This window comes from Cognatishimia sp. F0-27, from assembly GCF_020667845.1.
Lineage (GTDB): Bacteria > Pseudomonadota > Alphaproteobacteria > Rhodobacterales > Rhodobacteraceae > JAFMPQ01.
Map to the genome: position 1 here is coordinate 171,459 of NZ_JAFMPQ010000003.1, position 57,470 is coordinate 228,928.

The 57,470-nt window shown below is 65.6% G+C and carries 45 protein-coding genes (1 of these 45 only partly in view); 29 read left to right on the top strand and 16 right to left on the bottom strand.

The genetic code is table 11. The annotated features are described in order from the left end of the window. A protein-coding gene (gene msrB, locus J1C49_RS03070) for a peptide-methionine (R)-S-oxide reductase MsrB (RefSeq protein WP_227444328.1) crosses the window boundary here: on the top strand, window positions 1-297 show its 3' portion. 171 nt of this gene lie to the left of the window's left edge; only the last 297 of its 468 coding nucleotides appear in the window; its start codon lies beyond the left edge, outside the window; its stop codon occupies window positions 295-297. Between the two features lie 255 nt (window positions 298-552). Here the strand turns inward: msrB and J1C49_RS03075 are convergent, their stop codons facing one another. Continuing rightward, window positions 553-1,176 (bottom strand): J domain-containing protein, encoded by a 624-nt coding sequence (locus J1C49_RS03075; protein ID WP_227444329.1) that lies wholly within the window; start codon window positions 1,174-1,176, stop codon window positions 553-555. A gap of 75 nt (window positions 1,177-1,251) precedes the next feature. Here J1C49_RS03075 and J1C49_RS03080 point away from each other — a divergent pair, with 75 nt between their 5' ends. Then, complete coding sequence (locus J1C49_RS03080) at window positions 1,252-1,509, top strand: BolA family transcriptional regulator (RefSeq protein WP_227444330.1); 258 nt, start codon at window positions 1,252-1,254, stop codon at window positions 1,507-1,509. A gap of 510 nt (window positions 1,510-2,019) precedes the next feature. On the opposite strand, the gene gatB is transcribed toward J1C49_RS03080, so the two are convergent. Both gatB and J1C49_RS03090 read right to left on the bottom strand, forming a co-directional pair. Beyond that, complete coding sequence (gene gatB, locus J1C49_RS03085) at window positions 2,020-3,534, bottom strand: Asp-tRNA(Asn)/Glu-tRNA(Gln) amidotransferase subunit GatB (protein WP_227444331.1); 1,515 nt, start codon at window positions 3,532-3,534, stop codon at window positions 2,020-2,022. Window positions 3,535-3,837: 303 nt separating this feature from the next. Further along, window positions 3,838-5,262: a hypothetical protein gene (locus J1C49_RS03090; protein ID WP_227444332.1), complete on the bottom strand. Its 1,425-nt coding sequence runs from the start codon at window positions 5,260-5,262 to the stop codon at window positions 3,838-3,840. Between the two features lie 345 nt (window positions 5,263-5,607). On the opposite strand from J1C49_RS03090, the gene J1C49_RS03095 reads away from it, so the two are divergent. Beyond that, window positions 5,608-6,459 carry a transglycosylase SLT domain-containing protein gene (locus tag J1C49_RS03095; RefSeq protein WP_227444333.1) on the top strand — a complete coding sequence of 284 codons (852 nt, stop codon included), beginning with the start codon at window positions 5,608-5,610 and terminating at the stop codon, window positions 6,457-6,459. Window positions 6,460-6,471: 12 nt separating this feature from the next. Here the strand turns inward: J1C49_RS03095 and J1C49_RS03100 are convergent, their stop codons facing one another. The 3 genes from J1C49_RS03100 to pepN form a co-directional block, all read right to left on the bottom strand. Next, on the bottom strand, window positions 6,472-7,344 hold the full coding sequence (locus J1C49_RS03100; RefSeq protein ID WP_227444334.1) for a lysophospholipid acyltransferase family protein: 873 nt from the start codon (window positions 7,342-7,344) through the stop codon (window positions 6,472-6,474). 192 nt (window positions 7,345-7,536) lie between these two features. Then, window positions 7,537-7,962 (bottom strand): hypothetical protein, encoded by a 426-nt coding sequence (locus J1C49_RS03105; RefSeq protein ID WP_227444335.1) that lies wholly within the window; start codon window positions 7,960-7,962, stop codon window positions 7,537-7,539. Window positions 7,963-7,967: 5 nt separating this feature from the next. After that, window positions 7,968-10,607, bottom strand: a complete 2,640-nt coding sequence (pepN, locus tag J1C49_RS03110) for an aminopeptidase N (RefSeq protein ID WP_227444336.1) — start codon at window positions 10,605-10,607, stop codon at window positions 7,968-7,970. A gap of 191 nt (window positions 10,608-10,798) precedes the next feature. Here pepN and J1C49_RS03115 point away from each other — a divergent pair, with 191 nt between their 5' ends. After that, window positions 10,799-12,307: an FAD-binding domain-containing protein gene (locus J1C49_RS03115; RefSeq protein WP_227444337.1), complete on the top strand. Its 1,509-nt coding sequence runs from the start codon at window positions 10,799-10,801 to the stop codon at window positions 12,305-12,307. Beyond that, a complete protein-coding gene (locus J1C49_RS03120; RefSeq protein ID WP_227444338.1) occupies window positions 12,307-12,453 on the top strand; it encodes a DUF2256 domain-containing protein in 147 nt (48 codons plus the stop codon). The genes J1C49_RS03115 and J1C49_RS03120 overlap by 1 nt, the downstream gene beginning before the upstream one ends. 240 nt (window positions 12,454-12,693) lie before the next feature. Here J1C49_RS03120 and J1C49_RS03125 read toward each other — a convergent pair whose 3' ends face one another. Continuing rightward, entirely contained in the window at window positions 12,694-16,428 is a 3,735-nt protein-coding gene (locus tag J1C49_RS03125) for an efflux RND transporter permease subunit (RefSeq protein WP_227444339.1), read from the bottom strand. Then, on the bottom strand, window positions 16,425-18,470 hold the full coding sequence (locus J1C49_RS03130; protein WP_227444340.1) for an efflux RND transporter periplasmic adaptor subunit: 2,046 nt from the start codon (window positions 18,468-18,470) through the stop codon (window positions 16,425-16,427). The genes J1C49_RS03125 and J1C49_RS03130 overlap by 4 nt, the downstream gene beginning before the upstream one ends. 301 nt (window positions 18,471-18,771) lie before the next feature. On the opposite strand from J1C49_RS03130, the gene J1C49_RS03135 reads away from it, so the two are divergent. From J1C49_RS03135 to der, 3 genes are all read left to right on the top strand, one after another. Further along, window positions 18,772-19,428, top strand: coding sequence for a hypothetical protein (locus J1C49_RS03135; protein ID WP_227444341.1), 657 nt, complete (start codon window positions 18,772-18,774; stop codon window positions 19,426-19,428). A gap of 69 nt (window positions 19,429-19,497) precedes the next feature. Then, complete coding sequence (locus J1C49_RS03140; RefSeq protein ID WP_227444342.1) at window positions 19,498-20,871, top strand: PQQ-like beta-propeller repeat protein; 1,374 nt, start codon at window positions 19,498-19,500, stop codon at window positions 20,869-20,871. 220 nt (window positions 20,872-21,091) lie between these two features. Continuing rightward, window positions 21,092-22,573, top strand: coding sequence for a ribosome biogenesis GTPase Der (gene der / locus J1C49_RS03145; RefSeq protein WP_227444343.1), 1,482 nt, complete (start codon window positions 21,092-21,094; stop codon window positions 22,571-22,573). A gap of 165 nt (window positions 22,574-22,738) precedes the next feature. Here der and J1C49_RS03150 read toward each other — a convergent pair whose 3' ends face one another. The 4 genes from J1C49_RS03150 to J1C49_RS03165 all read right to left on the bottom strand — a co-directional run bounded on the left by J1C49_RS03150 (window position 22,739) and on the right by J1C49_RS03165 (window position 26,379). After that, a complete protein-coding gene (locus J1C49_RS03150; protein ID WP_227444344.1) occupies window positions 22,739-23,113 on the bottom strand; it encodes a hypothetical protein in 375 nt (124 codons plus the stop codon). 70 nt (window positions 23,114-23,183) lie between these two features. Beyond that, window positions 23,184-23,885, bottom strand: coding sequence for a hypothetical protein (locus tag J1C49_RS03155; protein WP_227444345.1), 702 nt, complete (start codon window positions 23,883-23,885; stop codon window positions 23,184-23,186). Then, window positions 23,882-25,174: a serine--tRNA ligase gene (serS, locus tag J1C49_RS03160; RefSeq protein ID WP_227444346.1), complete on the bottom strand. Its 1,293-nt coding sequence runs from the start codon at window positions 25,172-25,174 to the stop codon at window positions 23,882-23,884. The genes J1C49_RS03155 and serS overlap by 4 nt, the downstream gene beginning before the upstream one ends. A 548-nt stretch (window positions 25,175-25,722) precedes the next feature. Next, complete coding sequence (locus J1C49_RS03165; RefSeq protein ID WP_227444347.1) at window positions 25,723-26,379, bottom strand: serine protease; 657 nt, start codon at window positions 26,377-26,379, stop codon at window positions 25,723-25,725. A 457-nt stretch (window positions 26,380-26,836) separates the two neighbouring features. Between J1C49_RS03165 and yajC the strand changes: the two genes are divergently transcribed. The 11 genes from yajC (at window position 26,837) to hflX (ending at window position 36,562) form a co-directional block, all read left to right on the top strand. Then, a complete protein-coding gene (gene yajC / locus J1C49_RS03170) occupies window positions 26,837-27,124 on the top strand; it encodes a preprotein translocase subunit YajC (RefSeq protein WP_227444348.1) in 288 nt (95 codons plus the stop codon). A gap of 11 nt (window positions 27,125-27,135) precedes the next feature. Next, a complete protein-coding gene (secD, locus tag J1C49_RS03175) occupies window positions 27,136-28,797 on the top strand; it encodes a protein translocase subunit SecD (RefSeq protein WP_227444349.1) in 1,662 nt (553 codons plus the stop codon). A 1-nt stretch (window position 28,798) separates the two neighbouring features. After that, window positions 28,799-29,773 (top strand): protein translocase subunit SecF, encoded by a 975-nt coding sequence (secF, locus tag J1C49_RS03180; RefSeq protein ID WP_227444350.1) that lies wholly within the window; start codon window positions 28,799-28,801, stop codon window positions 29,771-29,773. 26 nt (window positions 29,774-29,799) lie between these two features. Continuing rightward, a complete protein-coding gene (locus J1C49_RS03185; RefSeq protein WP_227444351.1) occupies window positions 29,800-30,552 on the top strand; it encodes a sulfite exporter TauE/SafE family protein in 753 nt (250 codons plus the stop codon). A 28-nt stretch (window positions 30,553-30,580) separates the two neighbouring features. Then, window positions 30,581-30,934: an Mth938-like domain-containing protein gene (locus J1C49_RS03190; RefSeq protein WP_227444352.1), complete on the top strand. Its 354-nt coding sequence runs from the start codon at window positions 30,581-30,583 to the stop codon at window positions 30,932-30,934. 111 nt (window positions 30,935-31,045) lie between these two features. Then, on the top strand, window positions 31,046-31,438 hold the full coding sequence (locus J1C49_RS03195) for a DUF1801 domain-containing protein (protein ID WP_227444353.1): 393 nt from the start codon (window positions 31,046-31,048) through the stop codon (window positions 31,436-31,438). 43 nt (window positions 31,439-31,481) lie between these two features. Then, window positions 31,482-31,865 (top strand): glyoxalase/bleomycin resistance/extradiol dioxygenase family protein, encoded by a 384-nt coding sequence (locus J1C49_RS03200; RefSeq protein WP_227444354.1) that lies wholly within the window; start codon window positions 31,482-31,484, stop codon window positions 31,863-31,865. A gap of 93 nt (window positions 31,866-31,958) precedes the next feature. Continuing rightward, the gene (trkA, locus tag J1C49_RS03205; protein ID WP_227444355.1) at window positions 31,959-33,335 is read left to right on the top strand and encodes a Trk system potassium transporter TrkA; all 1,377 of its coding nucleotides are present in this window, start codon (window positions 31,959-31,961) and stop codon (window positions 33,333-33,335) included. A gap of 11 nt (window positions 33,336-33,346) precedes the next feature. Then, window positions 33,347-34,861 carry a TrkH family potassium uptake protein gene (locus tag J1C49_RS03210; protein WP_227444356.1) on the top strand — a complete coding sequence of 505 codons (1,515 nt, stop codon included), beginning with the start codon at window positions 33,347-33,349 and terminating at the stop codon, window positions 34,859-34,861. A gap of 190 nt (window positions 34,862-35,051) precedes the next feature. After that, complete coding sequence (gene hfq / locus J1C49_RS03215; protein WP_227444357.1) at window positions 35,052-35,291, top strand: RNA chaperone Hfq; 240 nt, start codon at window positions 35,052-35,054, stop codon at window positions 35,289-35,291. Further along, the gene (gene hflX, locus J1C49_RS03220) at window positions 35,288-36,562 is read left to right on the top strand and encodes a GTPase HflX (RefSeq protein WP_227444358.1); all 1,275 of its coding nucleotides are present in this window, start codon (window positions 35,288-35,290) and stop codon (window positions 36,560-36,562) included. Before hfq ends, hflX begins: the two co-directional genes overlap by 4 nt. Before the next feature lie 158 nt (window positions 36,563-36,720). Here hflX and J1C49_RS03225 read toward each other — a convergent pair whose 3' ends face one another. After that, window positions 36,721-39,180: a penicillin acylase family protein gene (locus J1C49_RS03225; protein ID WP_227444359.1), complete on the bottom strand. Its 2,460-nt coding sequence runs from the start codon at window positions 39,178-39,180 to the stop codon at window positions 36,721-36,723. A gap of 178 nt (window positions 39,181-39,358) precedes the next feature. Here J1C49_RS03225 and J1C49_RS03230 point away from each other — a divergent pair, with 178 nt between their 5' ends. Beyond that, window positions 39,359-40,231, top strand: a complete 873-nt coding sequence (locus J1C49_RS03230) for an NAD(P)-dependent oxidoreductase (protein ID WP_227444360.1) — start codon at window positions 39,359-39,361, stop codon at window positions 40,229-40,231. A gap of 174 nt (window positions 40,232-40,405) precedes the next feature. On the opposite strand, the gene J1C49_RS03235 is transcribed toward J1C49_RS03230, so the two are convergent. After that, entirely contained in the window at window positions 40,406-41,812 is a 1,407-nt protein-coding gene (locus J1C49_RS03235; RefSeq protein WP_227444361.1) for a hypothetical protein, read from the bottom strand. 913 nt (window positions 41,813-42,725) lie between these two features. On the opposite strand from J1C49_RS03235, the gene J1C49_RS03240 reads away from it, so the two are divergent. Continuing rightward, the gene (locus J1C49_RS03240) at window positions 42,726-45,899 is read left to right on the top strand and encodes an Rne/Rng family ribonuclease (protein ID WP_227444362.1); all 3,174 of its coding nucleotides are present in this window, start codon (window positions 42,726-42,728) and stop codon (window positions 45,897-45,899) included. Window positions 45,900-46,045: 146 nt separating this feature from the next. Here the strand turns inward: J1C49_RS03240 and J1C49_RS03245 are convergent, their stop codons facing one another. Beyond that, a complete protein-coding gene (locus J1C49_RS03245; protein ID WP_227444363.1) occupies window positions 46,046-46,273 on the bottom strand; it encodes a sulfurtransferase TusA family protein in 228 nt (75 codons plus the stop codon). A gap of 92 nt (window positions 46,274-46,365) precedes the next feature. Here J1C49_RS03245 and J1C49_RS03250 point away from each other — a divergent pair, with 92 nt between their 5' ends. The 8 genes from J1C49_RS03250 to J1C49_RS03285 all read left to right on the top strand — a co-directional run bounded on the left by J1C49_RS03250 (window position 46,366) and on the right by J1C49_RS03285 (window position 56,008). Then, on the top strand, window positions 46,366-47,118 hold the full coding sequence (locus J1C49_RS03250; RefSeq protein WP_227444364.1) for a cytochrome c biogenesis CcdA family protein: 753 nt from the start codon (window positions 46,366-46,368) through the stop codon (window positions 47,116-47,118). Between the two features lie 155 nt (window positions 47,119-47,273). After that, entirely contained in the window at window positions 47,274-48,530 is a 1,257-nt protein-coding gene (locus J1C49_RS03255) for a hypothetical protein (RefSeq protein ID WP_227444365.1), read from the top strand. After that, a complete protein-coding gene (locus J1C49_RS03260) occupies window positions 48,527-49,888 on the top strand; it encodes a cytochrome P450 (protein ID WP_227444366.1) in 1,362 nt (453 codons plus the stop codon). Before J1C49_RS03255 ends, J1C49_RS03260 begins: the two co-directional genes overlap by 4 nt. A 152-nt stretch (window positions 49,889-50,040) precedes the next feature. Then, complete coding sequence (locus J1C49_RS03265) at window positions 50,041-50,937, top strand: fructose bisphosphate aldolase (RefSeq protein WP_227444367.1); 897 nt, start codon at window positions 50,041-50,043, stop codon at window positions 50,935-50,937. A 311-nt stretch (window positions 50,938-51,248) separates the two neighbouring features. Beyond that, window positions 51,249-52,700 carry a cysteine--tRNA ligase gene (gene cysS, locus J1C49_RS03270; protein WP_227444368.1) on the top strand — a complete coding sequence of 484 codons (1,452 nt, stop codon included), beginning with the start codon at window positions 51,249-51,251 and terminating at the stop codon, window positions 52,698-52,700. Between the two features lie 115 nt (window positions 52,701-52,815). Further along, window positions 52,816-54,450 carry a citramalate synthase gene (cimA, locus tag J1C49_RS03275; RefSeq protein WP_227444369.1) on the top strand — a complete coding sequence of 545 codons (1,635 nt, stop codon included), beginning with the start codon at window positions 52,816-52,818 and terminating at the stop codon, window positions 54,448-54,450. Further along, window positions 54,450-55,172, top strand: a complete 723-nt coding sequence (locus J1C49_RS03280) for a trans-aconitate 2-methyltransferase (protein ID WP_227444370.1) — start codon at window positions 54,450-54,452, stop codon at window positions 55,170-55,172. The genes cimA and J1C49_RS03280 overlap by 1 nt, the downstream gene beginning before the upstream one ends. Next, the gene (locus tag J1C49_RS03285) at window positions 55,169-56,008 is read left to right on the top strand and encodes a squalene/phytoene synthase family protein (RefSeq protein ID WP_227444371.1); all 840 of its coding nucleotides are present in this window, start codon (window positions 55,169-55,171) and stop codon (window positions 56,006-56,008) included. The genes J1C49_RS03280 and J1C49_RS03285 overlap by 4 nt, the downstream gene beginning before the upstream one ends. A gap of 40 nt (window positions 56,009-56,048) precedes the next feature. On the opposite strand, the gene J1C49_RS03290 is transcribed toward J1C49_RS03285, so the two are convergent. Beyond that, a complete protein-coding gene (locus J1C49_RS03290) occupies window positions 56,049-57,347 on the bottom strand; it encodes an MFS transporter (protein WP_227444372.1) in 1,299 nt (432 codons plus the stop codon). Between the last annotated feature and the right edge of the window lie 123 nt (window positions 57,348-57,470).

Sequence of the window (57,470 nt, forward strand, 5' to 3'; positions counted from 1 at the left end):
ACCTCGCCGCTCAACAACGAAAAGCGCGCGGGCACGTTCCTGTGCAAGGGCTGCGCGTTGCCGCTGTATTCCTCCGAGCACAAGTATGACAGCGGCACCGGCTGGCCGAGTTTCTGGCAGGCGGTTTCACCGGACGCCATCGGCACCAAGACCGACCGCAAGCTGTTCCTTGCACGCACGGAATGCCATTGCGCGCGCTGCGGCTCCCATCTCGGTCACATCTTTGACGATGGGCCGCAGCCGACGGGCAAGCGACATTGCATAAACGGCGTGAGCCTCACCTTTGCTCCCGCCTGATCAAGGGCGCGGACCCCGGCGGCGGCGCGCGTCACCCTCTGTCCGTCTTGGAGGAGGGGGCGCTGGCCGCGCCGCGTTCCGCAATCAGAGGTAGAGCTCGCGGCAAAGGAAACGGGCGCCCGGATTGACCGAACGCCCGTTCACGTGAGCGGTGCCTTTGAAACAGGCGCAGCGCGTGAACGCTGCACCATGGTACGATCATAGGTGACAAAAGTGACATGCGTCCATCCCTAACACCAGATGCACGCCAGCGCGTCACTTGAAGCTGCGGCTGTCCTTGATCTGATCCCAGGCCCAGACGACCTGTTGCAACTGGTCCTCCTGGCTGCGGTCACCGCCATTCATATCCGGGTGCAAGACCTTGATAAGGGCTTTGTAAGCCTTGCGAATTTCCGCCTTGGTTGCGGTGTCCGCCGCCTCGAGGATCTCCAGCGCGCGCCGTTCGGTCGGGGGCAGCTTGCGCCCGCCTGCGACCCGCTTGCCCGGATTTCGGGTCGCCTTGTCGCCAAGGACCTGGTGCGGATCCTCGATCCCCAACCGGGCCCATGCCTTTGCCTCCGGGTCGCGCCACTCCTTGGTCTTGCGTTCCCACACCTTGTCGGAGCTGGCCTGCGCGTTCATCTCTGCTTCGGTCATGCCGTCAAAGAAGTTCCACTTTAGATTGTATTCGCGCACATGGTCCTTACAGAACCAAAAGAAATCGTCCAGCACGTCGGGCGCTTTCGGTGCGCGAAATTTCCCCGGTTCATCGCAGCCATCATGGTCGCAAACGCGCACGGAGGTTTCCTGCTCCCCACTCATGCTCTTGCGGCCGCGCGGATTTTTCTTCTTCGCGGACTTGATGGACATATCGAAACCGAAGGGATCTGGTTTGCTCATCTCGAACCTCTTTTCGACTCGGAGGCCAGAGTTTAGACTAGCTTTCAAAGCAATGTGAGGGGGCAGTCGGGAAAAATGTCAAAGTCCGACCAAATAGAAGACCGGTTGCGCGCGGCGTTTGATCCCAGCGAACTGACCGTTCGGGACGATAGCGAACGTCATCGGGGCCATTCCGGTTACCAGGAGGGCGGCGAGAGCCATTATCACGTGATTATCCGCTCAAAGGCGTTCGAAGGCCAGTCGCGCATATCCCGCCACCGGGCCGTGCATGCGGCCCTCGGGCAGGAGCTTGTGGCTTCGATTCACGCGCTGTCGCTCGATCTCGCTCCCTGATTGCGCGAATCGATTCGGACAGGCCGAATCGCTTTGCCGCGCTCAAACAGACCTTTCGCGCTCGTTTGCTCTGCGCCCTTGGGGTGACAGGCCTCACAGTGTATTCATCTTTGGGTTGTTTAGGGGGTGTGCAGGCAACCTGTGCAAGCGGACCGGTCCTGTTTTGAACGCGCGCCAATGCCGCCCGGGATTTTGCCATTTGGTCAAAAGGTTAAGCGCTGAGCCGTCCTGTGCCGGTCAAATGAAAAAGGGCGGGCCTTTCGGCGCCGCCCTGATCGATGGAAACAAACGGAATAAAACCCCCTGTCTCAAGCAGTGTCTTTTCAATCGCTTTCCAGCGCCCCGATTAATCCGTGGGACTGTCGCCCAATTCAGTGGCGATGAAACTACCGTAGCGTAATTCCGCCAAAATTTGGAGTCCGGAATTCCGGACCGACGCATAAACACGGCCGGACAGGCCACTTTGACAGCTGTCAGGAGGGGATGGCCGCGACGGGCGCGGCCGTCCGATCACAGACCGAGTTTCTGTGCCACCAGCGCGTTGACCGCCTTCGGGTTCGCCTTGCCGCCGGTCGCTTTCATCACCTGTCCCACAAACCAACCGGCCAGTTTCGGGTTCTGCTTGGCCTTTTCCACTTGTGCGGGGTTCGCGGCGATGATCTCGTCAACCGCGGCCTCGATTGCGCCGGTGTCGGTCACCTGTTTCATGCCGCGCGCCTCGACGATCTCTTCCGGGTCGCCGCCTTCGGTATAGACGATCTCGAAGAGATCCTTGGCGATCTTTCCGGAGATGGCGTCGGACTTGATCAGCTTGATGATCCCGGCCAGTTGCCCCGGCGTCATCGGGCTTTCGGTTATGTCGCGATCGTCCTTCTTGAGACGTCCGAACAATTCGTTGATGACCCAGTTCGCGGCGAGCTTGCCGTCACCGCTCGCATCGGCCACCTGTTCGAAATAGGCCGCGTTGACCACTTCGGATGTCAGCACGCCGGCGTCATATTCCGACAACCCGTAATCGCCGACAAAGCGCGCCTTCTTCTCGTCGGGCAGTTCCGGCAGGGACGCGGCGATCTCGTCGACCCAGCCCTGTTCGATCTCGAGCGGCAGCAGGTCGGGGCAGGGGAAATAGCGGTAATCATGCGCCTCTTCCTTGGAGCGCATCGACCGGGTCTCGCCCTTGTCGGGATCGTAAAGACGGGTTTCCTGATCCACGCTGCCACCGGCTTCGACGATCGCGATCTGGCGGCGCGCCTCGTATTCGATGGCCTGCTGGATGAACCGCATGGAGTTCATGTTCTTGATCTCGCAGCGCGTGCCCAGATGGCTGAAATCCTGCGTTTCCTGATACTTTTCATACGCGCCGGGACGGCAGATCGAGACGTTCACATCCGCGCGCAGGTTGCCATTCTGCATGTTCCCGTCGCAGGTGCCGAGATAGCGCAGGATCTGGCGCATCTTGGCGACATATGCCGCGGCCTCTTCGGGTCCGCGAATGTCGGGGCGGGAGACGATTTCCATCAGCGCCACGCCGGTGCGGTTGAGGTCGACAAAGGACATGTTCGGGTCCATGTCGTGAATCGATTTGCCCGCGTCCTGCTCCACGTGGATGCGCTCGATGCGCACCTTGCGCGCGATACCCGGCTCCATGTCCACAAGCACTTCACCCTCGCCCACCAGCGGGTGGTAGAGCTGGCTGATCTGGTAGCCCTGCGGCAGGTCCGGATAGAAGTAGTTCTTGCGGTCGAAGGCCGAGCGCAGGTTGATCTGCGCCTTCAGGCCAAGCCCGGTGCGCACCGCCTGCGCGATGCAGAATTCGTTGACCACGGGCAGCATGCCCGGCATGGCTGCGTCCACGAAGCTCACATTGGAATTGGGCTCTGCGCCAAAGCGGGTCGACGCGCCGGAAAACAGCTTGGCCTCGGAGGCCACCTGCGCGTGGATTTCCATCCCGATGACAAGCTCCCAGTCGTGCTTGGCGCCGGCAATGATCTTGGGCTTGGGCGTCTCGTAAGTCAGGTCAAGCATGGGTCGTGTGCCTCATCCGTCGCATGGTCCGCGGCGGTCTACGCGACGCGCGCCCGCAGGGCAATAGGCAGCGGCGGTTGCGACACGGCCGGGCCGGGGTTTGCCGCGCGCTGCGCGCTGCTTGTGCGATCTGGCCGCGGCGGGCGGGTGCCACAGGGCGACAGGTGGCCGGGCCGGGGAGCGGTGCAGGGAATGCCACGCATCCGGAAGCCGGGCCGGAAGGAGAAGAAACCGGGCGATTGCCGGAGCGGCGCGCGCCCGGGTGGATTGGCGCCGAGACCGCCCGCCGCGATCTGTCTGGCGTCACGCCACCTGCAAGCCCGTTTCTCCGACGACGAGATACCCGCTCCGTCCCATCTGGGCCTCGAACTGGTCCGCCAGCGTGGACAGGGCCCGCGCCTTGCCACACGACACCAGCTCCTCCGGGAGCATGCGCCCGGAGGTCGGCTGTCCGGGCAGGGCGGTCTCGGCCCAGACCAGCGGGTGAATCTCGCGCAGGTGATTCTGTGCGATCCAGCCGAAATTGTCGCCGACCGACTTTTCGCGCGCGTCCACGATCCGCGCTGGCGGCAGGACCAGACCGGTCAGAGCCGCGAGCACGTTGACCATGTGCTGGTCGCCATGACGGTCGAGAATGTCATGCAGTCCGGCGGCGAAGAGATCGACGTCGAGGCGCCTTTGTGCGCCGGAGCGTGTTTGCATCGCCCCGATCCAGATCCACGCATAGGCGCCAAGACCCCAGAGATCGCCCGTGCGCGCGGCGGTGCGGCGGGCATTGAGATCGAGCGCCTCCCACGACCCGAACCGGTGCGGGTGCAGGTCGCGTCCCAGCGCCATCATGTGACCGGGATTGCCGGGATCGAGGTCGATCAGATCTTCGTAATCATCGGCGACGCGCGCGCCGGGCATCGGATCGGCCTCCAGCACCGCGCATCGGATCGCGGCCCAGAGCGGGGAATCGCATTCGAACGGGTCGAACTGGTCCACGAGCCGGGCCGCTTTGGACATGTTCCGATCATGCCATGTGCGGCGCATGGTTGCGAGCGCGCTCAACGCGGCATTGCCCCGCCAGAGCTGTGCGACGTCCACATGCGTCAGCGCCAGCACCGCGGCGAGCCCGGGCGATTCCGGAAATTCGGCGCGGGTCTGTTCAAGATCGGCCACCGCATCATGCACCGTCTTGGGCGCGTTGCGCGCGATACCCTCGCGGGCGGCGTTCAACACGTCGAGCCGCGCGCCTTCCGCCAGAAGGGCCGCCGCCGAGACAAGCCCCGGCGTCAGAACGCGCCGCCTGTCGAGATCGAGCAGCCTGTCGGACAGCCGGTCCCACCGGTCCTGACGGGCCAGGTGCTGGCCCTGCTCCCGCAGCTCTTCGCGCGCAAGATGTTCCTCGCCGGGGATCACGAAGGGGATGTCGACGCGCGGAGCCGCCATCGGCGAGACCGGCTTGACGGGACGGGAAACGCGCCGGGTGCCGGGCCGCCGCACGGGGCGCTTCGGCACGGGTGCGGCTGCCTCGGCCTGCTCGCTCGGCAGGGGCGGGGCGTCGGCGCTCGCCTCGTCATGTCCGGCGACGGCCGGCGGCGTCGGGCGCGCGCCCTGTGGGGCGGGGGCGGCCGGTTGCGTCGCGGCGGTGCGAACCGGCGCGACGGGTGCGACCGTGTCGGTCGCGGTGGGGGCGGGACCGTCGACAACGCGCGCGACCACGGCAGCAGCCGCCTCGGCCATCGGTTCGGCAGCATCCCTCACACGCCGAAGCGCGCTGGGGACGGAAAGGAATCGCAAAGTCTTGGATCGCATTTCGGGCAGCTCATTCTTGCAGATCATGGACCAAGGAATGCCCGCGCTTCTTGACCAAAACGGGGCAGGATGGCGGAGCTTCGCGGGCCAAGGGTTAATATCCGCGAAATCCCGCCCATGATTGTTTGGGCCTCGCGGGGTAATGCTGCGCTGGCACGCGGGATTGTCGCCCGCCTGTGCATGGCAAGGTTTCGCCGATGCCGCCTGTGCGGGGTGGGAGGGTCTTTTGGTCACGCTTGCCAGCCCGCGGCGATGCAGGCAGAGTCCCGCGCCATGATCCGAACCATTTTCCTGATTGCTGCGCTGTCCATCCCGGTGGTCGCTCAAGCCAATCCAGCCACGCCCTTGCCGACCGGTGCGCGCGTGGACACAGCTGCCCATTCGACCCAGGCGGTCACGGAATCGCCGCGTCCCAAGGCGCGGCGGGTTGTCGTGCTGCCAGACGCGCGCTGGGGCAACCGCGGCGCGCGCCGCAACTGGACGCGGGCGGCCGTGCAGGCGCTGCGCAGCCATGCCGATGTCCTACCATCCATCGTCCCGCGCGACATCGCCACGTGGTGCCCGGCCTATCCCAGCGCGGGGCCCGCGCAGCGCGAAGCGTTCTGGGTCGGGCTGATCTCGTCGCTGGCCAAGCATGAAAGCACCTTCCGTCCCACCGCTGTTGGTGGCGGCGGCCGTTGGTTCGGGCTGGTGCAGATCGCGCCCGCCACCGCGCGGGGCTATGGTTGCCGCGCGCGCAGCGGCGAGGCGCTCAAGGATCCAGAGGCCAACCTGTCCTGCGCGCTGCGCATCATGTCGCGCACCGTCGCGCGCGATCGTGTGGTGAGCAAGAGCATGCGCGGTGTCGCCGCCGACTGGGGACCGTTCCATTCCTCGCGCAAGCGCGAAGACATGCGCCGCTGGGTCAGCAATCAAAGCTATTGTGCCGGCCTGTCGCGCTCGCTGCGCCCGGTGCTGCGGCCGGTCTCGCTTGTCGATGCGCCCGCGCCGGATACCGGTTTGCGCGATCTGGTGCCCGGCATCGGCGATGCCTCGGGTCAAGCGGCGCAAGCGCAGGCAAAGATCGTCGCGCCGCAGGACAGGCTGTCGCCGGAACCGGTCGCGCTCTCCGATCCGGACAGCTGATCCCGGACGGGATCAGGCCCGACCGGGCCGCAGCGACGAGTCGATCAACGAAACGGTGGCGGCATGCGTCGCACCGCCAAGCGCCAGCGTCGCCCGCCGCAACATCGCGATCCCGTCCTCGGACCGGTCCGGCAGGGCCGCCGCCGAAATCGGCTCGCCCACGGTGATCTCGAAAGGCTGGCGCGCCTTGTTCAGGGTCTCGTGGAACAGCGTGATGTCCCGCAGGGTCGGATGGATGAGGTCGAAAATATAGAACAGCGCGGAATTGCGCGCGCGGATGTTGACCGGAACCACCGGCAGATCGAACTTGCGCGCGATCATCGCCGCAGACGCCATCCAGGGCCGCTCATGCAACCGCAGCCCGCGCCGCTTGGCCAGCCGTCCGGACGGGAAAATCACCCCAAGCCGCCCCGCCGCCACCGCGCGCCGGGTATAGAGCATCGTCTCGCGGGTCTTGGCATGGCTGCGCCTGTCTTCGCGCCATTCCACCGGCGCAATCATGTCCGTCATCTGCGGCATCACCCGCAAGATATCATGGTTCGCGAAGAAATACGCATCCTGCCGGACACGGCTCAACACATGGTTCAGAACGATCCCGTCGGCGATCCCGGTGGGATGGTTGGCGACCACAAGCGCGGGCCCGTGGCGCGGCACGTGATCGAGCCCGCTCACCGTCAGCTCCCGGGCCAGCAGCCGACCGAGCCGATCCATCAAGGCGGCCGAGGGCAGCGCGGAGAGCGCCTCCCCAAGCCGCAGCGTGTCGTCATAGCGCAACATGCGGTGAAGCCCGGTGCGCAGCATGCCGGTTCCGACCCTGTCGGCAAACAGCCAGGGAGCCCGGTCGGCAATCAACGGATCGATACGGGAGCGGATGGAGTCTGTCATGCAGCGGCCTTTCGCATCTCAATCTGACAAACGCGTGACAAGAAACATACGATCATAAAACGCCGGCCGATGCGTATGGGTTCAGGCAAACCTGTGTTTTTTGGGCTTCTGTTCGCCGAAATGCCGCACCGGCACCGGCTCAAAGCTGCCGATCCGGGCGGGGCGCAGCACGCCGCGCGGGCAGGGCGCGCGCTAGAGGAGGCTGAACGGGTGGTGCTGCACGCTGTAGCCGGCGTCCCGCAAGGCGCTTTCAAGGATCTCGGACCGCGGCAGGCAAGCCTGCGGGATCGTCATGCGCTTGCCCGAATCGAGCGTGACGCGCGCACGCATCGTCATGTCGAACCGCCGTTCGAGCCGCACATGCGCGATCCGCCCGGCGGCCACATCGACCTCCTGTCGCCCCGATCCCCAGCGCAGCAGGCCCGGCGTGATCTCGATCCAATCCCGGCGGTCGGTCGCAAAATCCAGCGTCGCCGGAACCGTGAACAGTCCCAGCAGCGCGAGGATCCACGGGGCCGCGTCCAGCCCGAGCCACAGCACCGCCAGCCCCACCCAGTAAAGCGCGATGACAAGCGCCACCCGGGGCCTGCGGCCCTGTCGCTCGAAGCGGAACGCCATGGCGGTCAGGACAGGATCCGCGAAACCATCTCCGAGGTGTCGCGACTCAGCCCGTCCTTGGCCATGATGCGGCCGAGCGCCGCGCGCATTTTCTCCTGCCGCCCGGCATCGTAGCGCGACAGCGTCTGGAACGCCGAGCACATGCGCGCCGTGGTTTGCGGATTGAGGTCGTCAAGCTTGATGAGCCAGTCGGCCAGCACGTCGTAGCCCGCGCCATCGGCGCGGTGAAAGCCCGCGTGGTTCATGGTCAGCGATCCCATAACCGCGCGGAACCGGTTGGGGTTCTTCCAGTCGAAATCCGCATGCGCCGTGAGCCGCTGCACGGTTGCCACCGCGTCGGCGGGCGGGGCGGCGGCGACCTGAAGCCCGAACCACTTGTCCATGACAAGCCGTTCGTGCCGCCACTGCGCTTCGAAGGCGGACAGCGCGTCGCCAGCCTTGCCTGCGCGCACCAGCGCCGTCAGCGCCTGCATCTGCTCGGTCATGTTGGTGGCCGCGTCATACTGCTTCTGGGCCGCCGCGCCGCCATCGAGCCGCGATTGCAGCGCCAGCACGGCCCCGCTAAGGGCGCGCTTGCCGCATTGCGCGGCGTCCGGCGCATAGGGCGCATCGACCTTCGCTTCTGCCGCGAGTCGCGGCAACAGATCGACCCAGCGTTCGGCCATCACCTGCCGCAAGGTCTCGGTCGCGTCCCAGATCGCGTCCGGGTCCGGAGTCACGCCGCGCTCATAGAGCACCTGCGCCAGCTCCGACTGCGTCGGCCCGCCCATCATCAGCGCCCGATAGGCCGCGTCGAGCCTGTCATCGCGCAACACCCGCTCCAACCCGTCGAGCCAGGCCTCATCCGGCCCGGCCCCCTCGGTGATCATCGCTACAAGGCTGTCGCGCGCCAGTGCCCGCGAGGCATCCCAGCGGTTGAACGGGTCGGTGTCATGGGCCAGCAGGAAGGCGCGCTCCTCACGGCTCACGTCCCGGTCGAGCACCACCGGCGCGGAGAACCCGCGCAGGATCGACGGGGTGGGTTTGGCAGCCAGCCCGGCAAAGACAAAGCTCTGTTTGGCTTCCGTCATCTCCAGCACGGTTGTCGGCAGCACTTCGTCGCCATTGGGGTTGAGCAACCCGACGGCAATCGGGATCACCTGCGGCGCCTTGCTGTCCTGCCCCGGCGTGGGGCGCGTCTCCTGCGTGAAGGTCAGCGTGTAACGCCCGTGACCCTCCTCGCTGACGGCAATCCCGTCGCCGCTCGCCGCTCCGGTAACCGGTGCGTCTCGCTCCGGCCCGTCCCCGGAGTCCCAATGCTCCGAAACCGTTACGCGCGGCGTGCCGGATTGGCTGTACCAGCGCTTGAACTGCGTCAGGTCGCGACCCGTCGCATCCTCGAACACCTTGAGCCAGTCCTCGATGGTGGCGGCATCGCCGTCGTGCCGGTCGAAATAGAGATCGCAGGCCTTACGGTAGCCCTCCTCGCCGACGAGAAGATGCAGCATGGAGATCACCTCCGCGCCTTTCTCGTAGACGGTCGCGGTATAGAAGTTGTTGATCTCCTGAAAGCTCTCCGGGCGAACCGGGTGCGAGAGCGGCCCTTGATCCTCCGGGAACTGGCGCGCGCGGATCATCATCGCGTCCTCGATCCGCTTGACCGGGGCCGAGCGCATATCGGCGGTGAACTGGCGGTCCCGAAACACCGTGAGCCCCTCTTTCAGGCAGAGCTGAAACCAGTCGCGGCAGGTGATCCGGTTGCCGGTCCAGTTGTGGAAATACTCATGCGCGACAATCGCCTCGATGCGCTCGAAATTGCCATCCGTCGCGGTCTCGGGCGAGGCCAGAACGCAGGAAGAGTTGAAGATGTTCAAACCCTTGTTTTCCATCGCACCCATGTTGAAATCGTCGACCGCGACGATGTTGAACACGTCGAGATCGTATTCGCGCCCATAGACCTCTTCGTCCCAGCGCATGGATTTCTTCAGCGCTTCCATGCCAAAGGCGCATTTGTCCTCGTCACCGGGCCGCACGTAGATGTTGAGCGCCACATCCTTGCCGGACGCCGTGGTGAAGCTGTCCGGGTGCGCGACCAGATCGCCGGCCACCAGCGCAAAAAGATAGGCCGGTTTCGGCCACGGGTCATGCCATTCGGCCCAGCCGTCGCCGCTGGCCTTGGGATTGCCATTGGACAGCAGCACCGGCAGGTCGCTTTCGATCCGCACGGTAAAGGTCGCCATCACATCGGGACGGTCTGGATAGAAGGTGATCTTGCGGAACCCCTGCGCTTCGCATTGGGTGCAGAACATCCCGTTCGACAGATACAGCCCCTCCAGCGCGGTGTTTGCGTCGGGCGCGATCTCGACCTCGGCCTCCCACTGGAAGCGCCCCTCGGGCACGGCGCAGCGCAAGCCCTTTGCGGTGATCTCCGGGGTGATCTCCGTCCCGTCGATCGCCGCGCGGATCAGGGTGAGCTCTTCGCCATCGAGGAAGAAGTCCTGATCCGGTGCGTCTGGATTTGGCGCAAACTGGATCCGTGCGAACACCCGCGTGGCCCCGGGCGACAGCCGGAACGTGAGATGCACATCCTCGATCTGCCAGCCGAACGGGGTGTATTCCGCGAGATAGACGGTTTCAGGCTGGCTTGCGGCGGCGGCATCTTTCATCGGGAGCATCCTGTTGTTGCGCGGACCCGGCGTGGTCCGATGCGATAGAGGTAGGCCGTGCCCGCCCCGGCTGCAATGGCGGGAGGGGTCACCCGGCTCTGCGCCGCGCGTTCGCGCGCCGGCCTGTGCGACACGCGCGCCGGAGGCGCGGGGTGGGCTGGACTCCGCGACGCCCGCCCTATCTGTCGCTCATGGCGACGATTCTTTGGTTCAAACGTGATCTGAGGCTTGCGGACAATGCCGCGCTGTTGCGGGCGGTGGCGCTGGGCGACCCGATCCCGGTCTTTATTGTCGAGCCCGACTACTGGCAGCTCCCGGATACGTCGGGGCGGCACTATGCCTTTCTGCGCGAGACGGTCCTGTCGCTGCGCGAGGCGCTGCGCGCATGCGGCAGCGATCTGGTGATCCGGGTGGGCGCGGCGGTCCCGGTGCTGGAGACGCTGCGGCGCGAAACCGGGGCAAGCGTGATGGTGAGCCACGCGGAAACCGGCAATGGCTGGACCTTTGCGCGGGACCGGCAGGTGGCGGCCTGGGCGCGCGATCGCGGGGTGCGCTGGGAAGAGCTGCCGGCAAGCGCGGTGATCCGTGGTCCGCATGACCGGGACCGCTGGGCAGCCCATCGCAACGCGGTGATGGCCGCACCGGCCCTCGCCGCGCCTTGTGCGCTCCCTGCGGTTGCGCTGCACTCCGATCCGTGGCCCGAAACGGCGCGTCTCGGTTTGCACGACCCGTGCCCGGAGCGGCAGCCCGGTGGTCATGCGGCGGCAAACCAGACGCTGGAGAGTTTTCTCGACAGACGCGGTCAGGACTATCGCCGCGCCATGTCCTCGCCCCTGTCCGGGGCCACCGCCTGTTCGCGGCTTTCGCCGCACATCGCGCTTGGCGCGCTCTCCATCCGCCAGATCACGCAGGCGACGGCCGCGCGTCAGCGGGCCGTCAAGGGGACGCGCACGGGCTGGTCGGGCAGTTTGTCTTCCTATCAGTCGCGGCTCGCCTGGCGCGATCACTTCATCCAGAAGCTCGAGGACGAACCCGCGCTCGAATGGCGCGCCCTGCATCGCGCCTATGACAGGCTGCGCCCCGAGACGCCCGACGCGGCAAGGCTCGATGCCTGGGCCGCGGGGGAGACCGGCGTGCCGTTTGTCGACGCCTGCATGCGCTCCCTCCGCGCGACGGGGTGGTTGAATTTCCGGATGCGCGCCATGGTGACGAGCTTTGCCTCCTACCATCTCTGGCTGCCCTGGCAGGCAAGCGGCACCCATCTTGCGCGGATGTTTACCGATTATGAGCCGGGCATCCACTGGAGCCAGATCCAGATGCAGTCCGGCACCACCGGGATCAACACGCTGCGGATCTACAACCCGGTCAAGCAAGGGCGGGATCAGGATCCGGACGGGGTGTTCACCCGTGCCTGGGTGCCGGAGGTCGCACATCTGCCCGATGCCGTTCTGCAGGAGCCGTGGCGCGCCGAGACACCGCCGGCGCGTTATCCGCCGCCCCTTGTCGATGTCGCCGAGGCGGCGCGTGCGGCGCGCGCGGCCATCGGCGCGCTGCGGCGGGATCCGGCGCATGGGCCCGAGGCCGCGCGGGTGGTGAAGAAACACGCCTCCCGGAAGGATCGCCATTTTGTCAATGACCGGGCGCCAAAGCGCCGGGCACGGGGTGAGGACAACCCGGCACAGGCAAGGTTCGATTTCTGATGCCGAAGGGGGTGAAGAAATCGGACTTGCCGCGCAAGACCTGCGTCAGCTGCGGTCGACCGTTTGTCTGGCGCAAGAAATGGGCGCGGGTCTGGGAGGATGTGCGCTATTGTTCGGAGCGCTGCAAGCGGCAGCGCAAACCCTGAGCCCGCGTTGGTGTGATCGCTCCTGAAGGGGCGCCCTGAATTGCATCCCTGGTGGCTCCGGCCGCAGGCGCCCGGAGCGCAGGGGGCCAGCCCCCTGACCCCAGGGGGCCAGCCCCCTGACCCCCGGAGTATTGCGGGACAGAAGAAGCATGGCGTGACGCGTCAGGTTGGGCCGCCTTTTCGGCGGGTTTGGGCGACAGGGATAAAAGAGGCCCCGCCGGAGCGGCGGGGCGTTCCGCGTTATTCGGCGGCGCGCAGCGGGCGCTGCGGCACGGCGGGTGGGGTTGTGGCCTCTTCGTCCCAGATGATTTCCACCGATTTGATGCGGCGGGCCTCTCTTTGCAGCGCCCAGTCCCGCGCCACGCGGCTGCCGCGCCCGAAGGAGAGGCGGCCAAGCAGCCGTCCGAGCCAGCGGGCATAGGTGCTCACCCAGACCCGCAGCGCCAGCATCGACGGGGTGAAGATCAGGGTCAGGACCGTGGCGATGCCCAGGCCGAAAACCACCGCTGTTGCCAGGTTTTTCCACCAGAGCGCGGTCGGGCTGTCGACGGAATAGCCACCGCCGAAGAAGTCGAGCGACAGGCCGAACATCATTGGGGCGAGCCCGGCCATCGTGGTGATCGTCGTCAGCAACACCGGGCGGATGCGGTCCTCCGCGGTGCGGATGATTGCCTCGATCCGGGGCATGTAGCGGCTGTAATCCTGGTAAGTGTCGATCAGCACGATGTTGTTGTTCACCACGATGCCCGCCAGGGCCACGATCCCCGTGCCGGTCATGATGATGGAGAAATACTGATCCATCACCAGCATCCCGATCAGCACCCCGGTGGTCGAGAGCACGACCGCCAGCAGCACCAGCGTGGCGTTGTAGAAGGAGTTGAACTGTGCCAGCAGGATGATGAACATCAGCCCGAGCGCGGCGGCAAAGGCCGAGGTCAGAAAGGCCTGGCTTTCCGCCTGGTCCTCCTGGTCGCCGGTCCATTCCCACTCGACGCCTGATGGCAGCGGGTCGGTTTCCAGCCATTCGGTCAGCGCCGCGATCCGTTCCGCGGCGGTCACCGGCACGATCCGCAATGCCCCGGCCGCGGCGCGGTTCTCAAGGATCTCGAGGCTCACGCCATCGGAGAGCGTGTCGATCTCGAACCCCGCGCCGGCAATGTCGATGTCGCCGAGACCGGGCGCCACTTCGCGCGCGGAGGCCAGCCGTTCCGGGGCCTCACCGGGGGCGGCGGCCAAAAGCGTCACGAAGCCGGGCTCCACATCCGCCTTCACGTCGAAATAGCGTTTCTGGTCAACGCGGTTGATCTCCGCGAGTTTCTGCACCGGCGTGCGGGTGATGAAATTCGACAGCGGCACGAGGCCATCGGCGGTGCGGACCTTCAGCGTGTCCAGCGTCGAGAGCACGCGGTCCTGTTCCGGAAGGCGCACGCGGATCTCGATTTCCTCGTCGGAGCTGTCGACCCGCATGGTGTCGAGCAGGATGCCGCGCGTGACCAGCTGCACCATCGCGCCGACCGTCGCCACGTCGGCGCCGAAACGCCCGGCCTTTTCCACGTCCACATCGATCTGCCAATCAATACCGGGCAGGGGGCGGGTGTCCTCGATCAGCCGCAGTCCCGGGGTTGCGTCGAACTGCGCCCGGGCCAGCGCCGTGGTCTCCACCAGCGTGTCGAAATCGTCGCCGCGGATACGCAGGTGGATCGGTTTGGACTGACCGGGGCCTTGTGCCTGCGCGAGGATTTCCACCTCGACCCCGGGCAGCAACGCCATCTCACGCGTCAGCTCTTCGAGCACGAGGTCTCCGTCAAGCTGCGCCAGCGTGATGTCATCACGGCTTGCGGCATAGGCCGCGCGCTCGTCCCACGGGATGGTCTCAAGCTGCACCTGACCGATGGTATCCTTGGGAGCCTGCACGCCGCCATTGTTGGAGTTCAGCCCACCGTCGCCGGCAAAGGCAAAGGCCGATTGCACGCCGGGATGGGCCAGAACGATAGCCTCGGCGCGTCGCACCAGCTCGTCCTTTTCCTCAAGGCTCAGGTTGCCGCGCGCGCGGACATAGACAATCGCCTGTTCCGGCTCGCTGTCGACAAAGAACTCCACCCCGTTGTTGTTCTGGCCGAAATAGCCAAAGACCGAAATCACAAAGAAGATAACGCCCCCGATGGCGGCGATCGGCATGATCGGATTGCCCACGATCCCCGTCATCAACCAGCCAAACGGCGTGCGCTTGCGCCCTGACCTGACGCGCCCCGCGCGCCATCGGATCGCCGCAGCGTCGAGCACGATCGAGGCCAGCGCCGCGAAGACGAGGAACAGGACGATCCCCGGCAGATGCGCGACAAGGCCGCTTCCCAGCGGCTCGAAGAGATAGGCGGGATTCAGCACCATCATCGCGCCGATGAACAGCCCCAGCAACGCCACCGGCACCAGCGCCGCGCGCAGGATCCAGGGCGTGCGCGCGCGCAGCCCGTCCGCGATCCGGCTGATCACGCGCGAGAACCGGCCCGTCACCCCGCCCAGAACCGGCAGGTAGACAAGCGCCACGATCAAGGAGGCCGACAGAACAAAGATCAGCGTGACCGGGAGCATCCCCATGAACTGACCCGGCACACCGGGCCAGAACAGCATCGGCAGGAAAGCGCAAAGCGTCGTCGCGGTCGAGGATACCACCGGCCAGAACATCCGTTTGGCCGCCTCCACATAGGCATGCATCGGCCCCGACCCCTCGGCGATGCGCTTGTCGGCGTATTCCACCACGACGATGGCACCATCCACCAGCATCCCGACGGCGAGGATCAGGCCGAACATGACGATGTTCGATACCGAAATGCCCATCACCGCCAGCAGCGCGAAACATAGCAGGAAGGATGTCGGGATCGCAAACCCCACCAGCAGGGCAGGGCGCGTGCCAAGCGCGGCAAGCACCACGATCATCACCAGCGCAATCGCGGTCAGAACGGAGCCTTCAAGCTGGCTGACCATGGAGGCAACCTGGCGGCTCTGATCGTTCGACGTGCCAAGCTGCAAGGCCGCGCGCAATTCCGGCGGCCAGTCCGCTTCCGCCTGCTCCACCGTTGCGCGGACCTCCTCGACCATGTCGATGACGTTGAAGCCCTTGCGCTTGACCACCTGCAGCGCAACCGTGGTCTCGCCGTTGAAGCGCGCCGTGCCCTCGCGATCCTCGAAGGTGAGGTTGATCGTCGCGAGATCGCCCAACGTCACGACCCGGTCGCCGTTCACCTTCACGGGCAGGTCATAGACGTCGCGCTGGTCGTCAAAGCTGGACGGGATCTTGACCGCAAAGGCGCCCTGCGCGGTTTCCACGTCGCCCGCCGCGATCAGCTGGTTGTTGTTCTGAACCACCGCCAGCAGCTCACCGGCAGTGACGTTGTAGCTTTCGAGCCTGAGCGGATCGATGATCACCTCGAGCATCTCGTCCCGGTTGCCCGCGATCCCGGCCTCCAGAACCGCGTCAAGGCTCTCGATCCGGTCCTGCAAATCCTTGGCGACGCGCGCCATGGTCCGCTCCGGCACGGAGCCGGTGAGGTTCACGATGATGACCGGGAATTCGGAGAAATTGATCTCGTTGATCGTGTATTGGTCGGCCCCGTCGGGGAAATCGGCCTGTGCCTTGATCATCGCATCGCGCACATCGGCCATGATGGCGCTCTTGTCCCAGCCAAACTCGAACTCCAGCGCCACGCCGGCATAGCCTTCGGCCGCGGTTCCGGTCATCTCCTTCAACCCGTCGAGATCGGACAGCTCCGTCTCCATCGGCTTGACCAGCAGGCTCTCGCTGTCGGCGGCGGAAATGCCGGGGAAGTTGACCGACACGAACAGCGCCGGGATCTCGATATCCGGCTCACCCTCCTTGGGCAGCGAGACGTAGGAATAGCCGCCCACCACGAGCGACAGGACGATGAACGCCATGATCATGCGGGCGCGTTCGGACGCCCAGTCAACGATGCCTGTCATTGGATCGGATCCTCAAAGCTCGGGGCGACCGGGACGCCATCGGTGACAAATTCCTGGCCCACGGTGATCACGTCCACCGTGTCCGGCAGTCCGGACAGCCACACCCCCTCGCGCGTGTCGCGCAGCAGCGTGACCGCGTTGAACGCCGCCAGCCCGTCAGCGGAGATCGTCCGCACGCCCAACGTGCCCTCATCATTCAGCGTCATGGCCGAGGCGGGCAGAAGATGGGCTTTCTGGCCCTCTGCCTCGATGGCGATTTCGGCGGTCTGCCCGTCGCGGATCGCGAAATCTTCGTTATCCACCCGAAGTTCGATCCGGAAGGTGCGCGTGACCTCGTCGGCGGAGCGCGACACGAAGCTGACCGCACCGGCAACCACCCGGTCATCCACCAGCCGCGCCGCGGCCATGGACCCGGTTTCGATCCGGGCCACATCCGCCTCGGGCACAAACCCCACGATCTTGATCGGCGAGAGCTGGATCACCGTGGCACAGGCGCTGCCCGCCTGCATCAGCGCGCCAAGCTCCGCGGTGTCGGTCTCCAGAACGCCCGCGAAAGGCGCGCGGATTTCCAGCCGTTCGATATCCTTGCGGACCGAGGCCACGGCGGCCTGTGCCGACTGGATCGTGGTGAGCGCGTTCTCCTCGCCGGAGCGGGCGGATTCGATGGCCGCAAGCGCGCCTTCAAGCTGCGCCCGGGCCGAAATCACCGCCGCGCGGGCGCTTTCCACGCCGCTCAGCGCGGTCTCGACCGCGGCGGAGGCGCCTTCGACCTGACTTTCGGCGCTGGCGATGCCCGTGCGGGCATTCTGAACCTGCGCGCGCGCCGATTCGACCCCGGCACGCGCGGCTTCCACGTCAGAGCGCGCCGAGGCGATGCCCGCCAGCGCGTTCTGGATCTGGGTGCGCGCCGATTGCACACCGGCCAGAGCCGAGGCCACCTCGCTGCGTGCCGCTTCGACGCCGGCGCGGGCGCCCTCGACCTGTCCCTTGGCGGCCTCGATGGCGGCTGTGGCGGCTTTTTGTGCGCTGAGCGCCGATTGCACGCCCGCTTTTGCGGCCTCGTATTGCGCCTGTGCGCCCGCAAGCTGGGTGCGTGCGGTGAAACCGCGGTTTTCCAGCCGCTCCGCGGCGTTGAGGTTGATTTCCGCCTCGCGCACGCGCGCCTCGGCTTCGAGAAGCCGCGCGGCGCTTTCGGGCACGCCGGCTTGCGCCTGCGCCAGCGCGGCTTGCGCCGCGGGGAGCTGGGCTTCCGCCTGCGCCAGGTTGGCTTGCGCCGCCGGGACACGCGCCTTGGCCTCTTCGAGCCGCGCTTCGGTCTCCGGCACGCGGGCCTCGGCTTCCTTCAGGCGGGCTTCCATCGCCGGCAGACGCGCCTCGGCCTCGGCAAGCCGGGCCTGCGCTTCGGGCACGCGTGCGCGGGCCTCTTCAAGCTGCGCCATGGCGGCGGGCACGCCGGCGCGCGCTTCCGCGAGCCGGGCTTCCGCGGCCGGCACCTGCGCCTCGGCTTCGCCGATCCGCGCGCGCGCCGCCGGAAGCTGCGCTTCGGCTTCCGCCAGCCGCGCGCGTGCCTCCGGCACGCGGCTTTCCGCCTCTGCGAGGCGCGCGATTGCTTCCTGCAGGGACGTGTCGCGCACGCCCGGGTCGATTGCGCAAAGCAGCTGGCCGGCCTCGACAAAGGTGCCGCGGCGCAGCGGTTCCGACGCGATCTTGCCGCCGGTCTCTGCCCGCACCTCGACCTCGCGGAGCGCTTCGGTCTGGCCGCGCGTCACCACCTGGCTGTCGATCTCCTGTGCCACCGAGCGCTGCGCGATGACCCGCACCACGCCCTCTGCCAGCGTCTCCTCGACCGGCGCGGCCTCGGGCTCGATGACGGCCGGGGCACCCTCTGCGTCGCTGGCCGCGGCGGTGCTGTCTTCGGCGTCGCCCAGCACGGCGGCGGGGGTCATGTCGCGGGCGAATTGCAGCAGCCGGTCCCGCTCCATCACGAGGGCGTATAGGAAAACCGCCACGATTGCGGCGGTCAACAGGGGCAGAATGCGCATTGTCGTCTCTTTCTTCCAAGGCCGTGCCGGGGCACGGTCCGGTATGTCTCTGGGCGCCTTGCACAGGCCGCAGTGGCGCTGAACCGTTCCGTTCAGTTTAGGGCGACCCAAGGGCAGCTTCAAGGATCAGTTGGTCGTTATACGGGCGCAGAGCGGAAAAAGACCGTTTTTTGACGGTGCATCGATGGAAAACCGGTCACCGCCCCGGCTTGGCACGCCTTTTGCGGCGCTGTAAGAGGGGCGCAGAACATGTTGCGCGCCGGGCCCCCGGGCGCGACGCCCGTCACATCAGGAGCCCGCCGTGAGCGATACCGACAGTTTCATCGAGGAGGTCACCGAGGAGGTCCGCCGCGACAAGCTCTACAAGACCATGCGCCGCTATGGCTGGATCCCGATCCTGATCGTGGTGCTGATTGTCGGCGGCGCGGCATGGCGCGAATATGCCAAGGCGCAGGACGCGGCGCAGGCGCAGGCTTTCGGGGATGCGATTCTCGCGGGGCTTCAGGCCGAGGACGATGCGGCGCGCGCCGCGGCGCTGGATGCCGTTGCGGCACCGGGGCCGGGCGGGGCGGCGATCCTGCAGATGCTGGTCGCCGCGGAAGAGGCGCAGGCCGAGAACCCCGCGGAGGCCGTCGCCCGGTTGCAGGCCATTGCCGACAACCCCGAAATCCCGGGCATCTATCGCCAGATCGCGCAGTATAAGGCGCTGTCGCGCTCCGATGGCGGCCTGAGCGTCGAGGCGCGTCGCGCCGGTCTCGAGTCGCTGGCCATCGCCGGTCAGCCGCTGCGGCTTCTGGCCGAAGAGCAGCTTGGCCTGATCGACGTCGAGACCGGCGAGATCGACGCCGCCATCGCGCGGTTTACCGCCATCGTCGAGGATGCAGAGGCCACGGCGGGCTTGCGCAGCCGCGCTTCGCAGTTGATTGTGGCATTGGGCGGGACGCTGGAACGCGGATAACCGCCCCGGCCGCGCTTCCGGGGATCCCGGCACAGCGCTGCGCGGCCCGGCAGGCAGGAGGAGAGACCGATGGGTCTTGAGGCAGCACGAAACCGGCGCTTGCGCCGCGCAACGCCCCGCAGCGGGCTCGCTCTGGGACTGGGCGCGCTGATCGCGCTGGCCGGGTGCACCGATCCGGAGGAGATCCTGCCCGGAGAGCGGCTGTCGGTGCGCGATGTGCTTGAAACCCGCGTCGATCCGCTGGCCGAGGAACCGGACACGACCGGGGCGCGCGCGATTGCGCTTGGCACGGCGCAGGCCAATGCAAGCTGGCCGCAAAGCGGCGTGTCCCCCTTTGCGCGGGTCTCGCACGCGGCCTTGAGCAGCGCGCCTGCGCTCGCATGGTCGGTCGATATCGGCCAGGGCGACAGCCGCCGCAAGCGGCTGAACGTGAACCCTGTGATGGGCGGCAACGCGATCTTCACGGTCGATGCGGACCATATCGTGCGCGCGGTGTCGACCGGCGGCGCTCTGCTGTGGAGCCATGACCTCACCCCCACGCGCGACGAGGCCTTCCAGGGGCAGGGCGGCGGGCTGGCCTATGCGGATGGGCGGCTCTACGTCGCCTCCGGCTTTGGCAAGGTTTCGGCGCTGGATGCGTCCAGCGGGGCCGAGATCTGGTCGCAACGGCTCGGCAGCACGGCCACCGGCGCGCCGACCGTTTCCGGTGGGGTGGTCTATCTCACCGCCGGCGACAGCACCGGCTGGGCGATCGAGGCCGATGACGGCCGGGTGCGCTGGCAGATCGAAGGCACGGGGGATGTGAACAACGTGGCGGGCGCGCCCGCGCCGGCGCTTGGCGCGCAGCGCGTGGTCTTTGCCTTTGGCGGCGGCAGCGTTCAGGGCGCGTTCCGCGAGGGCGGTTTGCAGCTGTGGAATGCCGATATTCTCGGACGGCGCAACGGCATCGCGCTGGCCACGATCGACGATGTGACCGGCGATCCGCTGATTTCCGGCGATACGGTGTTTGCGGGCACCCATTCGGGCCGCACCGTGGCGCTCAACCTCTATGATGGCGACCGTCTCTGGACCGCCCGGGAAGGCGCGCTCGGGCCGCTCTGGCCAGTTGGCGATTCGGTGTTTTTCGTGTCCGATCGCAACCAGCTCATCCGTCTCGATGCCGGGACCGGCGCGGAGATCTGGAAGGTGGCGCTGCCGGGCTACAAGCCCTCGGCGCGACCGAACCGGCGGCGGGACGAGTCGTTTGCCAATCACGGCCCGATCCTTGCCGGTGGCCGGCTCTGGGTGGCCAGCAGCGACGGGCTGCTGCGCGGCTTCAGCCCCGAAGACGGCAGCCTCGCGGTGTCGGTCGAGATCCCGCGCGGGGCCACGACCCGGCCCATCGTTGCCGGTGGCACGCTCTACGTTGTCGCCACGGACGGGGTCTTGCACGCGTTTCGCTGAACCGCGCGCGGCGCCCCGCGGAGGCGGCCGGGCCGGCGGTGGCGCGTCGGGGTCACCGGCGCTGGGGCGCTGCCCCGTCGCAGCAAAGCTGCGACTCCCCGGGATATTTGAGGCCCAAAGAAACCGGGATGCGCGGCGGGCGGGCCGCTCGCGCGCGGGGTCTTTCGATTGGTGGCGAAATGCTGTAACCCGGCGCTCTGATCTCCGGAGCCTGTGACCGATGTCCTTCACCCTCGCCATTGTCGGCCGCCCCAACGTGGGCAAATCGACGCTGTTCAACCGTCTAGTGGGCAAACGCCTGGCCCTGGTCGATGACCAGCCCGGGGTGACGCGCGACCTGCGCGAAGGCGATGCGCGTCTGGGCGATCTGCGCTTCACGGTGGTCGATACGGCGGGGCTCGAAGAGGCCACGGATGACAGCCTGCCGGCGCGGATGCGGCGCTTGACGGAGCGCGCCGTGGATATGGCGGATGTCTGTTTGTTCCTGGTGGATGCGCGGGCGGGGATCCTGCCGGCGGACGAGGTGTTTGCCGAGATCCTGCGCAAGCGGTCGGCCCATGTGATCCTTGCGGCCAACAAGGCCGAAGGGGCCGCGGCCGATGCCGGGGTGATCGAGGCCTATGGGCTTGGCCTGGGCGACCCGGTGCGGCTGTCGGCAGAGCATGGCGAGGGCATGACCGACCTGTATGCCGCGCTGATGCCGCTTGCGGATGCGTTTGCGGAAGAGGCCCGGCGCCGCGAAGAGATCATTGCGAGCGAGGCACCGGAGACCGATGTCGCGGTGGCGGAGGACGGGGCGGAAGCCACGCGGGTCATCACCGCAGACAAGCCCTTGCAGATCGCGGTTGTGGGGCGCCCGAATGCCGGGAAATCCACGCTGATCAACCAGTTGCTTGGAGAAGAGCGGCTGTTGACCGGCCCCGAGGCGGGCATCACCCGCGATGCGATCTCGGTGCAGATGGCGTGGGACGGCACGCCTGTGCGGCTGTTCGACACCGCCGGGATGCGCAAGCGCGCCAAGGTGCAGGAGAAGCTTGAAAAGCTTTCGGTGTCCGACGGGATCCGCGCGGTCAAGTTTGCCGAGGTGGTGGTTGTGCTTCTGGATGCGGCGATCCCCTTCGAGACGCAGGATCTCAAGATTGCCGATCTGGCGGAGCGCGAGGGGCGCGCGGTTGTGGTGGCCGTCAACAAGTGGGACGTGGAAGAGCACCGGCAGGAGAAGCTGCGCGCGCTCAAGGAGAGCTTTGACCGGCTGTTGCCGCAGCTGCGCGGCGCGCCGCTGGTGACCGTGTCGGCGAAGACGGGCCGCGGGCTGGACCGGCTGCGCGATGCGATCCTGCAGGCGCATGAGACGTGGAACCGCCGGGTGTCCACCGGCGAGCTCAACCGGTGGCTGTCGGGCATGGTGCAGCGGCATCCGCCGCCCGCGCCGCAGGGCAAGCGCATCAAGTTGCGCTACATGACACAGGCCAAGACGCGGCCGCCGGGCTTCGTGGTGATGTGCTCGCATCCGGACAAGCTGCCGGAGAGCTACTCGCGCTACCTAGTCAACGGCCTGCGGGAGGATTTCGACATGCCGGGCACGCCGATCCGCCTGACCATGCGCGGGCAGGGCGACAAGAACCCCTATAAGGGGCGGCGTCAGAAGAATGCCGGCGCGCTCAAGAAACATCTTGGAAAATTGCAGTCCAAAAAGGGCTGAGGGCCTTGGCCGTCCGGATGGGGGGCATCGGGCGAGGGAAAAGAGGGGGCGCTGCCCCCGTCACAGCAAAGCTGTGCCTCCCCCGGAGTATTTCGAGACAGAAGAAAACCCGGAAAGGGACATCAAACCCGGCAAATCAGGGACGGGTCCGGTGAGGAAGCGCGGTCATGGGCGCGGGGTTGCCCGCTCCAGCGCCAAGCCGTTGCCCCATGTGCCATGCAGCGCGCCATCTTCCCGGATCACATAGATCACCGGATGGGTATCGCCCCAATCCACCGTCAGCACACGCCCATCGCGTACGCCGCGCCCGGAATAGCTGTCCGCACCAATGCTCCAGCGCAGGATCACGCCGGCCCCGTCCGGTGTGATTGTCATCGTGCCGGAATAGGCGGAGCCTTGGAGATTGCGCCCCTCGACCACGTAGGATCCGGAGAGAGCTGTGGCTGCGCTTTCCAATTGCGGCGCTTGTGATTGCGCGTTGCTGATTGTGGCGGCCCAGACCAGGCCGGTGGCGAGGAACCCTCGACGGAAGAGTGACATGGCGCGGCCTTCCTTGTCCTGCGTGCGTATCGCGTCAGCCTAGCGATGCAGCGTGCGGATCGGCAAGTCTTTACTCGGTATCCGTGCCGCGGAGCGCCAGGATCGCGATGATCCCGATCAGCGCCAGCCCGGCGACCGCGGCATTGAGCGGAGCGGCGTTTGCCACGATCACCGCAACCAGCGCCCAGATCACCGTGATGCCGTATTCCGGTGCCCTGTGCAGCCGATACTGCACCACCAGCGCGATCACCAGCGCCACCGAAAGCGCCACAAGCGCCGCGGGTGTGGCCGGCAGCCAGCCATATCCCGCCAGCATCAACCCGATGGAGACCGAGGAGGCGGCGGTCAGCCAGCCGGCATAGATCGCCACGGGCGCCTGCTGCAGCCAGCGATCCGTGTCGCCGACGCGAAACAGCGACAGCAGCGCCCCGCCCAGCATCACCCAGATCATCACCGTCGCAAGCGCCGGTGACCACTGTGCCGCGGGCAGCCAGAACATGCCCACCGCGAGGGAAACCACAAGCGGGCCGCGCATCGGCGCCCAATCCGGATCGTCGGCGCGCCGGATCATCCCGAAGCCGGTGCCGGCGATCAGCCACAGATAGATCAGGCCCCAGATCGAGAAAGCATAGCCCGCAGGCTGCACTGGCGGGTTCTCCTGCGGCACCGGAAACTGCGCCGGTTCAAACCCGTTGAACCCCTGCGAGACAAACGGCGACGCCGCAAACCCGACTGCCACGAGGAAAAGCACAATTGCCCAGAGCCGGGTCATTCAAGCCCCCCCTCTGCCGTGATCCGGCTCTTGCCACGCAGATAGGGGTGCAGCACGTCGGGAAGGTCCACCGATCCGTCCGCCTGCTGCCCGTTCTCCAGCACGGCGATCAGGCAGCGCCCGACCGCAAGCCCCGAGCCGTTCAGCGTATGGACAAATTCCGGCTTGCCGCCCGCATCCGGCTTGAACCGCGCATTCATCCGGCGGGCCTGGAAATCGCCGCAGACCGAGACCGACGAGATCTCGCGGTAGGTGTTCTGTCCGGGCAGCCAGACCTCGATGTCATGCGTCTTGATCGCGCCGAACCCGATATCGCCGGTGCAGAGCACCACCGTGCGGTAAGGCAGACCAAGCGCCTGAAGCACCGCCTCGGCGCAGCCGGTCATGCGCTCATGCTCTGCCATCGACTGGTCGGGATGGGTGACCGAGACCATCTCGACCTTCTCGAACTGGTGCTGGCGCAACATGCCGGCGGTGTCCTTGCCCGCCGAGCCCGCCTCGGAGCGGAAACACTGCGTGTGGGCGACAAAGCGGCGCGGCAGCGAGGCCTCCTCCACCGTCAGCCCATGCACGATGTTGGTCAGCGTCACCTCGGCGGTGGGCACAAGCCACCAGCCATTGGTGGTCTGGTAGCTGTCCTCGCCGAATTTCGGCAGTTGCCCGGTGCCGCGCATCATGTCCTCGCGCACCAGAACCGGCGTCCATGTCTCCGACAGGCCGTGCTCTTCCACATGCAGGTCGATCATGAACTGCGCCAGCGCCCGGTGCAGCCGCGCCATCGCTCCGGTCAACACCACGAAGCGCGAGCCCGACAGCTTGGCCGCGGTCTCGAAATCGAACCCCGGCTTCGCACCCGGGATCTCGAAATGCTCCACCGGTGTGAAATTCATCTCCCGCGGCGTGCCCCAGCGGCGGATCTCGACATTGTCGTCTTCGTCTTCCCCGTCCGGCACGTCGGCATGCAGCACATTGGGCAGGCCCATCAGCATGTCGGTCAGCTCCGCATCGAGCGCCTTTGCACGCTCCTGCATCTCGGCGACCTCGGCCTTCTTCTCGCCGACCAGCGCGCGCAGCCGGGCAAACTCCGCCTCATCGCCGCTGGCCTTGGCCTTGCCGACCTGTTTGGAGGCGGCGTTCTGGTCGGCCTGGGCGGTCTCGGCGGCATGGATCGCTGCGCGCCGCGCGCTGTCAAGCTCAAGGATCGTGGAAGACATCGGCGCCACGCCACGGCGCGCCAGAACGGCGTCGAACGCCTCGGGGGCCTCACGGATGGTGCGGATGTCATGCATGTCCTTGATCCTTCTTGCGACTCGCGCGCCTTATGCCTCATCGCCACAGCAAACGGTAGGCCCTGATCGGGGCGAGGTCAAAACGCGCACATGTGCCGGTCCCGTCCGCCTCCAACCCGCATGATGGGTGAAAAACGCAGGCAGAGGGCGGGCGGTTCCAGCCGGGTTGTCCCGCCCGCGCGGCAGGAGCGCGTGGCGGGCGCGCGCGCGGCCGCCCGATTGCGGCGCGGCGTGCCGACCGCGGCGCGATGACCGGGCGCGCTGCGTCCGATCCTCGACGCGTGGCGACGAGCGGGAGCGACGGGGCAAAGCGCAAAGCCTGGCTGATGCGGCATGGCGCAGATCTTGGCGCAGGCAGCATGGCGCAAGGGCAGGTCCCTGCGGCGTGCCCCCGACGCTGGCTCAAGCGCGCTCCCGGTGTCGCGGGACCATGCCAACACCTTGGACGCGGACTCCGTCCACCGACCCACAGCACAAAACCGTGCGGCGGACCCATGGCGCAGCGCAAGGGACTCGTGCCTGACCGCCAACCGCGTGAACAATCCGCCTCAGCGCGCTGCCAGCCGGCGCCGCAGCCAGTTGTCGACCGGCACCGCCAGCGCCGCGCCATCGCTGATGCCGATGATCACCGCCACCACCCGTTGCGTGTCGCCTTCGCCGTAAAAGACCGGCCCGCCGGACTGGCCTTTCTCCACGGAACAGCCGATGCGCCACAGCCCGCCGCTGCGCACCCCGTCGCATCCATTCTCGACATAGACCCTTTGCGGCGTGGATCGGGGATAGCCCATGAGGGTAAACGGTCCGCCCGGCGCCGCGCGTCCCACCGGCATGGTCGGGGTTTCGAGCGGTTCGGAAAGAGTGATCAGCGCAAGATCGTGGCGAATGTCGAGCCGCCCGCCCGCATAGGCTTCCGGATGCACTTCCACGGCCCGGACACGCGAGGCCCCGCCATGGCTCTCGCCGTCCCATCCGGCGACAAAGACCATGTCGGCGATGCGCCGGGCATACCCGTCCTCGGGCCGCGTGATGCAATGCGCGGCGGTCAGAACCGTATCGGGCCGGATGAGCGTGCCCGAGCACATCTCAAGCGACCGGTAGCCCGCGATATTGACCCGACCGACGGAGTCCTTGGGGTCCGCAAGGGCGGCAGAGTGGGGCACAAGCGCCAGCATGGCGCAGAGCAGCGATGACAAGACAAGGCGCATGATGGCCGTTCCGATTTGGGTCTTGCGAAGCATAGGCCGGACTCGGGCGCAAACAAGCCGGGTCCGCTTTGCGGCGAGGGATCCTGTCATGCCCCGGGCAGGATGCCGTCACCTGCCGCCGCGCGGCGGAACCGGCGCTGCCATCATCGGCTCCGCGCCTCCCGGCCTCCGTGGCCACTTGGGCCCTGAAGCCGCTGCCGACCCCGAAGCCGTGGCCTCGCATCGGTTTCGGGTGGTGCCGACCCGGCCATGCGCGCGCCGCGTGCACAGCGTCGGGCCGGGTAGGCCTGCGCATAATCATGCGCATGGTTTGTGCATCAAATGTGCATGGGTTGTGCATGGCCAAATTCGCAGCTTCGGTCCTTGCACATCGTCGCCCCCGCGCATAGGTTCCGCCAAATCCAAACCGCCGGGCCTGGCCCCGCGACCCCCAGTTTTTTCATCCGAGGAGCGCCCGATGGACGGTAACGCCTTTGCCCAGTTCGTACCGCTGATTCTGATCTTCGCGATCATGTATTTCCTGTTGATCCGACCGCAGCAGAAGAAGATGAAAGAACACACGAAAATGGTCGAGGCGCTGCGCCGCGGTGACAAGGTCGTGACCCAGGGCGGGATGATTGGCAAAGTGACAAAAGTCAAAGAAGCCAATGAGTTGGAAGTCGAAATTGCAGAGGGTGTGCGGGTGACCGTGATCAAGCACACCATCACGCAGGTGCTCTCCAAGACCGAACCCGCCGAAAGCTGAGCCGTTCTCCCATGTTGCAGATCGACGCCTGGAAACGCATCACGATCTGGCTCACCCTTCTGGTGGGTCTGACGCTTGCGATGCCGAATGCCTTTTACACCCGCGTCGAGACGTATAACGATGCGATGCAGGCCATTGAACTTGGCGCCGACACGACAGAAAATCGTGACGCGGCAAGCGTTTGGCCGGATTTCCTGCCATCCGGTCTGGTCAATCTCGGCCTCGATCTGCGCGGTGGTGCGCATCTGCTTGCCGAGGTCCAGCTCGACGATGTCTATGCCGCGCGCATGGACTCGCTCTGGCCCGACGTGCGCGACGTTCTGCGCCCCGAGCGCGCCACGGTCGGCACGATCCGCCTGCAACCCTCCGAACCCGGCACGCTGCGTGTGCGCATCTCCGAAGAGGCGGGCATGGCGCGCGCGCTGGAGCTGGTGCGCGGGCTGGCCCAGCCGGTCGTGACGCTGACCGGTGTCGGCGCGCAAGATCTCGATGTGAGCGGCGACGGCAATGACATCATCGTGCAACTGTCGGAAGAGGAAAAGCGCGCCACCGACGAACGCACGATGCAGCAAAGCCTTGAAATCATTCGCAGAAGAATCGACGAGGTTGGCACGCGGGAGCCCACGATCCAGCGGCAGGGCGCTGATCGCATCCTGATCCAGGTGCCCGGCATCGGCTCCGCGGCCGAGCTCAAGGAGATCATCGGCACCACCGCGCAGCTGACCTTCCAGCCGGTGATCGGCCGCACCAGCGACGAGAATGACGCGCCCGGCATCGGCAATGAGCTTCTGCCGTCGATGGATGAAGAGGGCATCTTCTACATCCTCGAACAGGCCCCCGTGGTCACCGGCGAAGAGCTGGTGGATGCACAACCCAGCTTCGACCAGAACGGCCGCCCGGCGGTCAACTTCCGCTTCAACCCGTCCGGTGCGCGCGCGTTTGGCGACTACACGGCGCAGAATATCGGCAACCCCTTTGCCATCGTGCTCGACGAGGAGGTGATCTCCGCGCCGACGATCCAGAGCCATATTCCCGGCGGCTCCGGCATCATCACCGGCAACTTCACCGTCGAGGAATCGACCAACCTCGCCGTGCTGCTGCGCGCCGGCGCACTGCCTGCGGAGCTGAGCTTTCTCGAAGAGCGCACCATTGGCCCGGAACTGGGTCAGGACAGCATTGATGCCGGCAAGATCGCGACCATCATCGCCTTTGTCGGGGTGCTGATCTTCATGGCGCTGAGCTATGGTCTGTTTGGCCTATTTGCCAATGTGGCGCTGATCCTCAACATCGCGATGATCTTTGGCTTGCTGAGCCTTGTCGGAGCGACGCTGACGCTTCCCGGCATCGCCGGGATCGTGCTCACGGTCGGTATGGCGGTGGACGCCAACGTGCTCGTGTTCGAACGGATCCGCGAAGAACTCAAGACCGCCAAGGGCCCGGCGCGGGCCATCGAGCTTGGGTATGAAAAAGCCCTCTCGGCGATCATCGACGCCAATATCACCACCTTCATCACGGCTGTGATCCTGTATGTTATGGGCTCCGGTCCGGTGCGCGGCTTCGCCATCACGCTGGGCTTCGGCATTCTCACATCGGTGTTCACGGCGATCTTCGTCACGCGCCTGCTCATCGTGATCTGGTTCGAACGCCGCCGCCCCAAGCAGATCGAGGTCTGACATGCGTCTGAGACTGGTTCGTCAAAACACGAATTTCGACTTCTTCTCGCGCTGGCGGCTGTGGTTGGGCCTGTCTGCGCTGCTGATCGTCGTGAGCTTTGCCAGCTTCCTCTTGCAAGGGCTGAACTACGGGATCGACTTCCGCGGCGGCACCACGATCCGCACCGAAAGCACGGAGCCGGTTGATGTGGGCACCTATCGTGCCGCCCTCGAAACGCTGGCGCTGGGCGATGTGTCGATCTCCGAGGTATTCGATCCGACCTTCGGCCCGGACCAGAACGTTGCGATGATCCGCATCCAGGCGCAGGAAGGCGAAGAGGCGGTCACGGCCACCTTGATCGAAGAGGTCGGGGTTGCGCTGCAAGCGGTGGATCCCGGTCTGAAACTGCCCTTTGCCTCGGTGGAGTCGGTTGGTCCGAAAGTCTCCGGCGAGTTGATCCAGACCGCGGCCATCGCTGTCGTTCTCGCGATTGCGGCGGTTCTGATCTACATCTGGCTGCGCTTCGAATGGCAATTCGCCGTCGGTGCGGTTGTTGCGCTTGTGCATGACGTGATCCTGACCATCGGTATTTTCTCCGAACTTCAGATCAAGTTCGACCTTGCCATCATCGCCGCCCTTCTGACCATCGTGGGCTATTCGCTCAACGATACGGTGGTGGTGTTCGACCGGGTGCGCGAGAACCTGATCAAGTACAAGTCCAAGGATCTCAACGAGGTGCTCAACATCTCGATCAACGAAACGCTCAGCCGGACATTCATGACATCGGCCACGACGCTTCTTGCGCTGATCGCGCTGTTCGTGTTGGGCGGCGACGTGATCCGGGGCTTTGTCTTCGCGATGATCTGGGGCGTGATCGTCGGCACCTACAGCTCGATCTTCGTGGCCTCCGCGATCCTGTTGTGGCTTGGCGTGAAGCGCGACTGGTCCAAGCCGACCGACACGACCGGGAACCAGTTCGGCAATATCGATGCCTGATGCCGCCTGTCCGGCGATGACCTGAGATGCCTGACTGGCTGGTTCTGGCATCACAGACAGACGGGATCGGCTGGGTAGCGGCGGCGGCCTTCATGGCGGGCCTTGTGCGCGGATTTTCGGGCTTTGGCACGGCAATGGTGTTCCTGCCGGTCGCAGGGCAGTTTGTCCCGCCGGTTTGGGCGGTTGTGGTGCTTGTCATCATGGATGCCTTCGGCCCCTTGCCCAACCTGCCGCGCGCGTGGCGCGACGCCGATCTGCCGGATCTGCGCCGCTTGTTGCTGGCGACCTTCGTCATGCTGCCGCTTGGGTTGCTGGTGCTCAATGTCGTGTCGGAAGAGGTGTTTCGCAGCGTGGTCGGCGGTGTCGCGCTGCTGCTGCTGGTCTGTCTGGTGGCCGGGCTGCGCTATCGCGGGACCCTGCGCGCCTCGATGGTCTATGGCATCGGCGCGGTCGGCGGCTTTCTCGGCGGGGCTGCGGGCATGCCCGGGCCGCCGATCATCTTCTTCTACATGGCCAGCCCGCTTGGCCCCGCTACAATCCGGGGCAATACCATGCTCTATCTCTACGGGTTCGACCTGATGCTGATCGGGCTGCTGGCGCTGAGCGGGGGGCTTGTGGCGCAGGCGGTGGGGCTCGGGCTCATCATGGCGATGCCGCTGATGCTTGGAAATCTGCTCGGGGCTGCTATTTTCAGACCGGAACGGGAGCGGCTCTACCGCAGCGCGGCCTACCTGATCATCGCCGTATCGGCGCTGTCGGGTTTGCCGATCTGGGGGTGAGGCCGCTTCATCGCAAGAGACTGGACCGATGCGCATCAATGAAATCGAATTCACCGACGCGGTTCCCGTGGAAAGCTACGGGCCGGGCTTTTTCAAGGCGGGAGGGACCCAGATCGACGGTCCCATGATCATGTCGGGGGCGGGTCCGCGCGCTTGGGGCGGGCTGGAGGATCTTGACGCGCTTCTCGCGCTCGCCGGGCAGATCGACGTGCTTTTTGTCGGCATGGGCGCGGAGATCGCGCATCTGCCTGCCGGGCTGCGCAGCCGTCTTGAGGATGCGGGCCTCGGGGTCGAGGTGATGGGAAGCCCGGCGGCGTGCCGCACCTACAACGTGCTGCTGAGCGAAGGGCGCCGGATCGCCCTCGCGGTGCTGCCGGTCTGAAGCCGGTCTTCGGCCGGTCGAGGGCGGGGGCGCATGCGTTTGCGACGAAACGGCAGGCCACGCGATCCGGGACCGGAGCATCGCGCGGCAAAGCATGCTATGCTGGCGTCTATGAAACCGACGACCATTGATGCCTTTCACGCGGCTCTGCCGCCTGAAGACCGGGTGATCTGTGACCGGCTCAGGGCGATCATCGACGGCGCGTTGCCGGATGCGCAGAGCAAGATCTGGCACGCGCATCCCGTGTGGTTCCTGTCCGGCAATCCGATCGTCGGTTATGGGCGGCTGAAATCCGGCCCGCGGCTGTTGTTCTGGAGCGGCCAGTCTTTCGAGACGGCCGGTCTTGTCCCCTCGGGGCGCTTCAAGGCGGCGGAAATCCGGTATGGCTCCGCTGCCGCGATCAAGGCGGACAGGCTCGAGGCGTGGCTGGACGAGGCGCGCCGGATCCAGTGGGACTACAAGAACATCGTCAAGCGCAAGGGCCAGCTCCTGCGTCTTGTCTGACCGCGTCGAAGCTGGCGGGGACACCGAACAAGGAGGCGTCTGCATGGCCTACAAACCCCAAGGATACACCGATCTTTCGCCCTACCTGCTCGTCAAGGATGCAGAAGCCGTCCTGCAATTCTGCGAGACGGTCTTTGGCGCGACCCGGCTGCGCGTGTTTCCATCCGAGCAGGGCGGCATCCTGCATGCGGAATGCCGGATCGGCGATACGGTCATCATGATGGGGGAGGCCGAGGGGCCTGCTGCCATGCTGCATCTCTACCTCGCCGATCCCGACAGCGCGTTCGACGGTGCGCTGGCCGCCGGTGCGACGGTGCTGCAACCGATGATGGAGAAGGGTGACGGCGACCGGCGCGGCGGAATACGGGCGCCGGATGGCACGCAATGGTATCTTGCCCGCCAGATCGGCAGCGCCCCCGAGGCGTGACGGCGCGGGCCATGCCGCATGCACGGCACCGTTGACCATGCCCGCCGCGCGTGTCATGCCGGGCGGACCGTGATCGCGGGATGAGGGCAATTCATGAAGGTCATCATTTGCGGAGCAGGGCAGGTCGGCTGGCAGATTGCGCGCCACCTGTCGGGCGAGCGCAACGACGTGACGGTGGTCGACAACAACCCCGATCTGGTGCGGCGTGCCACCGATACGCTGGACGTTCAGGGGATCGCGGGGTTTGCCTCTTACCCGGATGTGCTCGACAAGGCCGGGGCGCGGGATGCCGACATGGTGATCGCCGCCACGCATTCGGACGAGGTGAACATGGTCACCTGCCAGGTTGCACACTCCGTGTTTGACGTGCCGCGCAAGATCGCGCGCCTGCGCGCGCAAAGCTACCTGACGGCGATCTATTCCGATCTCTACCGCCGCGACCACATGCCGATCGACGTGGTGATCAGCCCCGAGAAAGAAGTCGCCGAGGCCGCGCTGCAGAGGCTTTCGGCGCCCGCCGCCTTTGATACCGAGCGGTTCTTTGAAGGGGCCGCCCAGCTTCTGGGCCTGACCATCGACGAAGACTGCCCTGTGGTGAACACGCCGCTGCGGCAGCTGACAGACCTCTTTTCCACCCTGCGCAGCGTCGTGGTCGGTGTGCGGCGCGACGGCAAGCTCTTCGCCCCCGAAGCGCGCGACCAGCTGTTTGTCGGCGATGCCTGTTACGTGGTGGTCCATGCCGATGACATCCGCCGCACGATGGAGATTTTTGGCAAGACCGTGCGCAAGCAGGAGCGCGTGGTGCTTGTGGGCGGCGGAAATGTCGGGCTTGCGGTGGCCCATGCGCTGGAAAAAGGTCCGACGCGCATCCGCGCCAAGGTCATCGAAAAGAGCCGGCGCTGTGCGGAGTTGGCCGCCGAGGCGCTGGAGCGCACGATTGTGCTGCATGGCGACGGGCTGGACACGAACCTGTTGCAGGAAGCCGGGATTTCCCGGGCCGATGCCGCACTTTGCGTGACCGATGACGACAAGACCAACTTGCTCGCGGCGGTGCGCGCCAAGGCCGCCGGCTGCCCGATGGCCATTGCCCTCGTAAACGACCCGACGCTGGTTCCGCTGATGGAGCCACTCGGGATCGACGCCTATATCAATCCGCGGGCCACCACGGTCTCGTCGATCCTGCGCCACATCCGTCATGGGCGGGTGCGCGCGGTCTATTCCATCGGAGACGCAGAGGCCGAAGTGATCGAGGCCGAAGTGCTCTCGACCTCGCCGCTCGCGGGGCAGACGATCCGCGAAATCGACTTTCCCGAAGGGGTGCTCGTGGGGGCCGTCCGACGTGGTGAAAAGGTGATGAAACCGACCGGCGGGATGCGCATCGAAGAGGGTGACCAGGTGGTGATCTTCTCGCTGGCCGAGGATGTCCCCGAAGTAGAGCGCCTGCTGCAAGTCTCTATTGATTTCTTCTGAGGGCGCGCCTGATGTCGATGATCTCGCGCCTGCCGATCTTCTTGCTGATGATGGGCGCCGTGTCGGCCTCGATGGCCATCCCGGCGATCTTCGCGCTGGTCATCGAGGATCACTCGGACGCGCGCGCGTTTTTCTATTCCGGCATCGTCGGCGGCACGCTGACGACGCTGGCGGCGGTGGCGCTGGCCAATCGCGAGCATAACCAGAGCCCGCTGCGCCAGCTTCTGGCGCTGTTGGCGGCCTTCGTGTTCCTGCCCGTGCTGATGGCCGTTCCGTTCTGGGAAGCGGTGCGCACCACCACGTTCCTGTCCGCGTATTTCGAGATGGTCTCGTCCTTTACCACCACCGGCGTCACCCTGTTCGACAATGCGCGCCTGTCGGGTCCGGAGCATCTCTGGCGTGCACAGGTGGGATGGATGGGCGGCTTGGTGATGTGGGTTGCGGCGGCGGCCATCATGGCGCCGCTGGCGCTTGGCGGCTTCGAGATCACCGCGCGCGGCGAGCCGGGCCAGCCCGTGGTCGGGGGGGCCGGGATGAACGAAAAGAGCGACCCCGGCCTGCGGGTGTGGCGCTCGGTGATCGCGCTTGCGCCGGTCTATACGGGGCTCACGGGCGCGCTTTGTATCATGCTTCTGGTCGCCGGGGATCCCCCGCTGACAGCGGTCAGTCTCGCCATGTCGGTCATGGCAACCTCGGGCATCGCGCCGGATGGCGCCGTGCTCGGCAGCGCAAGCGGTCTCGCAGGCGAGATGATCCTGTTCTGCTTCTTGTTCTTTGCGCTGTCGCGGGTGACCTTCTCCTCCGATACCAGCGTGATCCGCGAAACACGGCTGCTGCACGACCCCGAATTTCGCCTTGGCGTGCTGATCGTGCTCGTGGTGCCGGTCGCGCTGTTTATGCGTCATTGGTGGGCGTCCTTCGACGTGGGCCAGGAAGAGAACCTCGCTCAGGGACTGCGGGCGTTCTGGGGCGCGCTCTTCACGGCGCTGAGCTACCTGTCGACCACCGGGTTTGTCTCTGCCGACTGGCAGACCGCGCAGAATTGGTCCGGCCTCTCGACACCGGGGCTGATCCTCATGGGGCTGGCTCTGCTCGGGGGAGGGGTGGCGACAACCGCCGGTGGCGTCAAGCTGATGCGCGTCTACGCTCTGGGCCTGAACGCAAACCGCGAAGTCGAGCGGTTGATCCATCCCAGCTCGGTCGGGCGGTCGCGCATCGTCTCCCGTCGCACGCGGCGCGAAGGCGCGTTTATCGCCTGGGTGTTCTTCATGCTCTTTGCGCTTTCGCTGGCGGCGTTTGCGGTCGGGCTTGGCGCGTTCAACGTCCCCTTCGAGCCCGCGCTGGTACTCACGATCGCCGCGTTGACAAATACCGGACCCTTGGTCGAAATGGCATCCGCCACCACCATAGACCTGATCGCGCTGGCACCCGGCGCCAAGCTGGCCCTGTGTGGCGGGATGATCCTGGGGCGGCTCGAATTGCTGGCAATCATCGTGATGTTGAGCCCCGAGGTCTGGCGCGACTGATTGACCGGGGGTGACAATCTGTCAGTCAATTGCTGTCTGCCTAGATTGACATTGGGCAAAAAGCCTGAAATTTCATCTGGAAATTCCATGTCTTGCGCCCCATACTCTTTCGGACGCGGAGCTGCGCACAGCAGTTCGGTCAGTGAATTGACGCTTTAGACAAGACACATAAAACAAAAGGCAACGGCCAATGGCTTCGGACAGACAGAACCTGCAGGACGCATTTCTCAACCATGTGCGCAAGACGAAGGTGCCGGTCACGGTCTTTCTGATCAATGGTGTGAAGCTGCAGGGGGTGATCACCTGGTTCGACAATTTCTGTGTCCTGCTGCGTCGCGATGGCCAGTCCCAGCTTGTGTACAAGCATGCGATTTCGACGATCATGCCGTCGCAACCGATCAACCTCTACGACGGTGAAGAAGGCTCTTGAACGAGCACGACACGCCTTTAACCCGCGCCTGGGTTCTGCATCCCGATATCAAGTCCGACCGCGCCCGACGCGACGCAGCGCCGGCGCTTGAAGAGGCCGTGTCGCTGGCCAAGGCGCTGCCCGACCTTGACGTGGTCGGCGCTGAGGTCGTGCCCCTGCCGCGCCCGCATCCGGGCATGTTGTTCGGCTCCGGCAAGATCGAAGAGCTTGAAAGCCGGCTGAAAGCGGCTGATGTGGAACTGGTGCTTGTGGACGGCCCCGTCACCCCGGTCCAGCAACGCAATCTTGAGAAGGCATGGAAGGTCAAGCTGCTGGACCGTGCCGGGCTGATCCTGGAAATCTTTTCCGACCGCGCCGCCACCCGGGAAGGCGTGCTGCAGGTGGAGATGGCTGCGCTGAGCTACCAACGCACCCGCCTCGTGCGCGCCTGGACCCATCTCGAACGGCAGCGCGGCGGGCTTGGCTTCGTCGGGGGGCCGGGCGAAACCCAGATCGAGGCCGACCGGCGTGCCATCGACGAACAGCTCGTGCGGCTGCGCCGTCAACTCGACAAGGTGGTCAAGACCCGCGACCTGCACCGCAAGGCCCGGGCCAAGGTGCCGTTTCCGATCGTCGCGCTGGTGGGGTACACCAACGCCGGCAAATCGACGCTGTTCAATCGGCTGACCGGGGCCGAGGTGATGGCCAAGGACATGCTCTTCGCAACCCTCGATCCGACCATGCGGCAGGTGGCGCTGCCCACCGGCGCCGACGTGATCCTGTCCGATACGGTGGGCTTCATTTCGGATCTGCCCACGGAACTGGTCGCCGCCTTCCGGGCCACGCTCGAAGAGGTTCTGGCGGCGGATGTCATTGTGCATGTGCGCGATATCAGCCACGCCGACACCGAAGGTCAGGCCGAGGATGTGCGCAACATTCTCGCCTCTCTGGGGGTGCTTGACGAAACCCCGCAGATCGAGCTCTGGAACAAGATCGACCAACTCGCGCCGGAGGATCTGCAAGCCGCGGAGGCCCGCGCCGCACGCGATGAGGCGATCTTTGCGGTCTCCGCCCTGACCGGCGCGGGGCTGGATGCCTTCCTGCAGGCGCTGACGGCCACGCTGGGCGCCGCCAAGACCCGCGAAACCGTGACCCTGCGCTTCGACCAGGGCCGCGCGCGGGCCTGGCTGTTCGAAAAAGGCCTTGTCGAAGAAGAACGTCAGACCGAAAGCGGCTACGCGCTGGACGTGTTCTGGGGCGCGGCGGACAAGGCGCGCTTCGCAACGCTGTAATCCCCGGGCCCTGTCCGGCCGGATCTCTCTTCCCCTAGCGCTTCTTTGGGCCTGAAATATCCCGGGGAGTCGCAGCTTTGCTGCGACGGGGCAGAGCCCCAAATCCATCATGAAAACGCCCCGCCGGCAGCGCTGAGATCGGGGGGGGGGCCGCGATGTCAGGGTTTTGTCAGCCGGGTAATGCCGACGGATGCCGCGCGCGCCAGGCCGATATCGAGCGACATGGGCACATATTCGCCGCGCCGCCACAGCTGACCCAGATCGTCGTAATGCCGCGACAGGAAATGCCCCGACTGCCCGGTTGCGGTGATGAACACGGAACTGTCCGGGTCATTGAAATCATAGACCCCGCGATAGCCCGCACCATGCACATTGTGGAACGGCGTCGGATCCCGCCCCGAGCTGCGCCCGCGCTGCAAGGTGTGATCGCCGCCCGACGTGCTCTGGCGGATATTGACGAAATACCGCAAGACCGGCACCTCGCCGAGGATCGGGTGATCGTGGGTCGCCTGGTGCGCATCGCCCCAGCGCAGCGATTCCAGCGCCGTGCCATAGTTTTCGTCGATCCACAAAAGCGCATCGTCGAGCGCCATGCGCGCAATGTCCGAACAGCTCTCGGTCAGGGTCGAGCGCGCGATGTCACACCACGCCTCCGCGCCGCCCACGCCACGAAACACCCGCTCGATGAAAAGCGGCTCGACGTGCACAAACGCGTCTGCAAGCGGCCCGAGATCGTCGCGGATCAGCCGCTCCTGCACCGCGCGCATCCACGCCGCATAGATCAGCGGCTCGGGCATGTGCTCGTTCATCTCGCCGTTCCATTCCGCCAGCAAGGCCAATGCCCGCTGGCGGGCGCGGGCGGGCGTGCCTTCGGGCGCGGCCTCTTCGGTAAACCAGAGATCGCGCCCCACAAGCGGCAACAGCGTGCGCGCCGCCTGGCTGACCGTGTCGAGCTGGGCTTCGATGAAGCTGTCACGGGTATGGACCTCGCGCCCCTGCATCATCGCCGTCCAGCGCTGCACGCGCTGGCTGTCACCCCAATCAAAGCTCACATGCATCGGGAAGGGGCGGTCCACCACCTTGTTGTTGGTGTTGCCCACGATCCCGCCGGGCGGCGACACGAATTCGGGATTGGCCGAGAATGGCAGCATGCCCTGCCATCGGTTCGCCTCGACCCATCCCGGCGCGGGCAGGCGGCCACGCGTCTCGTGTCCCGGGTCGCGCCGGGGCATGGCGCCCACGGTCTTCATCGCGATGCCGGCTTCGTCGATCATCACAAGGTTCTGTGACGGGGCGATATAGGCCCGCGCGGCATCGAACCCCTCTTCGATCGATTTCGCGGTCATCAGGGCGATGGCACCGGTGATCGAGGTGTCGGCATCCGAAAGCGCGGTCCAGGACAGCGCCATCACATGGCCGGGCGGCGTGATCGCACCGAGGTTATAGACCGACCGGGGCAGGACCGGGCCGTTCTGGGTCCATCGCAGCGTGATGGTGATCGGCTGGGCATCCTTGATCTGGATGATCGACTTGCGCGTCTCGAAGGGCCGCGTGCCATCGGCGGTGCGATAGCGTTCGGGGTTGTCCGGATCGAGCTGTTCGAGAAACAGGTCCTGATCGTCGAGATAGCTGGAGGTCAGCCCCCACGCCAGCGCCTCGCTGCGGCCGACCATGATCGCGGGAATGCCGGGAATTCCCGCGCCGACCACACCGCCGCTCTGAAGTTCCAGCCGGGCAAGATACCACGGTGTCGGCGCGGCAAAACCCAGATGCGGATCATTGGCCAGCAGCGTCCCGCCGCCCGCGGACCGATCCGGCGAGGCGGCCCAGGCGTTGGATGCCCCGGCAAGCCCGCGCGGCGGCACCGGGTTGAGAAAGGCTTGCCGGGTCCGGGTTTCGGTGTAGCGCGGCAGCCCCGGCGCGAGCTGTGCGTATTCCGGCAGGGCGGCCACGCCGGGGCCCGGAAGATCCGGCAACAGATCGGAGAGCCGCGTCGGGTCGTCCAGCGCCAGCGACACCCGCGCCCGCAACACCTCTTCGGTCAGGTGACCGGAAAGCTGGAGCGCCATGAGCTTGACCAGTGCGATGCTGTCAGCCGGTTGCCACGGCGAGATCGGCGCGTTGAACAGGAAGAATTCCGGCGCACCCCGCCCGAGGCTCTGGGCATTGATTTCCTCGATTCGCGCATTGACCCCGGCGGCATAGCTTTCGAGCGCATCGAGCGTTGCGGCGTCCTGCGCCTCGACCGACCGCACCGACAGCGGGTAGAGGTCCAGCCGGCGCAAGAGCGTGTCGGTCTCGACCGTCCGCGCGCCGAACACCTCGCTCAGCCGGCCCTGCACCGTGCGGCGCAGCAAGAGCATCTGCCAGAGCCTGTCCTGCGCATGGACGTATCCAAGCCCGAAAAACGCATCGCGATCCGACAGCGCCATGATGTGGGGCACCGCGTGATTGTCGCGCACGATCTCGATTTCCGCCGTGGTGCCCGACACGGCGAGCGTCTTGTCGTATTCCGGCAAGGATCGCGAGGCCAGGTAATAGATCAGCAGGACGCCGATCACCCCAAACACAAGCGCGGCCGAGACGAGCCGCAGAAGCCATCGAAAGAGAAGCGCCATTTTCCTCGCCTTTCGCATGCGCTAGATCCCGGGGGAAGTAGCCTGCATCCACAAGGAAGCCAAGCGCGTCTTGGCATCGCAGGCAGGCTCTGGCCGGATGCGGGCACACAAGGCTCCACCGCCGGGGATGGGTTCAAGCCGGCCACCGTGCCGGACCACAGGAGGGAAGTGAGGCGTCATGGCAAAAGTTGCGTTTTTGGGTCTGGGTGTGATGGGATACCCGATGGCCGGATATCTGGCGAAGGCGGGCCACGCGGTCACCGTCTATAACCGCACGGCCGCGAAAGCGGCGAAATGGGCCGACGAGCATGGCGGCACTCACGCGGACACCCCGCGCGCGGCGGCTGAGGGGGCGGAATTCGTGATGGCCTGCGTCGGCAACGACGACGATCTGCGCTCCGTCTGCCTGGGCGATGATGGCGCCTTTGCGGGCATGGGCGCAGGCAGCGTCTTTGTCGACCACACCACGGTTTCGTCGAAGGTGACGCATGAATTGGCCGCAACTGGTGCGGACCGGGGTATTGCCTTTGTCGACGCGCCGGTGTCGGGCGGGCAAGCGGGGGCCGAAAACGGCCAGCTTGTGGTGATGTGTGGCGGCGCGCAGGCGGCCTATGACCGCGCGGAGCCGATGATCGACGCCTATGCCAAGCTCTGCCGCCGCATCGGCGACAGCGGTGCCGGACAGATGTGCAAGATGGTCAACCAGATCTGCATTGCCGGGCTGGTGCAGGGGCTGTCCGAAGGGTTGCATTTCGCACAGAAGGCCGGGCTGGACGGGCGCGCCGTGGTCGATGTGATCGGGGGCGGGGCCGCCGGGTCGTGGCAGATGGTCAACCGTTACGAGACCATGCTCGACGACGCCTTCGAGCATGGATTCGCCGTGGACTGGATGCGCAAGGATCTTGGCATCTGCCTCGACACCGCTGACGAGGTCGGCGCGAGCCTGCCCGTGACCGCGCTGGTCGATCAGTTCTACAAGGACGTACAGAAGATGGGCGGCGCGCGCTGGGACACGTCCTCGCTGATCAAACGGCTGAATGCTTTGGGCTGAATACGCCCCGATAAAAAACCCCGAACCGGGCGGCAGGCGCCCGGTCTGAATGGGCGCACCATCCGCAGGACCCTTTGGCCAGCATTGCCAATCCGGACCGTAGGCGTGTCCGCCGCTGGCGCCAATCGTTCGTACAAAAGCGCGCGATATGCGCTTGGCGCGCGGCTTCACCCGCTAAAAAACAAAAGCGTCCGCGTCGATCACGCCGGATGGCGCAACAAGCAGAATGTCCGCATCCGAAATCTTGTCACCGTTGTAATCAATCGACACACGCGTGAGAGCAGCGCCGCTGCGTTCGATTTCCTCAGTCACACGAACATCGCCATTCGCGCCGCCGAACGTCTCTCCGGTGAAGCGCAGCGATTGGTTGCCGCCGACATGCACATTGCCGTCGACAAAAAACAGATTGATCAGATCGCCCTCCGCTACATTGAAATCCGCAATTTTGTCTACGTTGTGTGCGCCAGCGACGAGATCTTCGTTGCCCAGAAATACGAACTGGTCTGCGCCCGGCCCTCCGATCATTCGGTCGTGACCCGGGCCCCCCGCAAGGAAATCGTCGCCCACACCGCCCACCAGAATGTCATTACCGCCCGCCTCGCCATAAAGCCGGTCATCCCCGTCCGACCCGAGCAGAGTATCCGGTCCGCCGCCACCGAGAATGCTGTCATCGCCACCGCTGCCATTGAGCCGGTTGGGGGCATCGTCGCCGTGGATCGTGTCGTTCCATGCGCTGCCAAAGACATTCTCGATATCGATCAAAGTGTCAGTCCCGCCGCCGCCCGTGGCGGTGCCAGCCGCAAGATCGACATGCGCCGCCGATGCCTGTCTGACAAACAGGGCAATATCGACGCCGCTGTCGCCATCGAGCCGGTCATTGCCCGGACCGCCAATCAGCGTGTCGTCATCCGCACCGCCGCGCAGCCAGTCATTGCCGCTATACCCGTCGAGCCGGTCATTGCCGGCGCTGCCCGATACGGTGTCCGAGCCCGCGCCGCCAAGGACGTGGTCGTTGCCGTCATCGCCGATGACCAGATCGCGCCCGCCATTGCCAAAGAGCGTGTCATCGCCGGTGCCGCCCCTGACCGTATCGTCGCCAAGGCTCCCATAGATATGGTCGTGCCCGCCACCGCCCTCCATGTCGTTGCCAAACCAATCGCCAACAAAACGGTCGTCCACGGCGTCATCACCGATGAACGGATTGGCGAAGGCCGTAAATCCGGGCGTTTCGGCATACGCGACATGGTAACTCAGATCGGTCAGGGCGGAGCCCCGCCATCCCATGAAGCTTTCAGTCCCGGCGGTGAAAAAGACCACATCGCGGGATGCGCTGCCGACAAAGATGGACCCGCCGCCTCCCGCAAGGAAACCGTAGGTGGCATTGCCGGTGTCGTGGATCGTCATGGGCGCGCCATTGAAGGTCGCCAGCCCATTGTCCGCCATTGTGAGCAGCCCGTCGCCATCGCCGATCATGCCGGTCAGGGTGCCGAGCGGCGTCGGAACGATAAAGGGATCGCAAAAGCCGCCATCTTCGAGATCGGGCAGAGACACGGGCCGGTATGAAATCAATCCAAAAGGCACGTTGAGATCCTCTTCCTTGAATGTGTGAGATCATCCATAGCAGCCGGGCGCGGCGCCATCTTGATCTGCCTCAAGTGCTGCGGCAAATCCCGGTGCTGCGCAACCGCGTCCGTCCGGAAAAAAGAAAGACGCCTTGCGAACCGTGTGCCCATGTCCTGCGTCCTGCGTTCCGCGTGCCGGTGTCCCGCGAATTACCTGCCTGCGTTCCGCGTCCCGCGTATCGGCCCGATGATCCCGGTCGGCTCTCTCCGGTTCCGGTCCGATCCGGGCCCATGGCCCGTGCAGATCCATGCGCATGGAATGTGCATGCTTTGTGCATGGATTGTGCATCGCGCGTCGGCGCAGTGTTTGGCCCATTGCCAACCCTCGCTCCGGCGGCCCGGATCGCCCCGAAAATGCTCCGCACCCCCCCGGTTTCCGAGATATCGCGGCGCATCAAAACCTGTCCCGAACCGGCTTCGGGCGATTGGGCATTGTCATTTGGGCGTCACGCGCTTTAATGTGAGGGTGAGGAAGCCTGACCACAGGCTCCCCCGTAGAATTTCTCCGACACGTCGGGCGGGCACTGGCTGCGCTTGATCGGTTGGACAGATCGGGCCTTCGGGCCGAGAGCACATTGGATCGACTTGATCCTTGTAGAGACAGGCCAGCAAGCCGCAACTCTTGCGCGATACTGGCTTTGAACCGCGCCCGGACCGCATCTTGCGGCGGGCCAATGAGCAGGCGCCGCTCCCGTATCGGGGTGTGGGCGTCGGAGAAGAAACGCGATGAAGCGCGCATTACATTGGAGGCATGAGGCAGGGGGCAAACAGCCTCCCCATGCCCGCGCGCACGCTATCGCCCTGACAAGACACGGATTTTCAGCGCTTTTCCCGCCGGGAACAGGCGTTGTCGATCCGTGCGCATGGATCACATGGCTAAGAAAATGCTTATCGACGCCACCCACGCGGAAGAGACCCGCGTTGTGGTGGTTGACGGAAATAAGGTCGAGGAATTCGACTTTGAATCAGAAAACAAGCGCCAGCTCGCTGGCAATATTTACCTCGCAAAAGTAACCAGGGTCGAACCGTCGCTGCAGGCGGCCTTTGTCGATTATGGCGGCAACCGTCACGGGTTCCTCGCCTTCTCGGAAATCCATCCCGACTACTACCAGATCCCGATCGCGGACCGGCAGGCCCTGATGGCCGAGGAAGAGGCGCTGGCGAAGGCCGCCGCCGAGGAAGACGAGCAACCCAAGCGCACATCGCGCAGCCGGTCGCGTCGCCGCGCCCCGAAAGCGGAAACCACAAACGCCAAGGATGCGGTCGCAACGGCCGAGCCGGAAACCGAAATTTCCGGTATGGAAACCATCGACCTCTCCGAGGACGACACCGGCCTGTCCGACGAGGGCAGCTCGCCGATGGAGCGCGTCGCGGAAACGCCCGTCGAGGAGCCGCAGGACGATCAGGCGGACGACGCCCGGACCGAGACCGCGTCTGATGCAACCGACGTGGCCGAGACCGAGACCGGCGCCGCCGAGGCAGAGACGTCCGCTTCGGAAGCCGCGCCCGCGCAAGCCGACGGCGCCCAGGAGGACGACGCGTCCACCGCAGACGCCGAAAGCGCGGATCACACCGCAGAGCAATCCGCTGACACGGCTGAAGAGGCCGGCGGTGACTCGGACGACGCCGATTCGGACGAGAGCGCCGATGACGACGATGCCGAGCCGGCGCGCAGGCCGCGTCGCGGACGGCGCGGCAAGGCCGAAGCCGTCGAACGCGACGAGTCGATCGAATCTGTGGCCGATGACGATGCCGAAGAGGACATCCGCCCGCCGCGCAAACAGCGCGCGCGCAAATACAAGATCCAGGAAGTGGTCAAGGTCCGCCAGATCCTTCTGGTGCAGGTGGTCAAGGAAGAGCGCGGCAACAAGGGCGCGGCGCTGACAACCTACCTGTCCTTGGCCGGTCGCTACTGTGTGCTCATGCCCAACACCGCGCGCGGCGGCGGCATCAGCCGCAAGATCACCTCTGCCACGGACCGCTCGAAACTCAAGGCCATCGCGTCGGAGATCGACGTGCCGAAGGGCGCCGGGCTGATCATCCGCACCGCGGGCGCCAAGCGCACCAAGACAGAGATCAAGCGCGATTACGAATACCTGCAACGGCTCTGGGAGCAGATCCGCGAGCTGACGCTGAAATCCATTGCACCGGCCAAGATCTACGAGGAAGGCGACCTGATCAAACGCTCGATCCGCGACCTCTACAATCGCGAGATCGACGAGGTTCTGGTGGAAGGGGAGCGCGGATACCGCATCGCCAAGGACTTCATGAAGATGATCATGCCGTCCCACGCCAAGAACGTGCAGAACTACACCGATCCGCTACCGCTTTTCGCGCGCTACCAGGTGGAAAGCTACCTTGGCGGCATGTTCAACCCGACGGTGCAGCTCAAGTCCGGCGGCTATATCGTCATCGGCGTGACCGAGGCGCTTGTGGCCATTGACGTGAACTCGGGCCGGGCCACCAAGGAAGGTTCGATCGAGGAAACCGCGCTCAAGACAAACCTCGAAGCCGCCGAGGAAGTGGCGCGCCAGTTGCGTCTGCGCGACCTTGCCGGGCTGATCGTGATCGACTTCATCGACATGGACGAGCGCAAGAACAACGCCGCGGTCGAAAAGCGTATCAAGGACAAGCTCAAGACCGACCGCGCCCGCATTCAGGTGGGCCGGATCTCCGGTTTCGGCCTGATGGAGATGTCGCGGCAGCGTTTGCGCCCTGGCATGATCGAGGCTACGACCCAGCCATGTTCGGCCTGTCATGGCACGGGCCTGATCCGGTCGGATGACAACATGGCGTTGCAGGTGTTGCGCCAGATCGAGGAAGAGGGCACACGCCGCCGCTCCCGCGAAGTGCTGGTCAAGTGCCCGGTTTCCATTGCGAATTACCTGATGAACCAGAAGCGTGAGCATGTGGCGCAGATCGAGGCGCGCTACGGCATGGCCGTGCGGATCGAAGGCGATCCGCATCTCGTCGCGCCGGATTTCTCGATGGAGAAGTTCAAGACAGCAACGCGCCCGGTTCCCGAGGCGGCTCCGGTGGTGTCGGTCGATACGTCCTTGATGGACCAGGTGGACGAGGATGCCGCCGCAGAGGCCGCGAGCGAAGACATCGAGGTGGAGGCGGCCCAGCCCGCCGAGGAGGCGCCCGCACCCATTGCGGATGACGAAGAGAAACCCAAGAAGAAGCGCCGTCGTCGGCGGCGTCGGGGCAAGTCGCGCGATGAGAACGGGGAAGCCCGTGACGATCAGGATGGGTCCGAGACCAGCAGCGATGCGAAAACGGAGGCTGCCGAGACACCACCTGCGGACGCAAGCGAGCCGGAGACAGACGGGGTTGCGCCGGTCGCGGAGGTCGCCGAGCCGGTGACCGATCAGGCAGACAGCGTTTCCGAAGACGCTCAGGCTGATGCCGCTGGGACAGAGGAAAAGCCCAAGCCGAAGCGGCGCACCCGCACCCGGACGCGCAAGCCGAAAGCGGAGGCAGCGCCGGATGGTGACGCCGCGGAGGCTGTGGCCGAACCGGCAGACGCCACGCCGGACGCCGCCCCGGCGGCAGACGCCAAGGACGCCGCAGCGGCCGCAGACGCCAAGGATGATGCGCCCGCAGAGTCGGACGAGGAAGCGCCCAAGAAACCGCGCCGGAGCCGTAGCCGGAAACCGGCCAAGCCAGACGCGGCAGCTGTCGACGAGCCCGCCACTCCGGAGCCAGCGGCACAAGCCGAACCCGCGGCGCCGGCTGAAGCCAAAGCACCGGAAGAGCCGTCCGTCGAAACGGTCGAACAGCCCGCAGAGGAACCCGCGTCGGCACCTGCGCCCGCAGCCGAAGAGACACCCAAGCCCAAGCGCACGCGCCGCAAGGCTTCCGAGGTCATCGCTTCGGTGGTTGCCGCCGGGACCGACGTGCAGGTTGCCGAACCCGCGGTGGCCCCGGAGGTCTCAGAGCCGGAACCGGAAGCCGAGCCCGAGACCACCGCGCAAACCGCTGCGGACGACGCGACCGATGACAGCAAACCCAAGAAACGGGGCTGGTGGTCTTTGGGCCGCTAGAGCTGTCACGCCTGTGCGAATATGTGCCGCGCTTGCGGCGTGGTACGCCACATTTGAAGGCCGCTCCGGGAAATCCGGGGCGGCTTTTGATTTGACGCGTGGGGGAAGGGCCGGGACGCGCCCCGATGGGCTTTGCCCGTGCAGGCTCAGCCTTTGCGGATCACCCAATGCATGACCGCACCGTCCTCGCGCGTGTCTTCGAGCACGTGCCCGGCTTCGTTGCAGAAATGCGGCACATCCACCACGGCGGCGGGATCGTCCGTGCTCAGATGCAGCCGGTCGCCGCTTGACAGCGTGCCAAGCCGCTTGCGGGCCTTGAGAACGGGAAGCGGGCAGAGCAGCCCTGTTGCGTCGAGCGTGTTCGTATCAGTCATGCCCTTGATCTAGGCGTCCGGCGTGGCAAGGTCCACAAAGATGTGACGGCATGTCAGGTGACGTGCTGCCCCGGATGGCATAGGGGAGGGGCATGTTTGGAATCGAGATCATCGACGCGTCGCTTTTGCCCGCCATGTTCGTGGCGCTCTTGGCCGGATTCATTTCCTTCCTCAGCCCCTGCGTGCTGCCGATCGTTCCGCCCTATCTGGCCTATATGTCCGGCATGAGCGTGACCGACATGCAGTCCGACGGGCAGGCGCGCGGCCGTGTCACGCTCGCGGCGCTGTTCTTTGTGCTGGGCTTGTCGACGGTGTTTGTCCTTCTGGGGTTCACGGCCTCTTGGCTGGGCATGTTCTTTTTGCAGAACCAGGTGCTTCTCGCGCGCATATCCGGTGTGGTTGTCATCGTGTTCGGTCTGCATTTCCTCGGGATCATCCGCATTCCCTTCCTCGATCGCGAGGCCCGTATGGATGCTGGCGATGCGGGGGGATCGGCATTCGGAGCCTATATTCTCGGGCTTGCCTTTGCCTTTGGCTGGACACCGTGCATCGGGCCGCAACTGGGCGCGATCCTGTCGCTTGCGGCCACGGAGGCCTCCGTTGCACGAGGCACCACGCTTCTGGCCGTCTATGCGGCCGGGCTGGGTATCCCGTTTCTTCTGGCGGCAATGTTCCTCAGCCGGGCGATGGGGGTGATGAACCGGATCAAGCGGCACATGGTCCTGATCGAACGGATCATGGGCATCCTTCTGGTGGCCGTGGGGTTGGCGCTGGTGACGGGCGCGTTTTCGGCTTTTGCCTTCTGGCTTCTGGAGACATTCCCCGCGCTCGGCATGCTGGGGTGACAATGCGGGACGGGCCGCGAGCTGCGTCATGTGTCGCCGCGAGGGCGGACAGTCGCGCGTAGAAAGAGCCTTCCGTTAACCATTTGACATGAACTGGTCGGCCATAGTGTTGCCGGATTGGTCCTGTATGCGGGGTCATCCATCACGAGGGCGCGATGATCCAGAACGGACAGGCACAGGCTGACGTGACACGCCGACGGGTGTTTTACATACCCGGCTATGACCCTTTGCCGCCGCGCCGTTACCGCGAACTCTATCGCCGCGAGGGCGCGGAGCAGGCAAGGCTTTCCGGATACGAGATCGCCATCGCCGCCCATCCGGAAGCGGAGAATTTCGGCTGGCGGGTCGCGACCCGCATCGACGGGCGCGTGACCAAAAGCGATATCGAGGTGCTCGTCTGGTCCGATATTGTGCGTCAGTCAATGTCCGCAACCATCCCCGGAACCTACTGGCAATTGCTCCGCACCTCTTGGGAATACCTGTCATCTGGCACGCTCAAACGCCTTGTCCAGATGCGCAAGGGGCCGGTGATTGCCGCCCTCTACCCGATCGTGATGCTACTGGCGCAGCTGGTCGTCGCGCTGCTTGCAGGCTGGGGCGTCTTCGCTGCCATCGGCATGACGGCGCAGGCCGTGTCTTCCGCCCCATGGGTGCTTTGGCCGGCCACGGCGCTGGGGCTGGCCGCATGGGCCGGGGTCAGCACCGCTTTGTTGCGATGGTTCAAGGCGCAGGATGGCCGGGTCTATGCCTATTACCTGATGCATGACTATGCCTTCACGGCGCAAACGCGCGGCGCCTATCCGCCGGCTTTGGAAGCCCGCATGGCGCGATTCCGGGATCTCATCGCCAATGCCATGCATGACGGCGTCGACGAAATCCTCGTCATCGGCCACTCGTCGGGCGCGCATATTGCGGTTTCGGTGCTGGCTGATCTTGTCCGGTCCGGCAAAATGCCAGCCCGCGGCCCGCGGCTGGCGTTCCTGAGCCTCGGACAGGTGGTGCCAATGGCGTCTTTCCTGCGCGATGCAAAACGGCTGCGGGCAGATCTGCGCTTCCTGTCCGCGTCCCGGCGGCTCACCTGGGTCGATGTGACCGCGCCGGGGGACGGCGCGTGTTTTGCGCTTTGTGACCCCGTTTCCGTGTCGGGGGTGGCGCCGGCGGAGAAGCGGTGGCCCTTGGTCTTTTCGGCGCAGTTTTCCCGATCTCTGAGCGAGGAACGCCTTGCCTCTCTGCGGTGGCGCTTCTTTCGGCGGCATTTCCAGTATCTCTGTGCCTTCGACAGGCCTCTCGACTATGACTATTTCCAGATCACGGCAGGGCCGTTTTCGCTGGCCGCGCGCTATGCGGACCGTCCGCAATCCATGAGCCGGATCGACATCCCGGTGTCGAAATACACCTCGATCGCCGCATGACCGAACCCGCCTTGCCGCCGAAACCCGTCGCACGGCCCGACCGCGTGTCGCTCTGGCGCTATGGGCGGCTGTTTCGCAAGGACATCCTCTCGGCGCAGCCCGCGCGGCTCTACAGGGCCTGGATGGCGGAGTTTCGCACGCCCTTCTTTCGGTCTTTCCTCGTCAATCAGCCAGAGCTGGTGTCGGAGGTGCTCAAGGCCCGTCCGATGGATTTTCCCAAATCCGACCGGATAAGCGAGGGTCTCCGCCCGTTGCTGGGCGGCTCCGTCTTTGTGAGCAACGGCGCGGACTGGGAGCGGCAAAGGCGCATCATTGATCCGGCCTTCTCGGGCGGTCGCTTGCAGCAATGCTGGCCGCACCTGACGGCCGCGGCGGACGCGGCCGCGGCGCGCCTCGCCGGGCTCGACGGGCAATCCGTCGAGATCGAGGAAATCACCAGCCACGCCGCGGCTGACGTGATTTTCCGGGTCCTGTTTTCCATTCCCATCGAACATGCCGCCGCCGCCAAGGTCTTCCGCGCCTTTCAGTCCTATCAGCGTAGCCAGCCGATCCTGAACCTGGCCGCCTTCTTGCCGTTGCCGCGCTGGGTGCCGCGTGGCTTTTCGCGTCGCACGCGCCGGACGGCGCGCGAGATCCGCGCATTGATTGCCGCCATGGTGGACAAGCGCCGCGCCGAGATTGCCGAGGGCAAGGCGCCGGACGATCTTGCCACCAAGATCATGACCACGCCGGACCCCGAAACCGGGCGCTGCTTCACGCCCGAAGAGATGGTTGACCAGGTCGCCATCTTCTTTCTGGCGGGGCACGAAACCTCTGCCTCGGCGCTCGCCTGGGCGCTGTATTTGCTGGCCAGTGAGCCGACGTGGCAGGCGCGTCTTGTCGACGAGGCCCGCGATGTGCCGTTGGACAGGCTGTCTGCGCTCTCGCACCTGTCGCTGACGCGGGATGTGTTCCGCGAGACGTTGCGGCTCTATCCGCCGGTTCCGATGATGGTGCGCGAAGCCCGCGCGCCGGAGCGGTTTCGACAGCGGGTCGTCCCGAAAGGGGCGCAGATCGTGCTCAGCCCCTGGCATCTGCACCGGCATGAACTTCTGTGGGATGCCCCCGACGCTTTTGACCCGGGCCGCTGGCAAACGGAGGCCGCGGCCAACTCTGCCCGCAACGCCTATTTGCCGTTCTCGGCGGGGCGCCGCGTTTGCAGCGGCGCGGGCTTTGCCATGGCCGAAGGGGTGCTTCTGCTGGCGCGAATCCTGCAAGCCGTCCGCGTCGCGCCGGTGGCGGGGCGCGTGCCGGTGCCGGAGGCGCATCTCACTGTCCGGGCGCGCGACGGCATCTGGCTCACCGTGTCGCGCCGTTAGCGCCCCCAGCCGCAAGAACGGGGCTAGCGCGCGGAAACGCCGCCCAAAGTCCAAAAAGTTTAGCGTTAACAATGGATTTGCCCTCTGTCCCGGCAAAGGCACATGGTCTATGCAGAGCGCACGAGGATCACCCATCGAGGAGCTGGAACAGCATGGCAAGCGACGCATTTCAATCGATGAGCAATCAGATGGAAACCGGCGCGGGCTTCATTGCAGCGCTCGACCAGTCTGGCGGCTCCACCCCGAAGGCTCTGCGGCTCTACGGTGTCGAGGAAGATGCCTATGATGGCGACGAAGCGATGTTCGCAGAGATCCACAAGATGCGCGCGCGGATCATCACCGCGCCGGATTTCACCTCCGAGAAGGTGATCGGGGCGATCCTGTTCGAACGCACTATGCGGGGCGAGATCGACGGCAAACCGGTGGCGCGGCTCCTGTGGGAAGATCGTGGCATCGTGCCCTTTCTCAAGATCGACAAGGGTCTCGAAGACAAAGCCGATGGCGCGCAGATCATGAAGCCGATGCCCGGCCTTGAGGCGCTTCTTGCCGAGGCCAAAGACTTCGGTGTGTTCGGCACCAAGGCACGGTCGGTGATCCACGAGGCCAACGCCGCCGGCATCCGCGCGGTGGTGTCGCAGCAGTTCGACGTGGCGCGCACGGTCTGTGCCGCGGGACTTGTGCCGATCATCGAGCCGGAAGTGGATATCCATTCCGCGTCGAAGGGAGAGGCCGAGGAGATCCTCAAGGCGGAAATTCTCGCCCATCTCGATCAGCTTAAGGACGATGAAACCGTGATGCTGAAGCTCACGATCCCCAATACCGACGGGCTGTACGACGCGGTTGCGGATCATCCGCGTGTGCTTCGCGTGGTCGCGCTCTCGGGCGGCTACAGCACCGAAGAGGCCTGCACGCGCCTCGCGCGCCAGCCCAAGATGATTGCCTCGTTCAGCCGCGCGCTCACCGAAGGCCTAGCGAAACAGCAATCGGACGACGCGTTCAACGCCGCACTGGGCAGCAATATCGACAAGATCTACAACGCCTCGCTCTGATCCTTGCGCATCCACACCGACCGATGACAGGCCGGGCCGCCACGCCCGGCCTGTTTTCTTGCGCGGCCAAGGCGCCCGCGCCGGCGCAAGCCGGGGCTTCGGAAATCCCGGCCGCTGCACAAGCCCGGTTTGCATGACGCGCCGGATCTGCTAGAGCTTTTGGCATGAGACCGAGACACACGACGATTTGCTGTATTCCCTGCTGAACCGGGTCGGACCGCTCCGACCCTGATCTGGCGGGTGGTCATCTCATGTTTCCAAACCGAGACGAAGTTGCTACTCCCGCCGCGTTGCCATTCTGAGGACCGGCCATGGATATCGCGCTTACCAACAGTCTGACCCGCCGCAAGGAGGCCTTTGCGCCCATCGACCCGGAGAGCATCCGGCTCTATCTCTGCGGGCCGACCGTTTACGATCGCGCGCATCTCGGCAATGCCCGGCCGGTTCTGGTGTTCGATGTTCTGGTGCGGTTGCTCCGCCATGTCTTTGGAGCGGACCATGTCACCTATGTGCGCAATTTCACCGATGTCGATGACAAGATCAACGCAACCGCCCTGCAGCGGCAACAGGCCGGTGCGCCCGGCACGCTGGAAGCGTTGGTGCGGGAGCGTTCGGACGAAACCATCGCATGGTATCGCGCGGATATGGCTGCACTCGGCGCCCTGACGCCCGATCACGAACCGCGCGCGACCGAATATATCGCACAGATGGTCACGATGATCGAAACGCTGGTCGCCGACGGGTTTGCCTATGCCAAGGAGGGGCATGTGCTTTTCCGCGTGCGGGAATTCTCGCGCTATGGCGCGCTGTCCGGGCGGTCCGTCGATGACATGATCGCGGGCGCGCGGGTCGAGGTTGCTCCGTTCAAGGAAGACCCGATGGATTTTGTGCTCTGGAAGCCGTCGGACGACGCGTTGCCGGGATGGGAGAGCCCTTGGGGCCGGGGGCGCCCCGGCTGGCATATCGAATGCTCCGCAATGGCCAAGGCCCTGCTCGGTCCGGAGTTCGATATTCATGGCGGTGGCAACGACTTGATGTTCCCGCATCATGAAAACGAGATTGCCCAGAGTTGCTGCGCCAATGGCACGCAAGCCATGGCACGGGTCTGGCTGCACAACGAGATGCTTCAGGTCGAGGGCAAGAAGATGTCCAAGTCGCTGGGCAATTTCTTTACCGTGCGCGACCTGCTGGATCAGGGGATACCGGGCGAAGTGATCCGTTTCGTTATGCTGTCGACGCATTACCGCAAGCCGATGGACTGGACCGCCGAAAAGGCGCGCGACGCGCAAGCCACGCTCACGCGGTGGAAAGCGCTCACATCGGCGATCCCGGGCGATGCCGCAAGCACGGTTGCAGGCGAACCCGTGCCACAACCGATCCTTGCGGCACTGGCCAATGACCTCAACACTCACCTTGCCTTTGCCGAGATGCAGAAGCTCGCAAAGCCCGCGCGCCATGACGAGCGGGCGAAAGTGCAATTGGCACGCGCCATGGCGTTCATGGGGTTCGACTGGCAAACACCGTGGGAGCCGGCGCAAGGCCAGACACCGGATGGCTCCGCAGGTTCCGCGGATCTGGCAAGGTTCGAGACCGCGTTGGCCGAGGCGCGCGATCTGGCGATGCGGACCAAGGATTTCTCGTGTGTTGACCGGCTCAAGACAGCGCTTGTGGCCGCAGGGGTCGAGGTTCGCATGTCGAAAGAGGGTGTTGAGTTGGTCCCCGGTCCCGATTTCGACGCGCAGGCTTTGGAGGCGTTGCGATGAACGACATATGTGGCACGCTGGGGGCGCTGCCCCCAGACCCCCGGGATATTTCAGGCCCAAAGAAGCTCAAAAGCGCGCCGCAAGTCGCGACCCTTGGCGGTGATCGGAGGCCAGAATGACCGACCGGCTTTATCTTTACGACACCACGCTGCGTGACGGTCAACAGACACAGGGCGTTCAATTCTCGACCGCCGAAAAGCTGCGCGTTGCCGAGGCTCTCGACGCGCTGGGGGTCGATTATATCGAAGGCGGTTGGCCCGGCGCCAACCCCACGGACAGCGCGTTTTTCGAAGCGGTCGGCCCGCTTGGTGCGCGTTTGACCGCGTTTGGCATGACCAAGCGCTCGGGCTATTCGGCGGCCAATGATGATGTGCTTGCGGCGGTGATGAACGCGGGCACCGGCGCGGTTTGCCTTGTGGGAAAGAGCCATGATTACCATGTCACCCGCGCACTCGGTATAACGCTTGACGAAAACCGCGACAACATTGCGGCCTCCATCGCGCATCTCACCGCCGCCGGGCGTGAAGCGCTGTTTGATGCCGAGCATTATTTTGACGGGTTCCGAGCCAATCCGGATTATGCCGTGTCCTGTTTGCGCGCCGCGCTCGATGCCGGCGCGCGCTGGGCCGTGCTCTGTGACACCAATGGTGGCACGCTGCCTTCGGAGATTGGCCGGATCGTGCGGGAGACCATCGCGGCAGGCATTCCCGGAGAGCGTCTGGGCATCCATACGCATAACGACACGGAAAACGCCGTCGCGGGGAGCCTTGCGGCCATCGAGGCCGGGGTCCGTCAGGTTCAGGGCACGCTGAACGGTCTGGGCGAACGCTGCGGCAATGCCAATCTCACGGCCCTGATCCCGACGCTGCTGCTCAAGGAGCCCTATGCGAGCCGGTTCGAAACCGGGGTGAGCCGCGATGCGCTCAGTCAGCTGACCCGGATCAGCCGCATGCTGGATGATATCCTGAACCGGGTGCCCATGCGGCAGTCGGCCTATGTCGGGGCCTCGGCCTTTGCGCATAAGGCGGGTCTCCATGCCTCCGCGATTCTCAAGGACCCGACAACCTATGAGCATGTGGACCCGGCGTCCGTCGGCAACACGCGGATCATTCCGATGTCCAATCAGGCTGGCCTGTCCAACCTGCGTCGGCGGCTGGCGGATGCCGGGGTATCGGTGTCGCGCGACGACCCTGCATTGCCGAGGATCCTCGCCCGCGTGAAAGCGCGTGAAGATGAAGGCTACAGCTACGACACCGCGCAGGCGAGTTTCGAGCTTCTGGCGCTGGATGCGCTGGGGCAGTTGCCGGACTTCTTCGAGGTGAAGCGCTACCGCGTGACCGTGGAGCGCCGCAAGAACAAGTATAACAAGATGGTCTCGCTCTCCGAGGCGGTGGTTGTGGTCAAGATCGGCGATGAAAAGACCCTTTCCGTGAGCGAGTCGATGGATGAAACCGGGGCTGACCGGGGCCCGGTGAACGCGCTGGCCAAGGCCTTGGCCAAGGATCTGGGCCCTTACCAGTCGATGATCGACGACATGCGCCTTGTGGATTTCAAGGTCCGCATCACCCAAGGCGGCACCGAGGCGGTCACCCGCGTCATCATCGACAGCGAAGACAAAGAGGGGCGGCGTTGGGCAACCGTCGGTGTGAGCGCGAATATCGTCGATGCGAGCTTTGAGGCCTTGCTGGATGCGGTCCGCTGGAAGCTTGTGCGCGACACCGCCCGCGCGCGGGAAGGCGCGCCGGTCTGATGGATTGGGAGGCGTTCTTTTGCCTGCATCGGGGGCTGGACCGGGAGGGTCCGGGCTTGCCCGAAGAGGCGGCGGAGGCGCTGCGCGGCGCGGGTGTGCCGCGTGACGGGGTGATTGCGGAGCTTGGCTGCGGCCCCGGGGCTGATCTCGATGCGCTGGCTGCGCTTGTGCCGGATGGCCGCGTGGTCGGGATAGAGGCCCATCCCGGATTTGTCGCCGAGGCACAGGCCCGGATCACCATGCCGAACGCGACGGTGGAGACCGGCGACATGGCAGAGATTGCCGCCCACGCAGATGCCCCGTTCGACGCGGTCTGGAGCGCTGGTGCGCTCTATTTCATGGGGCTTGAGACCGGCCCCTCCACCGTGGCCGGGGCGCTCAAACCGGGCGGGGTGCTGGCGTTTTCGGAGCCGTGCTTTTTCACCGAGACCCCGTCGCAAGCGGCGCGGGATTTCTGGGACGGCTACGAGACACGAACCGCGGAGGCCATCGCGAAGGCACTGAAGGTGGCGGGTTTCGACGTGCTGCGACAGACCCCGGTGAGCGAGGCGGCGTGGGAGGCCTATTTTCAACCGCTTGATGCGCGGATCGCGGCGTTGCGTCCCGATGCGGATCCCGCTCTGACAGCCGTTCTCGACGCGGCGGAGGCCGAGGCGCGGGCATGGCGCGCTCTGCGCCGGGAGACCGGCTACCTGATATCCGTGGCGCGGACACCCGCATGAGCGCGTTTGACGATCCCGATCTGCGTGCCTGCGCGGCGATTGTGCAAAAGGGTGACCCGGACCGCTTTGCAGCGACCATGGCCGCGCCGGTGCCCGCGCGCGTCGCGTTGTTTCCGCTCTATGCCTTCAACGTAGAGATCGCGCGCGCACCGTTTGCGAGCAAGGAGCCGATCATCGCTGAGATGCGCCTGCAATGGTGGGCCGATGCGCTGGACGAGATCGCCGCTGGCGGGATGGTGCGCCGGCATGAGGTCACGGTCCCTCTGGCGCAAGCGCTCGATCCCGGCACGGCGCGGCTTTTGCAACGGTCGGTGGATGCGCGGCGGCGCGATGCGCAGCGTTTGCGCCCGGAGACGGCCGGTGATCTGCAGGACTATCTCGACCGGACGGGCGGCACCTTGATGTGGGCCGCAGTCCGGGTTCTTGACGCAACGGTGCAGGCCTTGCCGGCAGAGCACGGCTTCGACGAGGCCACCGCGGCAGACGGGTTGCCTGCCAAGCGCCGGGCCAGAGCCGAGGCCGTGGGGGGCTTGTCTGCGCTGGCCAATTACCTATTGGCGGTGCCGGAGTTTCTGGCGCGCGGGATCAACCCGTTGCCGGAGATGAGCGTTTCGGAGATGAACGGGTTGATCGACACAGCCCTTGCGCGGGCGGATGCCGCGGAGGCGGCCTGTCGCGCCGGACGGCCGGACCGGATCGCGGAATTGGCAGCATGGCGCGCGCGCGGGGTTTTGCGCCGCGCCCGTGCCGATCATGCGGCGATCCCCGAAGGACGGCTTGACGAGGGGGAGTTCCGACGGCGGCTTGGCCTGACATGGCGCGGGCTGCGCGTCTGAGGCAGCCCCGCAAGCCGTGCTGGATCGATCAAGGTTGACCCTAGACGGTGGCGGGATCGTCCTTGGGTCGCATCGCCAGCCAAATCAGCGCACCGCCAGCCAGAACGAGGAACGGCGCCATGGCGAGGTTGACCGCCAGCCAGCCCTGTTCCGCCGTCCCGCCAGAGCAATTCATCAGCCCCCCGGAGGACAGCGAGGCAAAGGTCACGCCGCCGAACACCAGCAGGTCGTTCAACCCCTGCATCCGGCCGCGCTCATGCGGAGCATGGGCTTCGGTGAGCATCGCCGTTGCGCCGATGAAACCAAAATTCCAGCCCAGTCCAAGCAGGATCAGCGCGATGTAGAAATTCTCCAGCGTGACGCCGGAGAGCGCCACGGCCCCGGCGCCGGCCAGGATCAGGATGCCAAGGCCGACGATCTTTTCGACCCCGAACCGCGCGATCAGGTGCCCGGAGAAAAACGAGGGGGCAAACATCGCCAGAACGTGCAGCGTGACCACGTCGGCGGCGTATTTCACGAAAAGATCGGTCTGTTCCGCGATGCTCAACCCTTGGGTCGCATTGTCTGGCACCAGAGAGCCGCTCAACCCGCAGCCGACCACGGCCAGCGGCGTCGAGGTCATCACGAGGTTCATCAGCGCGTAAGACACCATGGCGCAGATCACCGCAACGGCGATGCGCGGTGTCTTGAGCAATTCCATCCGCGAGCGGCCCTTGGGCGCATCTTCGGAGGGCACCGGTGGCTTTGGAATATCGAGGAACAAGAACAGCATCGAGCCGATGATGTTGACCGCGATCACCGCCGCATAGGTGCCGAGGAAGGGCACGACATAGGCATCTGCCGTGAGCTTGACGATCTGCGGCCCGATGATGGCCGAGGCAAGCCCCCCCGCCATCACGTAGGAAATCGCCTTGGGGCGGAAGGCATCTGATGCGGTGTCGGCGGCCGCAAAGCGGTAAAAACCCTGCGCAGACATGTAGACCCCGGTCAGCAGCGATCCGAGCAGGAAGATCGGGAAGGAGGCCGTGTATAGCCCGTAGGCTCCCACGGCCCCGCCAAGCGCTCCGCCCATGGCGCCAACCATGAAGCCCGTGCGCCGGCCATAGCGTTGCATGATGGCGGAGATCGGTGTCGCGCTGAGCATGGACCCCAAGACGATCAACGAGATCGGCAAGGTTGCAAAGCACACATTGCTCGCAAGCGACTGCCCCGCGAGCCCGCCGATGGTGAAGATCATCGGCATCTGGGCGCCAAGAATCGCCTGCGCAAAGACCAGAACGGTCACGTTGCGCCGTGAGCGGCTGTCGGAAGCGGGCTGGGGGGCTGTCATGTCTGTCATGGCTCATCCGTAGGCGCGCGTCGCCGCAAGGGCAAGCGACGAATGCGCACATGCGAATGTGCGTTTGTGTTTGGCGCTTGGGCGGGTCGCGGGAGCTGCTGGGCGCCTGCCCGGATTGATCGG

Excerpts from the sequence above, each read along its gene's own strand:
- J1C49_RS03075 (WP_227444329.1), bottom strand. The coding sequence starts at position 1,176 with ATGAGCAAACCAGATCCCTTCGGTTTCGATATGTCCATCAAGTCCGCG.
- J1C49_RS03080 (WP_227444330.1), top strand. The coding sequence starts at position 1,252 with ATGTCAAAGTCCGACCAAATAGAAGACCGGTTGCGCGCGGCGTTTGAT.
- gatB (WP_227444331.1), bottom strand. The coding sequence starts at position 3,534 with ATGCTTGACCTGACTTACGAGACGCCCAAGCCCAAGATCATTGCCGGC.
- J1C49_RS03090 (WP_227444332.1), bottom strand. The coding sequence starts at position 5,262 with ATGGCCGAGGCGGCTGCTGCCGTGGTCGCGCGCGTTGTCGACGGTCCC.
- J1C49_RS03095 (WP_227444333.1), top strand. The coding sequence starts at position 5,608 with ATGATCCGAACCATTTTCCTGATTGCTGCGCTGTCCATCCCGGTGGTC.
- J1C49_RS03100 (WP_227444334.1), bottom strand. The coding sequence starts at position 7,344 with ATGACAGACTCCATCCGCTCCCGTATCGATCCGTTGATTGCCGACCGG.
- J1C49_RS03105 (WP_227444335.1), bottom strand. The coding sequence starts at position 7,962 with ATGGCGTTCCGCTTCGAGCGACAGGGCCGCAGGCCCCGGGTGGCGCTT.
- pepN (WP_227444336.1), bottom strand. The coding sequence starts at position 10,607 with ATGAAAGATGCCGCCGCCGCAAGCCAGCCTGAAACCGTCTATCTCGCG.
- J1C49_RS03115 (WP_227444337.1), top strand. The coding sequence starts at position 10,799 with ATGGCGACGATTCTTTGGTTCAAACGTGATCTGAGGCTTGCGGACAAT.
- J1C49_RS03120 (WP_227444338.1), top strand. The coding sequence starts at position 12,307 with ATGCCGAAGGGGGTGAAGAAATCGGACTTGCCGCGCAAGACCTGCGTC.
- J1C49_RS03125 (WP_227444339.1), bottom strand. The coding sequence starts at position 16,428 with ATGACAGGCATCGTTGACTGGGCGTCCGAACGCGCCCGCATGATCATG.
- J1C49_RS03130 (WP_227444340.1), bottom strand. The coding sequence starts at position 18,470 with ATGCGCATTCTGCCCCTGTTGACCGCCGCAATCGTGGCGGTTTTCCTA.
- J1C49_RS03140 (WP_227444342.1), top strand. The coding sequence starts at position 19,498 with ATGGGTCTTGAGGCAGCACGAAACCGGCGCTTGCGCCGCGCAACGCCC.
- der (WP_227444343.1), top strand. The coding sequence starts at position 21,092 with ATGTCCTTCACCCTCGCCATTGTCGGCCGCCCCAACGTGGGCAAATCG.
- J1C49_RS03150 (WP_227444344.1), bottom strand. The coding sequence starts at position 23,113 with ATGTCACTCTTCCGTCGAGGGTTCCTCGCCACCGGCCTGGTCTGGGCC.
- J1C49_RS03155 (WP_227444345.1), bottom strand. The coding sequence starts at position 23,885 with ATGACCCGGCTCTGGGCAATTGTGCTTTTCCTCGTGGCAGTCGGGTTT.
- serS (WP_227444346.1), bottom strand. The coding sequence starts at position 25,174 with ATGCATGACATCCGCACCATCCGTGAGGCCCCCGAGGCGTTCGACGCC.
- J1C49_RS03165 (WP_227444347.1), bottom strand. The coding sequence starts at position 26,379 with ATGCGCCTTGTCTTGTCATCGCTGCTCTGCGCCATGCTGGCGCTTGTG.
- yajC (WP_227444348.1), top strand. The coding sequence starts at position 26,837 with ATGGACGGTAACGCCTTTGCCCAGTTCGTACCGCTGATTCTGATCTTC.
- secD (WP_227444349.1), top strand. The coding sequence starts at position 27,136 with ATGTTGCAGATCGACGCCTGGAAACGCATCACGATCTGGCTCACCCTT.
- secF (WP_227444350.1), top strand. The coding sequence starts at position 28,799 with ATGCGTCTGAGACTGGTTCGTCAAAACACGAATTTCGACTTCTTCTCG.
- J1C49_RS03185 (WP_227444351.1), top strand. The coding sequence starts at position 29,800 with ATGCCTGACTGGCTGGTTCTGGCATCACAGACAGACGGGATCGGCTGG.
- J1C49_RS03190 (WP_227444352.1), top strand. The coding sequence starts at position 30,581 with ATGCGCATCAATGAAATCGAATTCACCGACGCGGTTCCCGTGGAAAGC.
- J1C49_RS03195 (WP_227444353.1), top strand. The coding sequence starts at position 31,046 with ATGAAACCGACGACCATTGATGCCTTTCACGCGGCTCTGCCGCCTGAA.
- J1C49_RS03200 (WP_227444354.1), top strand. The coding sequence starts at position 31,482 with ATGGCCTACAAACCCCAAGGATACACCGATCTTTCGCCCTACCTGCTC.
- trkA (WP_227444355.1), top strand. The coding sequence starts at position 31,959 with ATGAAGGTCATCATTTGCGGAGCAGGGCAGGTCGGCTGGCAGATTGCG.
- J1C49_RS03210 (WP_227444356.1), top strand. The coding sequence starts at position 33,347 with ATGTCGATGATCTCGCGCCTGCCGATCTTCTTGCTGATGATGGGCGCC.
- hfq (WP_227444357.1), top strand. The coding sequence starts at position 35,052 with ATGGCTTCGGACAGACAGAACCTGCAGGACGCATTTCTCAACCATGTG.
- J1C49_RS03225 (WP_227444359.1), bottom strand. The coding sequence starts at position 39,180 with ATGGCGCTTCTCTTTCGATGGCTTCTGCGGCTCGTCTCGGCCGCGCTT.
- J1C49_RS03230 (WP_227444360.1), top strand. The coding sequence starts at position 39,359 with ATGGCAAAAGTTGCGTTTTTGGGTCTGGGTGTGATGGGATACCCGATG.
- J1C49_RS03240 (WP_227444362.1), top strand. The coding sequence starts at position 42,726 with ATGGCTAAGAAAATGCTTATCGACGCCACCCACGCGGAAGAGACCCGC.
- J1C49_RS03245 (WP_227444363.1), bottom strand. The coding sequence starts at position 46,273 with ATGACTGATACGAACACGCTCGACGCAACAGGGCTGCTCTGCCCGCTT.
- J1C49_RS03250 (WP_227444364.1), top strand. The coding sequence starts at position 46,366 with ATGTTTGGAATCGAGATCATCGACGCGTCGCTTTTGCCCGCCATGTTC.
- J1C49_RS03255 (WP_227444365.1), top strand. The coding sequence starts at position 47,274 with ATGATCCAGAACGGACAGGCACAGGCTGACGTGACACGCCGACGGGTG.
- J1C49_RS03260 (WP_227444366.1), top strand. The coding sequence starts at position 48,527 with ATGACCGAACCCGCCTTGCCGCCGAAACCCGTCGCACGGCCCGACCGC.
- J1C49_RS03265 (WP_227444367.1), top strand. The coding sequence starts at position 50,041 with ATGGCAAGCGACGCATTTCAATCGATGAGCAATCAGATGGAAACCGGC.
- cysS (WP_227444368.1), top strand. The coding sequence starts at position 51,249 with ATGGATATCGCGCTTACCAACAGTCTGACCCGCCGCAAGGAGGCCTTT.
- cimA (WP_227444369.1), top strand. The coding sequence starts at position 52,816 with ATGACCGACCGGCTTTATCTTTACGACACCACGCTGCGTGACGGTCAA.
- J1C49_RS03280 (WP_227444370.1), top strand. The coding sequence starts at position 54,450 with ATGGATTGGGAGGCGTTCTTTTGCCTGCATCGGGGGCTGGACCGGGAG.
- J1C49_RS03285 (WP_227444371.1), top strand. The coding sequence starts at position 55,169 with ATGAGCGCGTTTGACGATCCCGATCTGCGTGCCTGCGCGGCGATTGTG.
- J1C49_RS03290 (WP_227444372.1), bottom strand. The coding sequence starts at position 57,347 with ATGACAGACATGACAGCCCCCCAGCCCGCTTCCGACAGCCGCTCACGG.